This window comes from Sulfitobacter sp. 1A15258 (assembly GCF_043557045.1).
Taxonomy (GTDB): domain Bacteria; phylum Pseudomonadota; class Alphaproteobacteria; order Rhodobacterales; family Rhodobacteraceae; genus Sulfitobacter; species Sulfitobacter faviae.
Genome location: NZ_JBIFFK010000013.1, coordinates 1 through 43,060, shown reverse-complemented (window position 1 = coordinate 43,060; position 43,060 = coordinate 1). Strand labels below are relative to the sequence as shown.

General features: G+C 59.4%; 42 protein-coding genes and 2 pseudogenes. 32 read left to right on the top strand and 12 right to left on the bottom strand.

All coding sequences use genetic code 11. The features are described from left to right. Together ACGYK9_RS18325 and ACGYK9_RS18320 are read right to left on the bottom strand one after the other, a co-directional pair. A pseudogene (locus ACGYK9_RS18325) lies at positions 1-445 on the bottom strand (hypothetical protein); the annotation flags it as partial. Between the two features lie 92 nt (positions 446-537). After that, on the bottom strand, positions 538-1,719 hold the full coding sequence (locus ACGYK9_RS18320) for a Fic family protein (RefSeq protein ID WP_152467152.1): 1,182 nt from the start codon (positions 1,717-1,719) through the stop codon (positions 538-540). Between the two features lie 1,238 nt (positions 1,720-2,957). On the opposite strand from ACGYK9_RS18320, the gene ACGYK9_RS18315 reads away from it, so the two are divergent. Beyond that, positions 2,958-3,296 carry a DUF736 family protein gene (locus ACGYK9_RS18315; protein WP_065331505.1) on the top strand — a complete coding sequence of 113 codons (339 nt, stop codon included), beginning with the start codon at positions 2,958-2,960 and terminating at the stop codon, positions 3,294-3,296. Between the two features lie 568 nt (positions 3,297-3,864). Here the strand turns inward: ACGYK9_RS18315 and ACGYK9_RS18310 are convergent. The 5 genes from ACGYK9_RS18310 to ACGYK9_RS18290 all read right to left on the bottom strand — a co-directional run bounded on the left by ACGYK9_RS18310 (position 3,865) and on the right by ACGYK9_RS18290 (position 7,252). Beyond that, positions 3,865-4,512, bottom strand: coding sequence for a glutathione S-transferase family protein (locus ACGYK9_RS18310; RefSeq protein ID WP_051372683.1), 648 nt, complete (start codon positions 4,510-4,512; stop codon positions 3,865-3,867). Further along, on the bottom strand, positions 4,512-5,414 hold the full coding sequence (locus ACGYK9_RS18305) for an SDR family oxidoreductase (protein ID WP_152467180.1): 903 nt from the start codon (positions 5,412-5,414) through the stop codon (positions 4,512-4,514). The genes ACGYK9_RS18310 and ACGYK9_RS18305 overlap by 1 nt, the downstream gene beginning before the upstream one ends. A 42-nt stretch (positions 5,415-5,456) precedes the next feature. Beyond that, complete coding sequence (locus tag ACGYK9_RS18300; protein ID WP_036051542.1) at positions 5,457-5,954, bottom strand: luciferase family protein; 498 nt, start codon at positions 5,952-5,954, stop codon at positions 5,457-5,459. A gap of 8 nt (positions 5,955-5,962) precedes the next feature. Continuing rightward, positions 5,963-6,778, bottom strand: coding sequence for a class III extradiol ring-cleavage dioxygenase (locus ACGYK9_RS18295; protein ID WP_136340168.1), 816 nt, complete (start codon positions 6,776-6,778; stop codon positions 5,963-5,965). A gap of 66 nt (positions 6,779-6,844) precedes the next feature. Then, positions 6,845-7,252 (bottom strand): DoxX family protein, encoded by a 408-nt coding sequence (locus tag ACGYK9_RS18290; RefSeq protein WP_043753122.1) that lies wholly within the window; start codon positions 7,250-7,252, stop codon positions 6,845-6,847. 133 nt (positions 7,253-7,385) lie between these two features. Here ACGYK9_RS18290 and ACGYK9_RS18285 point away from each other — a divergent pair, with 133 nt between their 5' ends. From ACGYK9_RS18285 to ACGYK9_RS18265, 5 genes are all read left to right on the top strand, one after another. Next, positions 7,386-7,739, top strand: a complete 354-nt coding sequence (locus tag ACGYK9_RS18285) for a helix-turn-helix domain-containing protein (protein WP_229737775.1) — start codon at positions 7,386-7,388, stop codon at positions 7,737-7,739. A 252-nt stretch (positions 7,740-7,991) separates the two neighbouring features. Next, positions 7,992-8,585, top strand: coding sequence for a TetR/AcrR family transcriptional regulator (locus ACGYK9_RS18280; protein WP_234163373.1), 594 nt, complete (start codon positions 7,992-7,994; stop codon positions 8,583-8,585). 79 nt (positions 8,586-8,664) lie between these two features. Continuing rightward, positions 8,665-9,204: a TetR/AcrR family transcriptional regulator gene (locus ACGYK9_RS18275; protein ID WP_136340217.1), complete on the top strand. Its 540-nt coding sequence runs from the start codon at positions 8,665-8,667 to the stop codon at positions 9,202-9,204. Continuing rightward, positions 9,191-10,339 (top strand): efflux RND transporter periplasmic adaptor subunit, encoded by a 1,149-nt coding sequence (locus ACGYK9_RS18270; protein WP_152467181.1) that lies wholly within the window; start codon positions 9,191-9,193, stop codon positions 10,337-10,339. The genes ACGYK9_RS18275 and ACGYK9_RS18270 overlap by 14 nt, the downstream gene beginning before the upstream one ends. A gap of 27 nt (positions 10,340-10,366) precedes the next feature. Next, positions 10,367-13,447, top strand: a complete 3,081-nt coding sequence (locus ACGYK9_RS18265) for an efflux RND transporter permease subunit (RefSeq protein ID WP_152467182.1) — start codon at positions 10,367-10,369, stop codon at positions 13,445-13,447. 12 nt (positions 13,448-13,459) lie between these two features. Here the strand turns inward: ACGYK9_RS18265 and ACGYK9_RS18260 are convergent, their stop codons facing one another. Next, a complete protein-coding gene (locus ACGYK9_RS18260; RefSeq protein WP_336246031.1) occupies positions 13,460-13,693 on the bottom strand; it encodes a hypothetical protein in 234 nt (77 codons plus the stop codon). On the opposite strand from ACGYK9_RS18260, the pseudogene ACGYK9_RS18255 reads away from it, so the two are divergent. The 16 genes and pseudogenes from ACGYK9_RS18255 to ACGYK9_RS18180 form a co-directional block, all read left to right on the top strand. Further along, a pseudogene (locus ACGYK9_RS18255) lies at positions 13,650-14,072 on the top strand (transposase); the annotation flags it as partial. The gene ACGYK9_RS18260 and the pseudogene ACGYK9_RS18255 overlap by 44 nt on opposite strands. Before the next feature lie 123 nt (positions 14,073-14,195). Beyond that, positions 14,196-15,407 (top strand): CaiB/BaiF CoA-transferase family protein, encoded by a 1,212-nt coding sequence (locus ACGYK9_RS18250; protein WP_152467184.1) that lies wholly within the window; start codon positions 14,196-14,198, stop codon positions 15,405-15,407. Next, positions 15,404-16,570, top strand: coding sequence for an acyl-CoA dehydrogenase family protein (locus ACGYK9_RS18245; protein WP_172975950.1), 1,167 nt, complete (start codon positions 15,404-15,406; stop codon positions 16,568-16,570). Before ACGYK9_RS18250 ends, ACGYK9_RS18245 begins: the two co-directional genes overlap by 4 nt. 105 nt (positions 16,571-16,675) lie before the next feature. Continuing rightward, entirely contained in the window at positions 16,676-17,530 is an 855-nt protein-coding gene (locus ACGYK9_RS18240; protein ID WP_028284935.1) for an SDR family oxidoreductase, read from the top strand. Positions 17,531-17,567: 37 nt separating this feature from the next. Continuing rightward, complete coding sequence (locus ACGYK9_RS18235) at positions 17,568-18,374, top strand: ABC transporter ATP-binding protein (protein ID WP_036538081.1); 807 nt, start codon at positions 17,568-17,570, stop codon at positions 18,372-18,374. Beyond that, positions 18,367-20,286, top strand: coding sequence for a long-chain fatty acid--CoA ligase (locus ACGYK9_RS18230; RefSeq protein ID WP_276155048.1), 1,920 nt, complete (start codon positions 18,367-18,369; stop codon positions 20,284-20,286). The genes ACGYK9_RS18235 and ACGYK9_RS18230 overlap by 8 nt, the downstream gene beginning before the upstream one ends. Then, positions 20,287-21,174, top strand: coding sequence for a branched-chain amino acid ABC transporter permease (locus ACGYK9_RS18225; protein ID WP_276155047.1), 888 nt, complete (start codon positions 20,287-20,289; stop codon positions 21,172-21,174). 3 nt (positions 21,175-21,177) lie between these two features. Beyond that, a complete protein-coding gene (locus ACGYK9_RS18220) occupies positions 21,178-22,251 on the top strand; it encodes a branched-chain amino acid ABC transporter permease (RefSeq protein ID WP_028095207.1) in 1,074 nt (357 codons plus the stop codon). A gap of 10 nt (positions 22,252-22,261) precedes the next feature. Further along, positions 22,262-23,071: an ABC transporter ATP-binding protein gene (locus tag ACGYK9_RS18215; protein WP_043753147.1), complete on the top strand. Its 810-nt coding sequence runs from the start codon at positions 22,262-22,264 to the stop codon at positions 23,069-23,071. Positions 23,072-23,104: 33 nt separating this feature from the next. After that, the gene (locus ACGYK9_RS18210; RefSeq protein WP_346348376.1) at positions 23,105-24,343 is read left to right on the top strand and encodes an ABC transporter substrate-binding protein; all 1,239 of its coding nucleotides are present in this window, start codon (positions 23,105-23,107) and stop codon (positions 24,341-24,343) included. A gap of 94 nt (positions 24,344-24,437) precedes the next feature. Continuing rightward, positions 24,438-25,688, top strand: a complete 1,251-nt coding sequence (locus ACGYK9_RS18205; RefSeq protein ID WP_276155046.1) for an ABC transporter substrate-binding protein — start codon at positions 24,438-24,440, stop codon at positions 25,686-25,688. A gap of 79 nt (positions 25,689-25,767) precedes the next feature. Next, positions 25,768-26,544, top strand: coding sequence for an enoyl-CoA hydratase/isomerase family protein (locus ACGYK9_RS18200; RefSeq protein WP_394414749.1), 777 nt, complete (start codon positions 25,768-25,770; stop codon positions 26,542-26,544). An 11-nt stretch (positions 26,545-26,555) separates the two neighbouring features. Next, positions 26,556-27,338: an enoyl-CoA hydratase/isomerase family protein gene (locus ACGYK9_RS18195; RefSeq protein ID WP_136340178.1), complete on the top strand. Its 783-nt coding sequence runs from the start codon at positions 26,556-26,558 to the stop codon at positions 27,336-27,338. 42 nt (positions 27,339-27,380) lie between these two features. After that, positions 27,381-28,139 (top strand): electron transfer flavoprotein subunit beta/FixA family protein, encoded by a 759-nt coding sequence (locus tag ACGYK9_RS18190; RefSeq protein WP_090029138.1) that lies wholly within the window; start codon positions 27,381-27,383, stop codon positions 28,137-28,139. Next, positions 28,139-29,065 carry an electron transfer flavoprotein subunit alpha/FixB family protein gene (locus tag ACGYK9_RS18185; protein WP_152467191.1) on the top strand — a complete coding sequence of 309 codons (927 nt, stop codon included), beginning with the start codon at positions 28,139-28,141 and terminating at the stop codon, positions 29,063-29,065. Before ACGYK9_RS18190 ends, ACGYK9_RS18185 begins: the two co-directional genes overlap by 1 nt. Before the next feature lie 206 nt (positions 29,066-29,271). After that, on the top strand, positions 29,272-30,429 hold the full coding sequence (locus tag ACGYK9_RS18180) for an acyl-CoA dehydrogenase family protein (protein WP_081979662.1): 1,158 nt from the start codon (positions 29,272-29,274) through the stop codon (positions 30,427-30,429). Between the two features lie 21 nt (positions 30,430-30,450). On the opposite strand, the gene ACGYK9_RS18175 is transcribed toward ACGYK9_RS18180, so the two are convergent. Together ACGYK9_RS18175 and ACGYK9_RS18170 are read right to left on the bottom strand one after the other, a co-directional pair. Next, positions 30,451-31,617 carry a CaiB/BaiF CoA-transferase family protein gene (locus ACGYK9_RS18175; protein WP_152467192.1) on the bottom strand — a complete coding sequence of 389 codons (1,167 nt, stop codon included), beginning with the start codon at positions 31,615-31,617 and terminating at the stop codon, positions 30,451-30,453. 30 nt (positions 31,618-31,647) lie between these two features. Continuing rightward, positions 31,648-32,793, bottom strand: a complete 1,146-nt coding sequence (locus tag ACGYK9_RS18170; protein ID WP_152467193.1) for a CaiB/BaiF CoA-transferase family protein — start codon at positions 32,791-32,793, stop codon at positions 31,648-31,650. Positions 32,794-32,897: 104 nt separating this feature from the next. On the opposite strand from ACGYK9_RS18170, the gene ACGYK9_RS18165 reads away from it, so the two are divergent. The 10 genes from ACGYK9_RS18165 to ACGYK9_RS18120 all read left to right on the top strand — a co-directional run bounded on the left by ACGYK9_RS18165 (position 32,898) and on the right by ACGYK9_RS18120 (position 42,008). Beyond that, a complete protein-coding gene (locus ACGYK9_RS18165; RefSeq protein WP_152467115.1) occupies positions 32,898-33,275 on the top strand; it encodes a Zn-ribbon domain-containing OB-fold protein in 378 nt (125 codons plus the stop codon). 3 nt (positions 33,276-33,278) lie between these two features. Further along, on the top strand, positions 33,279-34,430 hold the full coding sequence (locus ACGYK9_RS18160) for a thiolase (RefSeq protein ID WP_152467116.1): 1,152 nt from the start codon (positions 33,279-33,281) through the stop codon (positions 34,428-34,430). A gap of 23 nt (positions 34,431-34,453) precedes the next feature. Then, positions 34,454-35,311 (top strand): MaoC/PaaZ C-terminal domain-containing protein, encoded by an 858-nt coding sequence (locus tag ACGYK9_RS18155; RefSeq protein ID WP_172975947.1) that lies wholly within the window; start codon positions 34,454-34,456, stop codon positions 35,309-35,311. A 10-nt stretch (positions 35,312-35,321) separates the two neighbouring features. Next, positions 35,322-36,458, top strand: a complete 1,137-nt coding sequence (locus ACGYK9_RS18150) for a CaiB/BaiF CoA-transferase family protein (RefSeq protein ID WP_152467117.1) — start codon at positions 35,322-35,324, stop codon at positions 36,456-36,458. 63 nt (positions 36,459-36,521) lie between these two features. Continuing rightward, on the top strand, positions 36,522-37,241 hold the full coding sequence (locus tag ACGYK9_RS18145; RefSeq protein ID WP_152467118.1) for a transglutaminase family protein: 720 nt from the start codon (positions 36,522-36,524) through the stop codon (positions 37,239-37,241). Continuing rightward, positions 37,238-37,687, top strand: coding sequence for a MaoC family dehydratase (locus tag ACGYK9_RS18140; RefSeq protein WP_136340184.1), 450 nt, complete (start codon positions 37,238-37,240; stop codon positions 37,685-37,687). Before ACGYK9_RS18145 ends, ACGYK9_RS18140 begins: the two co-directional genes overlap by 4 nt. Continuing rightward, a complete protein-coding gene (locus ACGYK9_RS18135; protein ID WP_136340185.1) occupies positions 37,674-38,798 on the top strand; it encodes an acyl-CoA dehydrogenase family protein in 1,125 nt (374 codons plus the stop codon). Before ACGYK9_RS18140 ends, ACGYK9_RS18135 begins: the two co-directional genes overlap by 14 nt. Next, positions 38,795-39,946, top strand: a complete 1,152-nt coding sequence (locus ACGYK9_RS18130) for an acyl-CoA dehydrogenase family protein (protein ID WP_136340186.1) — start codon at positions 38,795-38,797, stop codon at positions 39,944-39,946. The genes ACGYK9_RS18135 and ACGYK9_RS18130 overlap by 4 nt, the downstream gene beginning before the upstream one ends. Positions 39,947-39,974: 28 nt before the next feature. Further along, positions 39,975-40,784, top strand: coding sequence for an enoyl-CoA hydratase/isomerase family protein (locus ACGYK9_RS18125; RefSeq protein WP_028095226.1), 810 nt, complete (start codon positions 39,975-39,977; stop codon positions 40,782-40,784). Between the two features lie 27 nt (positions 40,785-40,811). Then, positions 40,812-42,008: a phenylacetate--CoA ligase family protein gene (locus tag ACGYK9_RS18120; protein WP_232237126.1), complete on the top strand. Its 1,197-nt coding sequence runs from the start codon at positions 40,812-40,814 to the stop codon at positions 42,006-42,008. Between the two features lie 225 nt (positions 42,009-42,233). Here ACGYK9_RS18120 and ACGYK9_RS18115 read toward each other — a convergent pair whose 3' ends face one another. Together ACGYK9_RS18115 and ACGYK9_RS18110 are read right to left on the bottom strand one after the other, a co-directional pair. Beyond that, entirely contained in the window at positions 42,234-42,734 is a 501-nt protein-coding gene (locus ACGYK9_RS18115) for a 2Fe-2S iron-sulfur cluster-binding protein (RefSeq protein WP_394414754.1), read from the bottom strand. Positions 42,735-42,816: 82 nt separating this feature from the next. Then, a partial coding sequence (locus tag ACGYK9_RS18110) for an ATP-binding protein (RefSeq protein WP_394414756.1) occupies positions 42,817-43,060 on the bottom strand: 244 nt, incomplete at its 5' end.

The window sequence follows — 43,060 nt, the reverse complement described above, 5'->3', positions numbered from 1 at the left end:
GGCCGCAGTTCTCGATGGTCGGCTGACCGTCGCAAACAGAAAACGCGCCGCATGACCCCCATGTTTTGTCCACTCCCCCGAAAGCGTCTCGTCTCAGATTTAAGGGAAACGCGACATCGGCCTTGCGAATATGAGGCATCCGGGTGAGCGAAGCGGCAGGCTGCTGGTGCGCGGCGATCCACGATATCGCCTGGAACAGCCAGCCATCACGGTGCCAAGGATCGTCACCCTCCGCCAACGTCAGTTGTTTGATCGCTGCAGTCGCCTGCTCGGCATTGGCAGCAGGTCCCGGCACCCCCGCACCGCTCAGGATCTTGGCGACGTGGCGATATTGGCCGAGAACTATACGTGCAACCTGTTCGGCGAGTGCGTCCTCATCATCGATGGACCACGCCCAGCCGTGGCAGAGTTCGCCATGATCTATTGGAACGAGTTTGAGAGTCATGGGCACGCCGAGCCATTGCCCGAACTTGTAGGGGAGCAACCCAGCCACGATTGACATTCATGGTCGAATGGCAATTGTCATCGCACCTTTCTCTAGGCAGTGGTGGGTAGCGGATCGGTACCCTCGCTGAGGATGGTCAGATAGGCGCGATAGCTGAAAACACGCCCCCGCTTCCTCCCAGTAATCTCCTCAAGAATTCCGAAGCGTTGGAGGTCGGCGAGGGCCGCGTTCACCGTCGGAGCCGACAGACCGGTGTACTCGACCAGTTGGTTCGCGGTCAGGAAGGGGTGCTGCTGGAACAGTTCATGGATACGCAGTGACGAACCGGCGCGATCGCTTTGCGCTGAAATGCGCTCGCGATCCTCCTTAAACAGGTCAACAATCCGCGTGGCGGCATCAAATGCCTGGTTTGCCGTATCCGCCACGCCAGCGAGGAAGAAGTCAAGCCAAGCCTCCCACTGACCATGCTCACGAACCTCCTGGAGCAGGCGATAGTAATCAGCGCGATGCGTCTTAAGAAACAAGCTCAGATAGAGGAGAGGCTTTTGCAGCACCCCATTGACGCAGAGGTACAATGTTACCAGCAACCTGCCGATGCGGCCATTGCCGTCGAGAAAAGGGTGGATGGTTTCAAACTGGACGTGCAGCAGTCCTGCCTTGATGAGAGCAGGAAGGCGGGACTGGTCGTCGTGCATGAAGCGTTCAAACGCGCCGAGGCAATTGTCCAGTTCCGTGACGGGGGGTGGAACGTACAGCGCATTACCGGGACGTGTCCCTCCGATCCAGTTCTGGGAGCGCCTAAACTCCCCGGGGTCCTTGGTGCCGCCACGTCCGCTTTGCAGCAAACGCGCATGCATCTCGCGGATTAGCCTCAGGGACAGTGGCAAGTCTTCGAGGCGCTCCAACCCGTACATCATGGCATCGACGTAGTTCGAGACCTCGCGGATGTCATCGATTGGCTGGCCCGCCTGTGCTTCGGTCTCGAAACGCAGCAGGTCTGTCAGCGTCGATTGCGTTCCTTCGATCTGTGAGGAAAGTACGGCCTCCTTGCGGACATACATATAGAGGAACAGTTCCTGGCGCGGCAGAAGCATCGTGATGCCATCCAGCCGCCCTAAGGCGCGCTCCGCGAGGCTGAGTCGGTCGAGAAGCCCCAGTACGTCGATTGTTGGGACTGGAGGCAGGGGAGGTGGTACGAAGGCGCGGACCGTCTCTCCTGCAACGGGGGTTTCGACAAAGCGGCCAAGGCGTTGGTTGGGGTCTGAATCGGTCATAGCTCACTATGATGCCCCTCTTTTATTTAAGCAATACGGGCTTCGCTTAAATAGTGGGTAGGCTAAGATAAGCGGGTTTAATTAACGTGGTGAGAGTAGGTCAGTGGCAATATGAGCGGGTTCATGGCAGCTTCCTACTGCTCTCGGTTGCAGGAATCCTTCCCGATGCCTGTGCGGAATAGCCTCTTCCAGAGAACACCATCGATCACGAGTCGCCAATCGAGACCTTTCGGCTCATTGGCCCGCATTACGGGCGTCCTACGCGATATGGCAGCTACGCGCACGACAACTCGGATGGCTGAAGAAGGCCAAAGGTCGTATCTGTTACATTCCGAGTCGGGGTTAGTTTCATCAAATCGGCGAACGGAATTCGTGGGTGCTTGTTGTCCATAAATCATCCTGCCCTTTGGTCAGGACCGCGCCCTACTCGGTCGGCTGCATGCAGCCGCCCTCCCCGAGCTGAAACGCTGCCTCTCCCTGCGACGTACCGCTGGCCGTGCCGTCTCCTCCGGAGCCAGCCCGACCAGCCGTCGCATGGTCGTGGCAACGCTTCATCTCGGCCATTCGGTAACGGTCGCTGGGGCGGGGCGGGTCGCTTCAGTAGTCTCGTTTTTCCCGTGTCAGCCGGTGTTAGTCCTCGCTTTGCCGGACATGCTGTTCTGCCATCATTGACCGCAAAGGAGTTTCGACAACCGCCGGATCGCTCTGGCCAAAGCTGGCAGAGGGTCGGTGTTGGACGCGATGTAAAAAATCGCAAACTATTGGGATGCCGAAGAGGGTTGGTCCGAAATCGGGATGACCCGCGCCCGGTGCAGATGCCACGGCGGTCTGCTTGAAATCGCTCAGCCAGATGGCACCTCACTCGACCAACTTACCACGGGCAAGCGGTCGCGCCACGTTAGGCAAGGCTCGGCAAAGCGCGAACCCGTCCGGCTGCGGCTCGGGGTGAGAGGGCAGAAAGGACACCGCCCCCGGCAGTTTCATCGGCTGTTCACCTGGGTGTCCTTCGCGGCCACCGCACTTCTCCCGATGTGTTGCTCTGCATGACATGCTGGTCGCAGCTGTCGTCCCGTCCACAAAGGTTGTCGCCGATCTTTTTCCCCTGACCCTACGGGTCATTCCTCGCGCGCCAAAAAGACCGGCGCCTGCCCCTCTCCGCTACGCTTCGCCTTCGGTGTGGCCGGGCCTTGGCCAGCTGCAAGGTGACCATCATTGCAATGCAAACAAGGAGAAGAGCAATGACCACGAACTGCATTAAATTCACCAGCACCGACATCGAAACCGCCAAGGGCGTCGGCTCCATCTCGACCCTGACCTTCGACCTCGACATCACGGTCGAACCCGTCGCGAGCACGAACCCGATGGCCCCCACGCACCGCGTCCTCGGCCGCTCCCCGCGCGGCAAGCTGGTCGAGTGCGGCGGCATCTGGAAGAAGCAGAACAAGGAGACCGGCGCCGACTACTACACGCTGACCATCCGCGACCACGGCTTCAACGCCAACCTCGGCAAGGCCGCAAACCAGGACGATCTGTCCCTGCAGGCTGTCATCCCTTGGGGCCCCAAAGACGCCGCCTAAGCCAACGGCCAGACCGCTCCGGCGGTCTGGTTTTTTCTTGTTCCTGGGAACGACAGCGGTTTGAGTGAACGAACGAAATATGAAGCCCCGAAGCAGCCTATTGCGGGCAACATTGCGAGCTTCATAAGTCCTACACCACCCTTGCTCAGGGCAGCATGACCCCGCGGTTCTGAACGGTCACATACATCAGCGTCCAAGAATTAAGGGAACAGTGACACCCGCATAGCTGTCCTGCACGGTTACACTGTGCTCGGCATCCCGCTCGCGGAGGCCGTGAGATCAGTCTTTGTCTTGGACGAACGGCACGTGCTCAATTGGCGCGACGGATGCTGAGTTATCGGACCTGATGAATACACTCCGCGCGAAAACTCTAAAGATCGGGATGAGACACAGCATCTACATCCCAAAACCGCCGCATTGCTTCCGGAGGAACTCTTGTCAGGTTGGTTGTCGCGGCTGTCTGCGGCTAATTTCTGTCATGCGACGCTTCCTGCTCATGTCTAAATCTGATAGCGCGCCGATCGCCGGACGTGATGCAGATCGTTCAATCATCGCGGCGAGCGCGATGTCAGGCGAAGAGCGCAAGAAGCGGTGCTACGGCCTTCTGCCAGCTGTCACGCGCTTCAAGCCGGCCGATCCAGCCCGCGATTCTGGGGAATTCGTCCAGCGAAATCCCCGCTTGGTCGCGATACATGAATGTGGTCGCCAGATAGAAGTCGGCAAGGCTGAGTGCGCCTGCAATCCAATCCTTATCGTCGAGTCCGGTTTCCAGAACGGCAAGGAACTGATCGGTGGCTTTCCGTTCCGCTTCGACCACAGTAGGATCAGGATCGCCCATGCCGAATTTCTCTTTGAGGAACAGCTCAAAGGACAACTTCTGCATCGCCGGGCCTAGGTGGATGGCTTGCCACCAGGCCCACTGATCGACGAGGGCCCGCGTCTTGAGGCCATCAGGATAGAGCCCTGCCTCGGGCCGGATCCCGGCCAGATAGGCACAGATCGCCCGGGACTCCCAGAGCACGAAATTCCCGTCCTCCAAAACAGGCACCTTTGCATTTGAATTGCGGGCAAGAAATTCCGCCGCGCGGTTGTCCCCGGCACGGATGTCGACCTCGACGATTTCGAGTTCCACGCCCAGTTCGTGCGCCACCGCCCGTACACGCAGCGCATTCGGTGAGAAGTTCGCGTTGTAAAGCCTCATGACATTTTCCAGCATTATTGTTCCTGCGGCGCCTGAAGAAGCGCCGCGCGGTTAGCGGCCAGGAAATCGGCCACCGACTGTCCGGGCTTGCCGGTGAGCGATTCGAGATCGCCGCTGGCCACATCGAGATAGCCCTGCGCGATTGCTTCGTCGAAGGAGGCAAAGACCCTCGCCATGAACTCCGGCAGTCCATTTGCGATCATCGCCTGCACCAGATCCTCGGCGGGCAGGGCGACATAGGGGATTTCCTTACCCGCAATTTCGGACAAGATCGCCGCGACCTCGGCCTGGCTGACCGTCTCCGGCCCGGTGATATCGAGGGTCTCCCTTCCCGTAGCTTTCATTAGCGCCGCGGCTGCGGCACGGGCGCAATCCGCGCGTGTCACATATCCGGTCTTGCCATCTGCTGCGGCGGAGAAATGCGTGCCCATGGCGACGCTCTGCTGGCCGCCCATCAACAGAAAGTCGGTGTACATATTGTTGCGCAGGATCGTATGATCCGCCCCACTTTCCGTGATCAGCTTCTCGGTCCCTTCGTGGTCTTGAGCGAATCCGATTGGACTTTCCGCGACTGGGCCTGCGAAGGAGGTATAGACGATGTGGTCGATACCTACCGTCTTGGCCGCAGCAATCGCATTGGAATGAGCTGCGAGCCGCTTGCCCGGCTCCAGATCGTCGGTGGAGATGATGAGGAGACGCTTGCCGCCCGCGAAGGCTGCTTCAAGAGAAGCCGGGTCGTTGAAATCGCCCTCGCGCGCCTCGACTCTTTTTCCCGCCAGATCGGCAAGCTTGTCGGGAGTGCGCGAGATCGCGATGACCGGCCCGGCACCTGCCTGAACCAGCAGGTCGACCACCTGCCGGCCAAGTTGTCCGGACGCGCCGGTCACGATGAAGGGGCCGTTCTGGATGTTGGACATGGTATCTCTCTTATCTTGATGTTTCTGCAAGCGCGCTTGCGATCAATCGTGGATTTGGGTGGGGGCGGGATTCGCCAGCTTGCCGCGCGCGAAACCCCAGCTTGTGGTCAGGATTTTGATCATCACATCGACCTCTGCCTCATCGCGTGGAGCAAAGGCCATGATCGCATTGGCCGGGATGTATCCGGCCGAGGCCATCGGGTGCTGTTCGCCCCATCCCTTCGCGATGAGTTCCTCAACCGCCGCCAGCGGCAGCATCATGTGCGACGAACCGTCATAGGCGGGATGCACATGCGCAAATTCGCGTCCGATCATGAAGGCTTCGCGCGGGCCGCAGGCATGCGGCCGCGGCAGGACTAATGCCTCGGCGCCGGGGACCGAAATACCCGATCGGCAACGCTCGACGAAGGGCAGGGCGAAGGCCTTCTGCTTGAACAATGCGTGAATCTCGGCCGAGGAGTTCTGCGACACTTGCTCATGCGGGGCGCACTCGGTGGTTTCGGGGCGCGGACCCTGCCGCAAGGGAAGTTCGAAGCACATATCTGGTCCTATCCAAATCTGAACGCGCTTTCGACCGCGCCCAATACGTGATCCTCGAGGGTCTTTTCCCCCCGATCCGCAAGCGCGGCGCCGGCCACGACGTGCAATGGAATTAGATGTTCCTCGCGCGGATTGGCGTCGCGTGCGCCGGGTGCCCGATCCCAAGCAGCCAGCATGGCGCGGCGCGCCCCGGGGTCTTCATGGGTCACCGCACCCGTGAGCCATCGGTCGAAGTCGCCGCCGTTCACCGGGCCATCGGGTCCGCCCCTCATCGCCCGCATCATCTTGCCCATGTTGTGATAGGTGTTGCCGGACCCGATGATCAGAACACCTTCGTCTCGCAAGGGCGCCAACGCGCGACCAGCAGCAAGATGCGCCTCAGCGTCGAGATCGTCGCGCAGGCTCAGTTGGACGGTAGGTATGTCGGCCTCAGGCAAAGCCACCTTTAGCGGAACAAACACCCCATGATCGAAGCCACGCGTAGCGTCGGCCCGGGTTTCAAAACCCGCGCCATTCAATAGCTCGCTTGCACGGGCCGCCAGCGTAGGATCGCCTAGCGCGGGCCAGGTCAGCTGATAAGTATGGGGGGGAAACCCCTGATAGTCGAACAGCAGCGGCGGCGCGGAGTTGGTCTGCACGGTAAACACCCGTTCCTCCCAATGGCCTGAGATCACGAGAAGCGCCTTGGGCTTTGCCGGCAGGCTCGCAGGCAAAGCCTCAAGGAATCTGCGGTGCCTGTCCCAGGTGTCAGGCGGGTTCCAGTCCATGAAGAAGCAAGGGCCGCCTCCATGGGGAACAAACACTGTCGGCTGCCTTTCGGTCATTCTGTCGTCCTTTTGAACCCCAAGCCCGAGGGTGGATGGCCAGCGCCGTGGCAACTCCGCATCGGATTAATTCGTCTCTGTCGGAAACGTCGGCGCATATGCCGACTTTACCGCACGCACGCGATTGGCTGTCATCCACGAGGCGATCAGGAGCACCCAGGTCGCAAGAGCCGGTGGCCAGCCTGGATCGCCCGCGCCCACATGCGCCCCGAACGCCAACACCAGATGCCAGAACATCGCCGCGTAAGCCCAGTCCGCCAGCATCGCCGAAGGGCGCCAGAGAATCACCACCGCGCCGACAATCTTCAAAATCGCGAGCGGCCAGATGATGTATGTGGGATAGCTCAACACCTCGCGATACATGCCCGCGACCATATCGTGGGATGAGATGTAGAAAGTCGCCGCACCCAGATAGACCAGCGCCACAAGGCCGGTCGCGATCCAGTAGACATACTTTGCCACGTTGTCACTCATCACCGCACTCCCTGTTTGCAAGGGCTTGTTCAGCCGCAGTTTCCGCTCTAAGTACCTTTAGGTGTCTTGCATCGTTCGTGAAAGTAGGCACTTAAAAGTAACTAGATTACTTTAACCGCGAGGATAATCCACGATGAAGAGCGTCCAGCCCCCCTCATGCCCGATGGAGGCGCTTCTGCGTGTCATCACAGGCCCTTGGACGATCTATATACTCTGGGTTCTGTCCGAGCAGGGACCGCAGCGTTTCGGCGCGCTCAAGCGTTTGGTGCCCGGCATTTCCACCCGGGTCCTGACCGAGAGGCTGAGAATGCTGGAACATGCTGGCGTTGTATGGCGCGAGCAGGCCATGACCATCCCACCCGCTGTCACCTACGGGCTGACTGAGCGCGGCGCGGAACTGCGCGGCGTGCTGGACAAGCTTGGCTCGATCGCACGCCGCTGGGAGGCCGAGGGTGCCTTTGTCGGGACCGCAAGCGCGGCAGAATGACGGTACCCCTCCTGTTCGCGGGATAATCCCGCGCCCGAGAACAACTCAGGCAGAATCAGACCCGAAGCTCATGACGAATTGAAAACGGCGCTAGAAAAAGCCGCCAAGCGGCGCTTGGTGGGGTAGATCCGCACAGCTTTACGCTTTGCTGCTAAATCAACTTCTATCTACTATACTCACTAGACGGTACAGTAAAGCTTGTAACCGCCTAGTCCTGCCTGGGATAGAGAGAACGAGATGCCCGTGAGAAAAATGGCCGACGTCATGATTGGTGCGCGCGAGGTTTTCTTCCGATGCGGTTACGAAGGAGCCACGGTCGATGCAATTGCCGCTGAAGGAAAAGTGTCGAAGGCAACCATGTATTCGTATTACCCGACCAAGGAGCAACTGTTCCTGAGCGTGGTTGAATCCGAATGCGGTCGGCTTGCGGACGAAATCCTCCGGCCCTTGATCGCGTCTTTGGAGCCGCGCGCCCAGTTGGAAGAACTCGCCCTTCGCATGGTCGACCTCACCTTGGACGACACCTACATCCGTCTCCTGCGAACGTGCGTTGGCGCCTCCGAGGCACTGCCCGAAGTGGGTGAGGTTTATTTTCGCGCAGGCCCGAAACCTGCCCGCGAACTCGTCGGTCGGATTCTGGAGCGCCTTACGCGCGAAGGCGCGCTCGATGTCGATGACGTCCGGCGCGCGTCCGATCACTTCATACACCTTTGCGTTTCGGGGCTACTTATGCCGCGCCTTCTCGCAGTGAAACGAGCTGTCCACCGCGAGCAACATGCGCGCGAAGCGGTCGCTGCATTCCTGCGACTTTACGGTAGCGGCCACAGAGACAAATTTTCAGATTGAGCTCGCTTGCCAAATACGGGGCAGCGCATTAGCTCGCCCAATGACTTAACCGACCGGACGGTACAGGGTGACTGCACAAGTGGAAAAGCAACCGAAGAACGCCTCGCCGAAGATTCTCGGCGCTGCGCGGGCGATTGCGCTGCGAGAAGGCGCGGGAAAGATCACGATCGACGCCGTCGCTCGGGAATCCGGCCTCAGCAAGGGTGGGGTGTTGTACAACTTCCCCACCAAGAAAGCGCTTCTGGCCGGGCTGCTCGACGAAATGCTCGCGGAGCACCGCGAACGTCTGGCGTCGGTCCCGGAAGGGCACAGTTCCCGCACCCTGCGCGGTCATCTCGAGACAGTTCTGCAAGCCGTAAGCACCGATGATGACCTTTCGATGGCTATTCTCGCGGTTTCGGCGTCGGATCCGAATCTTCTGGACCCGCTGAGAAGAGAGCTGTCCCGTGATGTCGAGCGCATCCGTTCGGACGCGCAGGACGACACTGCGGCGATGGTTCTTTTTTTGGCGATCCAGGGTCTTCGTTTCCAGAGGCTTCTTCGCCTCGCGGATGGTGACGACGATCAGCAAGACGCCGCCATCGACAGATTGAAGGACATGATAAATGAGCTTGAATAGAACCAGATACTTCCGAGGAGGTGCCGCTGGATTGGTCGCCCTTCTTCTCGCCATTGTCCTTCTCGTGCAATTCAACCCGGACATCGCATCCAAGGTCTTCGCGCAGACTACGGATGAGGTTTCCGGTGCCGATGCGCAAGGGAGCGCCGAGCAAGACATGGCCCAACCGGTCACGGTCGAAGTATCGCGTGCCGAGCTTCGCGATAGCGATAGGGCGCGCAGCCTGGCAGGCCGCGTGGAGCCCGCCCGGACCGTGGATATTGCCTTTCAGGTTTCGGGTCAGCTTTCCGACCTCGCGGTAGATGCTGGGACTCGGGTCGAGAAAGGCGATTTAATTGCCGCGCTCGACCCAGTCGATTTCGAATTGGCCGTGGATCGGGCGCAGGCCTCTTTCGACCTCGCAAAATCCGAATACGATCGTGCGTTGAGTCTGACCGAGAGGGGGGTGGCGACCGACGCCCGACTTGAAACGAACCGCGCGCAGCTTGCTCAGGCAGAAGTCGCCCTGCGTGAAGCGGAGCGACGCTTGGCTCAAGCCACGATCACCGCGCCCTTCGACGCCATTGTCGCGCGCATCTTTCTGGAGGAGTTTTCGAACGTCACCCCTGCGGCTCCGATTGCCAGGTTGCAGGACATCAGTGAAATGCGGGTGCGGATTTCGCTGCCCGAGGAACTCGCCGCGATGGCACGGGCCCAGCCCGATGCATTCAGGGTAACCGCCTCTTTCCCCGCCGTGCCGGGATATGACGCAACTCTGTATCTGCGGAAATTCGTGACCGATGCAGACCCCACAGCCCAAACCTATGACGTCGAGTTTGCAATCGAGGGCGCCATCGACCCGAGATTGCTGCCCGGAATGACGGCGAATGTGCGCGTAGCCGCCGCCGCGGAGGGTGCGCAATCGCGGTTGGTAGTCGTCCCGGTCTCGGCGATCGACACGACGAGCCGGAGCGAGCCGTCCATCTGGCTGTATGACGAGGGGACCGGCCGGGTGTCTCGTAAGACGATCCGCCTGGGGCTGCCGAACGACGACGAAATCGTCGTGCTTGAGGGGCTCTCCGGAGACGAACTGGTTGTGTCCGGCGGGTGGTGGCGCCTGAAGGAAAACGAAACAGTCGCGGTTCGCGGCCTCTGAACGATCCTGGACCGGAAAACCGAAACCATGACAATGAGTATTTCCCGCGCAAGCATCCGACGTCCGGTCGCCGTTTGGCTGGCAATTATCTTTTGCCTTCTCGGCGGTTTGTGGGGGCTGAACACGGTCGGACGCCTCGAAGACCCGAGTTTCACGCTCAAGACGGCGCTCGTTTTCGTGCCCTATCCGGGCGCGACGGCGATGGAGGTGGAAGAGGAAGTCACCGATGTCGTGGAAAGCGCACTCCAACAGATGAAGCAGCTCGACCGGGTGGAATCGAAATCCATGCCGGGCATGGCCCAGATCACGGTCGAGATCGAGATGACCTATGGGCCCGACGAGATTCCGCAGGTCTGGGACGAGATGCGCCGCCGTATCCGCGACATCGAAGGAGAGCTTCCCTCCGGTGCGCAGTCTCCGATCATCAATGACGATTTCGGCGACGTCTACGGCATGTTCTACGCTGTGACGGCCGATGGGTTGAGCGCCTCGGAACAGCGAGACCTCGCGACTAAACTGCGGCGCGACCTTGTCACCGTCGACGGGGTGGCCAAGATCGAGGTTCAGGGGCTGGCTGAAGAGGAGATCATCATTTCGATCCCTTCGGCGCGCCTGACCGAACTGGGCCTGCCACCGGACCAGATCCTCGGTATCATCGCCGACGAAAACCAGGTTTTCTCCAACGGCGAGATCAGCGAAGGGCTGTCTCGGCTGGGCGTGTCCGTTCCGCCGGGTTATGTCAGCGTCGAGGGCATAGAGGCGCTGCGGCTCGGCGCCCCCGGAGAGGTCGGGCAGATTGCGCTCTACGACATCGCTCGCGTGGTCCGAGAGGAGACAGAGCGGCCGAGCCAGATCGTGCGTCACAATGGCACGCGGGCCTTCACCCTCGGGGTCTCGGCGCTCGTGGACCGCAACGTTGTCGAGGTCGGCAGATCGGTCGAGGCACGGCTGGACCAGCTGAAGACCGAATTGCCGGACGGCGTCGAGATCGTACCGATCTATGAACAGCATAAGGTCGTCGACGAAGCGGTCTCGAGCTTCCTCGTCGGCCTCGGTCAATCCGTGGCCATCGTCATCGGGGCGCTGATGCTGACCATGGGTTGGCGCGCGGGTTTGGTCGTGGGTGCCACGCTGGGCCTCACGGTTTTTTCCACACTGTTTTTCATGTCTGTCTTCGGCATCGAGATGGAACGGATCAGTCTCGGGGCTTTGATCATCGCCATGGGCATGCTGGTCGACAATGCCATCGTGATCGCCGAAGGCATGCTGATTGGCATGGCGCGGGGCAAGTCCGCCGAAGACGCCGCCGCCGATACAGAGACCGCGACAGGGTTTCCCCTGCTTGGGGCCACCGTGATCGGGATCATGGCGTTTTCGGGCATTGGGCTATCGCCAGACGCCACCGGAGAATTCCTGTTCTCGCTTTTCGCGGTTATCGCGATTTCGTTGCTGATGAGCTGGATCCTCGCCGTAACCGTTACACCCTATCTTGGGAAGCTCCTTCTGAAGGCGCCAAGAGACACCTCCAAGGACCCCTATCGCGGCTTAGTCTATTCGGCTTATCGCGGTTTCCTCTGGATGGCGCTGCGCGCCCGCGTGCTCGTAGTCCTGACGGTCGTCGGAATCACGGTCTGGTCGGTCATGGCCTTCGGCCAAGTCAAGCAGGCTTTCTTTCCGGCGTCGAACACCCCGATATTCTACGTCGAATTCCAGATGCCACAGGGCACGGACATTCGAGCCACGAATGAAGAAATGGCCCGGCTCGAGGCGATCATCTTAGGCGAGGAGATAGTGACGGACGTTACAACGCTTGTCGGGCGAGGGGCCAGCCGCTTCATGCTGACCTACAACCCTGAGCAGGCCGATGCGAGCTACGGTCAGCTGATCGTGCGTGCGACCGATGCCACACTCATCCCCGATGTTGCGGCGCGTCTCAATCGCGAACTGCCGGCGCAATTCCCCAATGCTCTTATCCGCGTCGAGGAGATCGTCTTCGGTCCGCCTGCCGGGGCCGATGTCGCCGTTCGCTTTTCGGGACCCGATCCGGTAGTCCTCCGGCAGCTATCGGATAACGCGCTTGCGATCTTCGACGAGGCCGGCACGATCACAAACCCGCGCACAGACTGGCGACAGCGCGAAATTCTCGTCGAACCCATCGTCGACGAGGCTCGCATGCGGTTGGCCGGTGCGACTCGCGGATCGATTTCCGACACCGTGCAATACGGGACCTCGGGCCTGCGGGTCGGCACCCTGCGCGAAGGCGATGCCGAAATCCCTATGTATCTGCGGCTTCCCGAGGTCGAGCGCGACGGGCTGGATCGTTTGCGCGATCTCTCCGTCTGGTCGCCGGGTGCAAATGGCTATGTGCCGATGGCCAACCTCGTCTCCGGCTTTGAGCCCCGCCTCGTCGAGGCCCTTATCCACCGCCGCGACCGTGAGCGTACGATAACGGTCCTCGGCGGTGCAGGCGGCGACCTGACAGCAGATGAGGCCTTTCGCAGTGTCCGCTCTGATATCGAAGCCATTCGGCTTCCCGAAGGCTACACGATGGAATGGGGTGGCGAGTTCGAAAGCGCGGGAGAAGCGCAGGCAAGTCTCGGCAAACAGCTTCCCTTGGGCTTTCTGGTAATGCTGACAATTTCGATCCTGATGTTCAACAAAGTGCGCCAGCCACTGATCCTGTGGCTCGTGGTTCCGATGTCGGTCACGGGGATGGTTCTTGGTCTGCTGTTCACTGGGCTACCGTTCACGTTCACGGCGCTTCTCGGCTTCTTGTCCCTTTCCGGGATGCTGATGAAGAATGCCATTGTGCTGGTGGAAGAAATCGATCAGCAACGCGCCGAAGGTGTCGAGGACTATCAGGCGGTAATCGATGGCTCGGTCAGCCGTTTGAGGCCCGTCGTGCTGGCTGCGGGCACAACGATTTTCGGTATGACTCCGCTCATATCAGACGCCTTCTTCGCATCGATGGCTGTCACGATCATGGGTGGCCTCGCGTTCGCCTCGATCCTGACACTGGTCGCGGTGCCGGTATTGTATGCGCTGTTCTTCTTGATCAAGCCGCCTAAACAAGAAAACGCTCCTTCAGGTTCCCCAGCGACAGCCTGAACGCAGATGCAGTTATAAGCGTTTCTCTGAGCGCCCTCGACCCGTCTTAAGGACGGTGTAGGCATGTTCCGTCGCCTCAAGCGCGCCTTCGAGAAAACCGCCGAATGTCGGAGCCACTTCGGTGCCGCCAAAGACGAGCGCTTCGTCCCACAGGCCTGAAAGAACGCACGGCAGGCCATAGTTCGGGTGGGCAAAAAAGACAGCGAAACTGCGGCTGGCAGCACGCCAGGCGCACTCCCGCTCCATGGTCTAGGCCTTCAAGGCATGGACCGAGGCCCAACTGCTACGCATTCCCGGCAAGGACGGTCTCGCGAAGGCCTTCCGCTATGGTCTCAGCTGCTGGCCGTCATTCGAGCTCTTCCTTGGAGATGGCCGCGTCGGCATCGACGACACCACCGCCGAGCGCGTCATGCGCCCGATCAGCATCGGGCGAAAAAACTGACTTTTTGCAGGCTCCGACAGCGGTGGCGAAACGCTGTCCCGGGCGATCTCCCTTGTCGAGACAGCCAAGATGAACGGCCACGATCGGCAAGCCTGGCTGGCCGAAATCCTCGACCGCATCCACAATCACATGACCAACCCGCTCAACGAACTGCTTTCATGGAACTGGACGCCGATAAACTGATCCGCGGTAACAACCGGGCGGTTACGTTTTTGGGGAAGTGATTACCTTTGAATCTTGAGGTCCGACTTCGCCTTTGCTAGGAATCGAACAACCATTAGAAAATTAGCAAAGTCGAAAGTGCAGATGTCTGGACCCCTTGATCAACTGAAGATTATAGAACTTGGTCACGTAATTGCCGGACCACTTGCGGCAGCTTTACTCTCGGATTTTGGTGCAGATGTCATCAAGATCGAAGCCCCCAACCGGACGGATATGATGCGCGACCTTGGACCCAAGGCAGAGGATGGGGTGGGCGTCTGGTGGAAGACTTTGGGCCGTAACAAGAAAACACTAGGCCTGGACTGGAAGTCCGACGAGGGCCGGGACATCCTGCGAAAGTTGGTCGAAGATGCCGACGTGCTGATCGAAAATTTCCGACCGGGTGTGCTGGAACGTGCCGGTGTTGGGCCAGACGTCTTGCACGATTGGAACCCGGACTTGGTTGTCTTGCGGGTTTCAGGTTACGGACAGGACGGTCCGATGCGCGACGTGCCAGCGTTTGGGCGTGCTGCGGAGGCCATGAGTGGATTAGCGCATCTGACCGGTTTTCCCGACGGGCCGCCGATGCACCCCGGCTTTCCGGCGGCCGACAGCACGACAGGGCTGATGGGCGCTTTGGGAATCATGATCGCGCTATTTGCTCGCGAAAAGGGCATTGCACGCGGTCAGGTCGTCGATCTTGCGGTGTTCGAGGCGTTGCTTCGGTTGATGGACTATCCTGTTCCCGCATTGACGGGCGCGAACCTCTCGCCGCGGCGCAATGGGCTGCGCCAGCCGATGGACTTTGCTCCGGGGGGGATGTTCCGAACGTCCGATGGGGTGTGGCTGACCGTTTCCGCAGGGAGCGCGGAAACCGCGCACCGACTGTTGCGGGCAGTCGGCGGGGACGCCCTTGCCGATGATCCGCGGTTTGCGACACTCGGCGAGATGTCGCAGCACATGACGGTGGTCTTTGACGCGATCAATGATTTCGTCACGCAGCACACGGCTAAGGAAGTGGAGGCGGTATTCGCCCGCCATGATGCCGTTGCCTCGCGTGTGTTGAGTGTCGAGGAAATCGCGACGAACGAGCAGATACGCCATCGCGGGGATATCGTGTCGGTCGCTGGCGAACAGACTCAGGTCATTGGTCCGGTCCCTCATCTCAGCGCGACGCCCGGTCAGCTTCGTTGGCTGGGACGACCGCCTGGCGCAGACAGCCAAAGCATTCTGCGTGATCTTGGTTTTGACGATGAGCGGATCGCTGCCCTATGTGAGGCTGGGCTCGTAAGATTGGAAAGAGGGCGCGCGCTATGACATTTCGATTGACCGCCGACCAACAAGAGATTCGCGACCAGGTTCTGCGGATTTGCGCAAGGTTCGACGACGACTATTGGCTGGATCGGGATCGCAACGGTGGTTTTCCCCATGAACTGCACAGGGCAATGGCCGATGGCGCCTGGCTGGGTATCGCCATGCCAGAAGCTGTCGGCGGCGCTGGTCTGGGGATCACCGAGGCGACCATAATGATGCAGGCAATCGCCGAGTCGGGGGCCGGCGCAAGCGGAGCCTCGGCCATCCACATGAACATTTTCGGGCTCAACCCGGTGGTGAAGTTTGGGACCGATGAGCAGCGCGCGCGTATGCTTGGCCCTCTAATAGCAGGCGATGAAAAGGCCTGTTTCGCCGTGACCGAACCGACGACGGGGCTGGATACCACAAAGCTGAAGACCATGGCGGTGCGGCGGGGGGACAGATATGTCGTGCACGGACAAAAAGTCTGGATTTCTACCGCGCAGGTGGCAGACAAGATGTTGCTTCTGGCCAGAACAACGCGGCTTGAGGATGTGAGCAGCCCGACCGAAGGGCTGAGCCTGTTCTATACAGATCTCGACCGAAATTTCGTTGACGTGCGAGAGATCGAAAAGATGGGTCGAAAGGCTGTCGATTCGAACGAAGTCTTCATCGATGGATTGCCGATTCCGGCTGAGGACCTGATCGGGGAGGAGGGCAAAGGCTTTAGGCAAATTTTGCACGGGTTGAATCCCGAACGCATCCTGGTGGCCGGTGAATGCATCGGTATTGCGCGCAACGCACTGGCGCGAGCGGCGCATTATGCAAACGAACGTGTGATTTTTGACCGCCCGATCGGCCAAAATCAGGGTGTTCAGCATCCACTCGCCAAAGCCTGGGCGCGAGTGGAATCTGCCAATCTCATGGTGATGCACGCTGCAGCCCTCTACGATGCGGGAGAACCCTGCGGCGTCGAGGCGAACGCCGCCAAGCTTTTGGCCGCCGACGCCGCGGTCGAGGCGACCGAAGCCGCGCAAATTACGTTTGGCGGATTCGGATATGCTAAGGAATATCACGTGGAGCGACTGGTACGTGAAGCTCTGCTGTTCCGCATCGTACCGGTGACACCGCAGATGCTTCTGTCGTTCATAGCAGAAAAAGCCCTTGGACTTCCAAAGTCTTACTGATCGGAGATAACGGGCGGGGCTGGTGGGAAAAGTTGTCTTGACCAATTTTCTAACGCCCGTTAGATTACTGGCAGCTGCCCCTAATGGGGAATGGGAGGAGGCGTCATGAATAAGACGCAGTTTGGGTCTTCGAGGGAGGACCTATCAAAACGTGCAACCGTTTACGCAAGCGGTTTATTCACCGGCAAAGTCGTTGTGGTGACCGGGGCCGGAGGCGGATTGGGGCTGGCAATTGCGACCTTGTTCGCAAGGCTCGGGGCCAATCTGGCGATCAATGGACGCAACGAAGAGAAACTGGCTTTGGCCAAGGAGTTTCTTGAAAGTTTCGGGGGCGAAGTTTTCGCTGTGCCTATGACCATCCGGGAGCCTGAGCAGGTCGAGGATTTTGTCGCCAAGACGAACCAGGAGTTCGGGGCGATTGACGTATTGGTGAACAATGCTGGGGGTCAGTTTCCGCAAGCAGCGTTGGAGTTTAGTCCAAAGGGCTGGAATGCGGTCATAGACACCAACCTGAACGGCACGTGGTGGATGATGCAATCCACGGCGCGCCACTGGGTTGCCAACAAGCAATCGGGCTCCATCGTCAACATCGTGGCCGATATCTGGCGCGGCATGCCCGGCATCGCGCATACCTGTGCGGCCCGGGCAGGGGTAGTTTACCTGTCCAAGTCGGTTGCGGTGGAGTGGGCCCCGCACGGTATCCGAGTGAACTGCGTGGCGCCGGGTTGCTGCGAAAGCAACGGTTTCGGGAACTACCCTCCGGAGGGTTCTGCGACCTTTCAGGACTCCAACCCGATGCGGCACGCCGGGGACGAATGGGATGTCGCTGAAGGGGTTGTCTATATGGCGGCGAATTCAGGGAAATTCGTAACCGGAGAAGTTCTGAACATCGACGGTGGGCAGCAATTGTGGGGGGATCCATGGCCAACGGGGCGGCCGGACTACTTCCGGATTACCTGATGTTGGCCGTGAACCTTAGGGGGACAATGATATCTAGATGACGACTAAGATTAAAACAGCAATCGGAGCCGATGATGGGGCGATACTGGAGTGCAGCGGGGTCGAGCGACGGTTCGGCGGCATCGTCGCTGTCACCGGTGTGGACCTCGTCATTCGGCAGGGGGAAATCTTTGGACTTGTCGGCCCGAACGGCAGCGGCAAGACAACACTGACGAACGCAATTACCGGGTTCTACCCACCGAATGTGGGGACTGTCCGGTTGGCAGGAAAGGAAATCACGGGTACGGCACCTCACAAGGTTGCCAAGCTCGGCGTCGCCCGGACGTTCCAGAATCTTGCCTTGTTCAACGGGATGAGCGTTCTGGACAACATCCTGCTGGGGCGGCACATCCACATGAAACCGGGCGTTCTGCGCACCGCGCTTTACTGGTGGGCAGCACAGCGTGAAGAAATCGAAAACCGCAAGATCGTCGAAGAGGTGATCGAGTTTCTACAACTCGAGAGCATCCGGCATGAGTTGGTCGATGGCCTTCCGATCGGGTTGAAAAAACGGGTCGAGCTGGCGCGGGCATTGGTGGCCGAGCCACAGATGCTGATTCTCGATGAACCGATGGCCGGCATGAACCAGGAAGAGAAAGGGTATATGTCCCGTTTCATTCTGGATGCCCGTGCCGAACGCGGCGTCAGCGTTCTGCTGATCGAACACCATATGGATGTCATCACCGGCATTTGTGATCGGATGCTGGCCCTGAATTATGGTGAAATGATCGCCAGTGGCATCCCCAAGGAGGTTGTGAAGGACCCGCGGGTCATCGAGGCATATATCGGAGGGTCGCATGACTGATTTGACGAAGAAACAGTCTTCGGGCGGCGACACGATCGGCGCAATTCTGGCGCGGAACGCCTCGAAACACGGTTCGGAAATCGCGCTTCGCGAAAAAGAGCGTGGGATCTGGAAGGAAACCACATGGGCGGAATACGCCGAAGAGGTGCTGGCCTGCGCGGCCGGGCTTGAGAAAATCGGCGTAACACCGGGCAAGGCGGTGCTTATCCTGGGCGACAACCGGGCGCGGCTGTATGGCGGAATGCTGGCTATTTCGTTGCTGGGTGCCTATGCAATGCCTGCCTATCCCGGCGCGACGCTCGAAGAACTCCGGCACTTTCTTGGCGAAGTCGAAATCGTCGCGGCCATCGCTGAAGATCAGGAACAGGTTGACAAGATCCTGGAGCTGAAGGACGCGGGCGCCGAGGGGATCGACCACATCATTTATGACGAAGCGCGGGGCCTTGGTTTCTATGAGGTCGAAGGGCTGATGTCCTGGGATCACCTGATTGAAGTCGGTCAGCACGATCTGAATGAAGCCCCCGGCCTGCGCGAAGAGCTTTACGGTCGTGCGAAACCCGAAGATCCGGCCATCTTCATGCATTCGTCAGGGACCACGGGCAAGCCGAAAGGTATCGTTCTAAGTCAGAAAAATGTTCTTGCTGCCGCTAAGAACGGGCATGCAGCGGGCGCATTCGACGAAAACGAGGAAATCCTGGCCTATCTGCCGATGGCCTGGGTGGGCGATTTTGCCATTACCGTCGCGGCGGCCCTGCTTTGGCGGTTCACCGTGAACGTGCCGGAACGTCAGGAAACGGTTGTGCGCGACATGCGCGAAATCGCTCCGACATTCTATCTGGCGGCGCCAAGAAGCTGGGACCAGATGCTGACGACGATCCAGGTCGGTATCGAGAATTCGACCCCGGTCAAGAAATGGTTGTACCATTTCTTCATGGATCGGGCCATCGCAGCTGAAATGAACAAGCTGAATGGCAAAAGCGGCGGTGTACTTGAGCCATTGGGCCGGCTTCTGGGCGAGGTGATGGTTTTCGGTCCGATCAAGGACCAGTTCGGGATGAGCCGCCTAAAGAATGCGTTCACCGGCGGTGAAGCGATCGGGGAAGACACCTTTGTGTTCTACCGCGCCCTGGGGATCAAGTTGCGTCAGCTCTACGGCCAGACCGAGAACAGCGCGATCAACGCGATTCAGGCTCCGGGCGAGGTCCGTCTTCATACGGTTGGCAAACCCGCGCCTGGCGTCGAGGTCAGCATTGCCGAAGACGGTGAGATCCTGGTGCGCTCGGACAGCGTGTTCGAAGGGTATTTCAACAAACCCGAAGCGACCGCCGAAGCGCTTGAGGGCGGGTGGCTGCATACCGGCGATGCCGGCTATCTGGAAGACGACGGACACCTGGTTGTTCTGGGCCGTGTCTCCGAGGTCATGCACACCGCCGACGGTGAACGTTACGTTCCAAACTACATCGAGAACCGGTTGAAATTCAGCCCGTATATCAAGGATGCGGCCGTGATTGGCGCCGGGCTGAAGGAACTGACGGCGATGGTCTGCGTGGATTTCGAGGCCGTGGGGCACTGGGCCGAAGTGAACGGCGTACCTTACGTGTCATATGCCGATCTTTCTCAGCGTGAAGAGGTCGCGACGTTGCTTCGCGAGGCCTTCCAACGGGTCAACAAGGCCGTCACCGAACCATTGCGCCTGCAACGCTTTGTCAGTCTGCCGAAAGAATTCGACCCGGACGATGGTGAAATCACACGGACACGAAAACTGCGGCGCAAGGTCGTTCAGGAACGCTATGCTGACGTGATCGCGGCGCTCTACGACGGTTCAAAAGAGGTCCACGTAAGCGCGCAGGTGACTTACGAGACCGGGGAAGTAGGGAAGGTCGAAAGAAGCCTTCCTATCAGGGAGGTATAAATGGACTGGGTCTTTCTATCAGAGCTTGCGATCAACGGAGCCTTGACGGGTTTGCTGTATTCGCTATTCGCCATCGGCCTCGTGCTGATTTACAAGGCGTCTTCGGTGCCCAATCTGGCGCAGGGCGGGTTGACCATGGTCGGGGCCTATGTGGTCCTGGCTCTGGCGCGCGATGTGGGTTTGCCCTTGTGGCTGGCCATCCCTCTGGCTGCGGTTGTCATGTTCGCCCTTGGGTTCGGTATCGAGCGTGTTGCCCTGCGCCGTCTCGCAGGTCGGCCGGTTGTCATGATCTTGATGCTGACACTCGGCCTCGACATTTTCCTGCGGGGTACGACACTTGCCATCTGGGGCGGAACGTCGCGTTCGATGGAACTGGGCGTCAGCTATGATCCGCTGTTCCTGGGCGACATCTTCATCAGCCGCATCCATCTGGTCGGTGCCGGTGTCGCGCTTGCCTTGTTTGTCGGCTTCATGCTGTTCTTCCAAACCCGGACCGGGATCAAGCTGCGGGCGATCGCGGATGATTACATGGCTTCGTGGTCGGTCGGCATCTCGGTTGAACGCGGAGTTGGGTTGTCCTGGGCATTGGCATCCGTTGTTGCCGTCGCCGCTGGCGTTATCTGGGGCGAGATTCAGGGTGTCGATCAGGCGCTGTCGCTGTTGCTTCTCAAAGGTCTGACGGTTGCCGTTCTCGGTGGTCTCGACAGTATCCTTGGCGCCGTGATCGCAGGCATCATCCTGGGCGTCGTCGAAAACGTTGGCGCTGATTTCCTCGATCCGCTTGTCGGAGGCGGAAGCCGTGAGCTTATCGTCGCTGCCGTGCTCATTCTTACCGTCATGATCCGTCCGCACGGGCTGTTCGGTCGTCACGACATCGAAAGGGTGTAAGGCATGTTTTACAGACTTTCTGGCGTCCATCACGCCAACTACGTTTCGGATAGCCGAATCTTCAAGGTGCCTGCTGACCGGAATCTGACAGCATTCATCTTCTTGATTGGCCTTGCCGCGCCATTCATCATCCCGTCGCTTTATCTGAACAGCTACATGCTTCCTTGGCTGATCTGGACGGCCGCCGCGCTTGGATTGAATCTGGTGACAGGTTGGGCAGGCCAACTTCACTTGGGTTATGCTGCAGTCATGGCCGTCGGAGCGTATTCGTCGATCCATGCCGCGCGTTTCGGGGTGCCGTGGGAATTCGCCCTTATCATCGGCGGATTGACGTCATCCGTGATCGGCAGCCTGTTCGCTTTTGCCGCTTTGCGGGTCAAGGGCCTCTATCTCGCTCTCACTACTCTCGCTATGCAATTCGTGATGGACTGGGTTCTGACCCACTCTCCGGCGATCTCGGGGGGCTCACACGCGTCGCTCCAGTCACCGACATTGGCGCTGCTCGGGCAAGAGATTACCACTGATACTGGCTTCTACTATGTCGCCTTCGGCTGGTGTGTGTTGGTGACGATCTTCATGCTTAATCTCAAGCGGACTGGACTCGGTCGCGCCTTGGTCGCTGTCCGGGAAAAAGACTTTGCGGCCGCGATCCTGGGTGTGAACAGTTTCTACTACAAAATCCTCGCATTCGCGACTTCTTCGTTCATCGCAGGCGTCAGCGGTGCGTTGCTTGTTGCCACCTTTTTCTTTCTCGCCGCACCCGAGCAATTCTCGGTTGCCGTTTCGATCCAGGTTCTTGCGATGGTGATTGTTGGCGGCCTTGGCAGCATTATCGGTTCCTATTTCGGTGTTGCCCTGATCCTTCTTGTTCCGGGTATCGTGAACGGTCTCGTCGTCACGCTGAGTGACGGGCTTGGCATGCAGATCGATGTTGAAACACTCGCTCACATCCCGAACGCAGTCTATGGCGCACTGATCGTCATTATCCTTCTGATCGAACCACTCGGTTTGGGAAAACTCTACGGCAACATCAGAGACTATCTGATGGTCTGGCCCTTCGATCAGTTCAAGAAATAGGGGAATGCCGATGCAAGAAAAAGTTGAAGCCCAGAACATTCTGTCCATGAACAGTGTCGAGGTGCTGTACGACAATGTAATGCTGGCGATCAAAGGTGTTTCGGTTCAGGTTCCAAAGGGCGAGATGATCGCACTTTTGGGTTCTAACGGAGCGGGAAAAAGCACCACGTTGAAAGCGATCAGCGGTCTTTTGAAAGCCGAGCGCGGACGCATCAGCCGAGGTGAGATAACGTTCCAGGGAACGGACATTACCGAAGCGCTCGCGCAAAAACGCGTCGAGATGGGCATCTGTCATGTCATCGAAGGGCGGCGGGTCTTCGAACACCTGACCCCCGACGAGAACCTGACCGCCGCCGCGCCACGCGGAATGTCCCGATCAACGCTGAATGCGGAAAAGGAAAAGATCTACGGATATTTTCCGCGGCTTGCCGAACGCAAGAATTCGCAAGCAGGCTATTTGTCGGGTGGTGAGCAACAGATGCTTGCCATTGGGCGGGCCCTCGTGACCCAGCCGAAGCTGTTGATGCTTGATGAACCAAGTCTCGGGCTTGCTCCGTTCCTGGTCGAGGAAATCTTCGGCATCTTGCAAAAGATCAATAAGGATGAGGGCCTGTCCGTCCTGCTGGTGGAACAGAACGCCTTGGCGGCTCTGGAAATCGTTTCGCAAGGGTACCTTATCGAAAACGGCCGCGTTGTTATGCACGGCACCGCCGAGGCGCTCAAATCTAACTCCGACATTCAGGAGTTCTATCTAGGCGGCGGAGAGACCGATTTTCACAACGTCAAGCACTACAGCCGACGCAAACGTTGGCTGAGCTAACGTACTATTCGGAAACTGTTCAGGGAGGAACAAATGAAGAAACTTACCAAAGCGCTGGCTGTATTTTCAATGGTTGGCGGGGCGCTGTTCGGCACCCAGGCGCTGGCCGAGCCATTCAAGATCGGCATCTGCTACGATCTCAGCAAAGCCTATACCTTTGTCACGCCGCAGGTTTCGCAGGCCGCGATGGACCTTGCCAAGCTCATCAACATGAAGGGCGGCATCGGTGGGGAACCGGTCGAAGTCATCGTGCGTGACCACGGGAACGAACCGCAGCGCGGAATCGAGTGCTACTCGAAACTCAGCCGCGAGGGCGTCTTTGTTTTCGATACCCTGTCCACTCCGGTGTCTCTGGCTATCCTGCCGCGGGCCATGGAAGACGGGCGTATCCTGATGCAGTCTCTTGTCGGGCGCGGCGATGCCGTTGATGGCACCGTCTTCGATTGGGTCTATCCGATCGGGCCGACCTATTGGGGACAGGCCGCCAACGATGTCGCCTACATCAAGCAATTGCATGACGGCGATCTGTCAGATGTGAAGGTCGGGTTTGTTTACTTCGATTATCCCTTCGGGCAGGAGCCGATCGAGATCCTGGAAACCCTGTCCGAGAAAGAGGGTTTCGAGCTTGAACTGTACCCCGTGCCACTGCCTGGCAGCGACCAGGCCGGCGTGTGGTCCAAGGTGCGCCGCGACAAGCCCGATCATGTGATCGTCTGGATGCTGGGCGGTGCCCATGTGGTTGCCTCGAAAGAGATGAAGCGCAATCGCATTCCGATGGACAAATACATCTCGGTCAACTGGCTGAACGAAGTCGATATCGCCAACATCGGTAAAGAGGCCGCCAAAGGTATCAAGCGCGGGACCAATGTCGTGGGCGGTCAGGATATTGCCCTGTATCAGGAAATCATGGCCGAGCTTTATGACAAGGGCGAGGGATCCGGCCCGATCGAGAAGACGCAGGACGTTTTCTACAACACCGGGCTGGCCATGTATTCGATCATGTTCGAAGCCGCGCGCAAGGCAGCGGAAGCCGAGGGGCTGCCGATCACTCCGACATCCTACAAGGCCGGACTGGAGTCGCTTGAGGGCTATGACGCGAACGGGCTGATGGCCCCCATTACGGTGACGGCCGAAGATCATGGCGGCGGGGGCAAGACCCGTATCGAAATGTGGGACGGAGAGACTTGGGTGCCGCAAACCGACTGGATCTCTGAATACGCCGACGTCGTGTGGGACGTGGTTAAAGAAAGTTCCTCAAAATACGGGCAGTGAAAGACTGACACAGGAAGGGTTCCGCCATGCGGGGCGGCAGTGGCCCATGAAACGGTATAACCGCCCTAAATCAAACCAACGGGAGAGAGAAACGATGAAGATCAAACAGCACATAAAGGCGGTGGCCCTGACTGCCGCGCTGGCAGCAAGCGCGACTGTGGCCGCAGCGCAGGACAAGGAGCCGATCCGCTTCGGACTCTGCTTCGACCTCAGTAAATCCTACACGTTCATTTCGCCGCAAGTGGCCCAGGCGGCACAGGACCTCGCGAGGTACACCAACGAGAACGGTGGGATCGAAGGGCATCCGGTGGAAATCATCGTGCGCGATCACGGCAACGAACCGCAGCGCGGCGTGGAATGCTACGAGCAGCTCAAGCGCGAAGGTGTGTTCCTATTCAATTTTCTGTCCACGCCGGTCACGAACGCGGTTCTGCCGCGTGCGATGAAGGACGGGAACGTGTTGATGCAGTCTTTCGTTGGCCGCGGTGACGCGGTGGACGGCGAAGTATTCGAATGGGTTTTCCCGGTCGGTCCGACGTACTGGCAGCAGGCGGCAAATGACGTTGCCTTCATCAAGGATCAGATGGACGGTGACTTGAGCAAAGCGAAGATCGGGTTCATCTATCTGGATTATCCCTTCGGTCAGGAACCGATCGAGATCCTGAAAACGCTTTCCGAGAAGGAAGGGTTCGAACTGGAGCTTTATCCCGTGCCGCTTCCGGGATCGGATCAAGCCGGCGCATGGAGCAAAATCCGCCGTGACAAGCCAGATTATGTGATCAGCTGGCTACTGGCGGGCGGACATGTGGTTGCCTCGAAAGAAATGCGTCGCAACCGTTTCCCGATTGACCGCTATCTTGCGGTGAACTGGCTGAACGAAGTCGATATCGCCAACATCGGAGTGGAAGAGGCGAAAGGCATCCTGCGCGGGACCAACGTGGCCGGTGGCCAGGAAGTTCCGATCGTCAAGACGATGCTGGACACCTATTATGCCAATGGCAAGGGCAGCGGACCCGAGAGCCTCGTGCGCGACGTGTACTACAATACGGGCATGGCGATCTACTCGGCCGGTTTCGAAGCTGCGCGTATTGCGATTACCGAAAACGGTTGGCCGATCACACCGGAAAACATGAAGAATGCCTATGAATCGATCGAGAACTTCGATGGAAACGGCATCATGGCCCCGGTTACAGTGACCGACAAAGACCACGGAGGTGGTGGCAAGACCCGGGTCGAACAGTGGAATGGCGAAACCTGGGTTCCGCTGACCGACTGGAGCGCCGACTATCTCGACGTTGTTTGGGATGTCATCAAGCACAACTCCGCGACGTTCAAAGTCGAATAAGACTGGGCTTCCCCGCGGCCGACACGTCGCGGGGAAGCTTTCCGCAGTTAGATTGTCCCGAGAAAGCGAAGCAGGTATCATGAGCCCCATTGACGTGAAGATCGAAGACGGAATTGCAACCGTCTGTATTGACCGGCCCGAACGCAAAAACGCACTTTCCGTGGCGGCTACGAACGGGCTGACCGATGCTTGGGAAAAGATCGAGGCGGATGACAGCGTTCGTGTGGCCATTCTGACTTCGGCCGATTGTGGCGTGTTCAGCGCCGGACTGGATCTGAAGGAAGCCACACAAATCGCACGCGACGAGGGCGTCGATATTCTGACCAAGATGCGCGACCCGTTTCACGAGACAATGCGCGCCTGCAAGAAACCGATCATCGCGGCGATGACGGGGTCGCTGATGGCGGGCGGAATGATGCTGACCTTGAATTGCGATCTGCGGGTCGGTCTCAAGGGGACCAAGGTCGGTATCACCGAAGTAAAGATCGGTCGTGGATCGCCCTGGGCATCGCCGGCACTGTCCATGCTACCGCAGCCCATCCTTATGGAAATCGTTCTGACCGGCGACTTGATGCCGATCGAGCGCCTGCACGAATACGGGTTCACCAACTATATCGAAGACACTCCCGATGCTGTCCGCGCACGGGCCTTCGACCTTGCCAAACGCATTGCCAGCGCGGCCCCGCTGTCGGTTGTTGCCGCGAAAGGCAGTGTTCGCGCAACCATGGATCTTGGCTGTGCCGGTGGTCTGGAAGAGGGCAAGCGCCTGCACGAGGTGGTTTACGCCAGCAACGACGCGATTGAAGGCCCAAAGGCCTTTGCTGAAAAGCGAGCACCCGTCTGGACCGGGACCTGATGGAGGCTTGAATGACTGAGCTTATTCGCCTGGACAGGGATGGCCCTGTCGGAATCCTGCGGTTTCTTCAGCCGACAAAACGCAACCCTTACAGCATCGGGTTCGTCGAAGAACTAGTGGCGCTCCTGCGCGAAGCCGAACGGGACGCTACGATCCGTGTCGTTGTTATGACCGGTGGCGATCATTTCAGCAGCGGCGGCGATCTTGTCGGGTTTCAGTCTGAGATCGCGAAAGGCGCAAAGGCGACATCGGAAATGGTGGAGCTGGTTCACGATGGCGGACGCGCGGCCTATCTGTTTCGCAAACCTCTGATTTCCGCGGTATGCGGCGTGGCTTTTGGCGCGGGTTTAAGCCTGGCCTTGTCGGCGGACATTGTCGTTGCTGCCGAAGATGCCCGGCTGTGCGAAGTTTTTGCGCGCGTCGGCGGCTGTCCTGACACGGGATCAAGCTGGCTGCTTCAACAGCGTGCCGGTGCGGGGGTGGCGCGGATGCTGGTGCTCACGGGCCGCGAGATCGACGGACGCACCGCTAGGGACCTGCGCGTTGTCGAAGAATGCGTGCCGGCCAACCAGGTCGAGGTACGGGCGTTGGAAATTGCCCGCGAGATTGCAACGCACCCGATGTTTGGCGTTCAGACCGCCAAGCGTGTGATGCGCGCCGCAGCCGAGTGCAGCTATCTCGAGGCGCTGGATATCGAGCGCGATGCCCAAAGCGTTTTGCTGTGCGCGCATGACTTTCCCGAGGCGATGAAAGCGTTCTCGGAAAAAAGAACTCCAGAATTCAAAGACCGTTAGCTCGGTTGAAACCTTATCGCAAAACTCAAGGAGCCCACGCCAATGAAGGTACTCGTGCCTGTGAAACGCGTGATCGACTACAACGTGAAGGTCCGCGTCAAGGCGGATGGCAGCGGTGTCGATCTCGCCAACGTTAAGATGTCGATGAACCCGTTCGACGAAATCGCCGTTGAAGAGGCGATCCGCCTGAAAGAGGCGGGAAAAGCCGAAGAGGTCGTCGCGGTATCCATCGGCGTCAAACAGGCGCAGGAAACCCTGCGCACCGCACTGGCCATGGGCGCCGACCGCGCCATCCTGGTCGTCGCAGCGGATGACGTGCACCAGGATATCGAGCCGCTGGCAGTGGCCAAGATCCTTGCCAAGGTCGTGGAAGAGGAACAGCCCGGTCTGGTTCTCTGCGGCAAGCAGGCGATCGACAACGACATGAATGCCACCGGCCAGATGCTGTCGGCGATCCTCGGTTGGAGCCAGGCGACCTTTGCCTCGGAAGTGGGCATCGATGGCGACAGCGCCGTCGTCACCCGCGAGGTCGATGGCGGCCTGCAGACCATCAAGGTCAAGATGCCGACCGTCGTTTCCGTCGACCTGCGCCTGAACGAACCGCGCTATGCGTCGCTGCCCAACATCATGAAGGCCAAGAAAAAGCCGCTGGATGAAAAGACCGCCGCCGATTACGGCGTCGACGTCACCCCGCGCCTGACCGTGGTCAAGACGTCCGAGCCGGCCGAACGCGCCGCCGGTGAAATGGTTGGCTCGGTCGACGAGCTGGTTGCGAAACTCAAGGAAAAGGGGGCGGTGTGATGGCTGTTCTTCTTCTTGCCGAAGTCAACAATGGTGAACTGTCGATGGACGCGACCGCAAAGGCGGTCACCGCGTCCAAGGCCCTGGGCGACGTGACGGTTCTGTGCGCCGGCGCATCCGCCGCCGACGCCGCGAAAGAAGCCGCGACAATTGATGGCGTGGCCAAGGTGCTGGTCGCCGAAGACCCCGCGCTGGGTCATCGCCTGGCGGAATCGACCGCCGACCTGATCGTGTCGCTGGCAGGCGATTACGATCACATCGTGGCGCCCGCCACCACCGACGCCAAGAACGTGCTGCCCCGCGTGGCCGCGCTGCTGGACGTGATGATGCTGACCGACGTCTCGGGCGTGGTCGATGCCGACACGTTCGAGCGCCCGATCTATGCAGGTAACGCGATCCAGACGGTGAAATCGGGCGACGCGAAAAAGGTCGTGTCCTTCCGCACCGCCAGCTTCGACGCGGCCGGCACCGGTGGCTCGGCCGCCGTGGAAACCGTGGGCGGGGCCTCCGCTTCGGGCCTGTCGGAATGGGTCGAAGACAAGGTCGCCGAAAGCGACCGTCCCGAACTGACCTCGGCCGGTATCGTGGTGTCGGGCGGCCGTGGCGTCGGCTCGGAAGACGATTTCGCGCTGATCGAGAAACTGGCCGACAAGCTGGGCGCCGCCGTTGGCGCATCCCGCGCCGCCGTCGACTCGGGCTTTGCACCGAACGACTGGCAGGTTGGCCAGACCGGCAAGGTGGTCGCGCCTGACCTGTATATTGCCGTCGGCATCTCGGGTGCGATCCAGCACCTTGCGGGCATGAAGGACAGCAAGATCATCGTCGCGATCAACAAGGACGAAGAGGCCCCGATCTTCCAGGTGGCCGATTACGGTCTGGTCGCCGACCTGTTCGAAGCTGTGCCTGAACTGACCGACAAGCTGTAAGTCCATTGCAAAAATTACAAAAAGGCCCGCCTGTTTTGTCGGGCCTTTTTGTACGAGCCGAATGGGCGGCGCGTTGATTGGAAAAATCCGGATGCGCACGGTCCGAAGCCGTGTGACGCTCCGTCAGAACGGCTCGGGTTCATTGTCGAGAAAAAAAACACTTGTTAGATTTCCTCAATGCAAGCATGACTCGATAGGAATAAAACATGTCTCTGATCAAGAACTCCCCGAGTTGGGCAGTGGATGAACACAAGATGTTCGCCGATAGTACACGCAGGCTTTTCGATGCAGAGATGGCTCCGAAGATTGAAAAATGGGCGGAGCAGGGAATTGTTGACCGCGACTTCTGGAAAACAGTCGGTCAGCAGGGTGTCATGGGTGGCTCGATTGCCGAAGAATATGGTGGTTTCGGTGGCGGCATCGGGTTCGACGCGATTACCGTCTACGAGCAGGGGCGCACCGGTGATACGGGTTGGGGCTATGGGATTCAGTCCATCGTAATCCATTATCTCAACGCATATGGCAGTGAGGAACAGAAGAAAAAGTGGTTGCCGAAACTGGTCAGCGGCGACAGCGTTGCGGCGATTGCCATGACCGAGCCTGGAACGGGCTCTGACCTCCAGAACGTACAAACCTATGCGGAAAAGGATGGCAACCACTACAAGATCAACGGTTCGAAGATCTTTATCACAAACGGGCACACGGCGGATCTCGTTGTTATCGTGGCAAAGACCGATCGCAACGCCGGCGCCAAGGGCGTTTCGTTGATCGTTCTGGAAACCGAGGGCGCCGAGGGCTTTCGCCGGGGACGGAACCTGAAGAAACTGGGTATGAAAGGTTCGGATACTGCTGAGCTGTTCTTCGAGGATGTGCGCGTGCCCACGGCGAACCTGCTTGGTCCGGAAGAGGGGCAGGGGTTCTACCAGCTGATGAAGCAGCTGCCTTGGGAGCGGCTGATGATCGGCATTACCGCGCTCGGTTTTATTGATTTTGCGATCGATGAAACGGTGAAATATGTTCAGGACCGCAAGGCATTTGGAAGCCGGATCATGGACTTCCAGAATACACGCTTCAAACTGGCGGAATGCAAAACCAAGGCCGAATTGCTACGTTCTTTCGTAAATGACGGGCTCGCGCGTCTTGAAGCGGGCGAACTTGATGCGGCCACGGCTTCGATGGCGAAATGGTGGGGCAGCCAGACGCAGAACGAGGTCATGCATGAATGCCTGCAACTGCACGGCGGTTACGGTTTCATGATGGAATACCCCATCGCGCGACTTTATGCCGACAGCAGGGTCCAGATGATCTATGGCGGCACCAACGAGATCATGAAGGAACTGATCGCACGCTCGATGGATGTTTGATCCGTCCGGTGCCGGATGGGGCTATTCCCTGCCCGGTCCCAGAATTTCGTCGCTGTGTTCCCCAAGTCGCGGGGCCGGGCGATGATCATGTCGCGCAGGGGTCGCCGAAAAGCGAGCCGGCGGGCGTGTCGTCCAGATCGCACCTTCGGTCGGGTGATCAATCCGTTGAAAGAACCCGGTTGCGGCAAGATGGGGATCGTTCGGCAAATCTGACAGGTTGCGCACTGGCATGGCGGGTATGTCGGCCTGCTCCATGAGGTCAAGCCACTCATCTGTGGTCCGGGTCAGCGCAATCTGCGCCACCATATCGTATACTGCGCCGATGTTGCGGCTTCGGGCATCCATGTCAGTGACCCAGACATGGTCGATCATGTCGTCGCGCCCGACCGCCTGAAAGAACCGCGCCCATTGCACGTTGGTGTAGGGCAGAATGGTGATGTAGCCATCTGCGGTCTGAACCGGACGCCGGTGCGGAACCAGCATGCGGGCATAGCCGAAATCCTGCGGAGTCTCCTCGAAGGTGGCGCCATCCATGTGTTCGGCCAGCAGGAAGGCGGCCAGCGTCTCAAACATCGGAACTTCGACATGCTGGGCCTGTCCCGTACGCTCGCGGTGGAACAGGGCGCCCATCACGGCATAGGCGGCGGTCACGCCGCCAAGCTTGTCGGCCAGAATTGTCGGGGCATAAGCGGGCGGTGCCTCGGGGTCGCGCAAGGTTGCCAGGCTGGCCAATCCCGACACCGACTGGACGGAATCGTCGAATGCTGGCTTGGCGGCATAGGGCCCGTCCTGTCCGAAACCGGTGGCGGATACCGTGATCAGGTTCGGGTTTTCCTGGCGCAGGGTTTCGGGATCCAAAGACAATCTGGCAAGCGCCGCAGGCCGGATGCTCGAAATCATCACATCGGCATCGATGAGCAGTTTGCGCAACTGATCGAGACCGGTTTGTGTTTTGAGGTCGAGTACGACACTGCGCTTGTTACGGTTGGTCCCCAGAAAAGCGGCCCCCATCAGCTTGTTGCGCGATGGCTGGACCTGGCGAAGAAGATCGCCCTCGGGGCCTTCCACCTTGATCACATCGGCCCCCAGATCGCCCAGCATCTGCGTCGCCAAAGGTCCGAAAACTACAGAAGTCAGATCGACGATCTTCACGTCTTGAAGGATCGCCGGATTGTTCTCATCGGTCATTTGATTGTCCACTTAGTTGCCTACCGTTTTTTATGAACAACGGCCGAACTCGGCGCGAAGGGCCTTGCCTTGCGCATCGAAGGCCGGGCAGGGGCCCAGTGCCGTTTCGCCGAGGCTGCGCCGGATCGGGGGGGTCGGGACGTTGATTTCACCGGAAGGCGTGCGAATTACGGACCGGTCAAGCTGGGGGTGACCGGACAGGGTCGCCACGTCGTTCACCGCGCCCGAGGCAATGCCCGCAGCGTCAAGCCGCTTCAGCATCTCGGCGCGGTCATGCGAGGCGAACACGTCCTTGATGAGAACTTCGAGCGCGGGTTTGTTTTCAATTCGCGACGTGTTGTCATGGAACCGGGGGTCGGTTGCCAAAGCCGCATCGCCCAGTATGTGTTCACAGAACCGTTGCCATTCGCCGTTGTGTTGCACGGTAATGACGACAAGCTGACCGTCCTTGCATTCATAGGCCCCGTACGGGCAAATGACCGTGTGGTTCAGTCCGACACGAGGTGTCGGCTTGCCAAGGTAATCGTGATACAGCAGTGGAACCGACATCCAGTCGGCCATCACATCAAACATTGCCACGGAAACGCCGCTGCCCTTGCCGGTGCGATCACGCCCGACAAGTGCTTCGCAGATTCCAGCATGGGCTGTCATACCGGTGGCGATATCGCAGACCGACACGCCCACCCGTCCTGGTCCGTCGGGTGTACCGGTCACTGATGCCAGACCGCTCTCGCATTGCACCAGAAGGTCATAGGCCTTGGCGTTGCGCATCGGGCCGTCTTCGCCATATCCGGTGATGTCGCAGGTCACTAGACGCGGGAAGCTCTCTCGCAGACTCGCGGAATCGAGCCCCAGCTTGGCCAGCGCGCCCGGCAGCAGGTTCTGAATAAACACATCTGCGTTTTCCAGCATCCTGAGCAGGATTTCACGGTCTTCGTCGGCTTTAATGTCCAAGGCGACCGATTCTTTGCCTCGGTTCAGCCATGTGAAATAGGCGCTTTCACCGTTGGCGGCGGTATCGTAGGCGCGGGCGAAATCGCCTGCGCCCTTGCGTTCGATCTTGATCACGCGCGCGCCGGCGTCGGCCAGCCGCGAGGAGCAAAAAGGCGCAGCGACTGCCTGTTCCAGCGCAACGACGAGTTTGCCGGAAAGGGGGGCTAAGTCTGAACCTGACATGAGTTTCTCTCAATTGATCCTGAAAGGTTGACTAAATCTAACAATTGTTAGAAAGATTATCAATACGCTTGAACAAAGACTGGGTCGCTTGAAGGAGAACGCCTATGCAGGATGCCAAAGGACCAGACCAGCTTTTCCAACGCGCGCTGGCAGAGGGAGAGATCCTGCTGCCCAAGTGCGACGACTGCGGGGCCTATCACTTTTTCCCGCGAGTCCTGTGTCCACATTGTCATGGCGCCGCGATTTCGTGGAAGCAGGCCACCGGCAAGGGACGGGTCTACACCACAACCGTCGTGCGCCGCAGCCAAAACCGCGGTGGCGACTACAACGTGTGCATGGTCGAGCTTCAAGAGGGCGTTCGAATGATGAGCCGGGTCGAAGACATTGCACCGGGTGAGGTCGCCATCGACATGGCTGTAACCGCTTTCGTGGGCGAGGCCGAGGGTGTTCCGGCCGTGCTCTTCAAGCCGTCGGAGGTATAAGTCATGACCACAGAACTTCGGGGGAAATCCGCCATCGTGGGAACCGGTCATGCCGGTTTCGGAGAAGCCCATGGCCTGACGGCCTATGATGTCATGGCGCAATCTGCGCTTGCGGCGCTTGGCGATGCCGGGCTGAAACTGTCCGACGTCGACGGGCTGTTCTGCACCATGATGGAAGACAGCATGCCGGCGCTTATGGCGGCGGAGTATCTGGGCATCCAGCCCCGTTTCATTGATGGCACGATGTCGGGCGGTTCGTCCTTCGTAAACTACCTGACGTCCGCGACCATGGCGCTTGATGCCGGTCTGTGTGATGTCGCTCTTATCGTCTATGGCTCCAACCAGCGCACCGCATCGGGCAGACTCGTGACCGCTTCACGTCCGCCGGCCTACGAGGCGCCATATAATCCGCGCTATCCGATCTCGGCCTATGCGATGGCCGCAGCCCGGCACATGCATGAATATGGCACCACCCGAGAGCAGCTGGCCGACGTGGCCGTTGCTGCGCGGGCATGGGCACAACACAACCCCGAAGCGTTCGAGCGCGGCCCGCTGACCCGAGAAGACGTGTTGGGCGCGCGCATGGTGGGCGATCCATTGACCGTGCGCGACTGTTGTCTTGTCACCGACGGCGGTGGCGCGATCGTGATGGTCCGCGCGGACCGCGCACGGGATTTCCCCAAGGTGCCTGTCTATGTGCTGGGCAGTGCGACGGCAAGCTCGCACCGGCAGATTTCCCAGATGAAGGATTTCACCGTGACCGCGGCCCGCGACTCGGGCGCGCGCGCCTTTGCGGCGGCCGGAGTGACCCCTGCGGATATCCAGGCGGTCGAGCTCTATGATGCCTTCACCATCAACACGATTTTGTTTCTCGAAGATCTTGGGTTCTGCGCCAAGGGCGAGGGAGGGGCCTTTGTCGAGGGCGGACGCATCGCGCCTGGCGGCGTCTTGCCGGTGAACACGAATGGCGGCGGCCTGTCCTGCGTGCACCCCGGGATGTACGGCATCTTCACAGTGATCGAGGCTGCTCGTCAGATCCGTGGCGACGCGCCGGGCATTCAGTCGAAGGATATCGACCTGGCGCTGGCGCATGGCAACGGCGGTGTGCTGTCCAGCCAGGTCACGGCGATACTTGGATCGCAAAACACGCTCTGACGGCAACTAAGGGAGGAAAGTAAATGCCATTGGATTTCGAGGCACTGTCGAACTGGGACTTTGAGGAAATCGAACAGACGCTGACCGAGCGGGATACCATCCTGTATGCACTCGGCCTTGGGTTCGGCGAGGATCCGACCGACAAAAAGGAGCTGGCCTATGTCTATGAGGACGGGCTCAAGGCAGTTCCCTCGATGGCGGTCATTTTGGGGTATCCCGGCTTCTGGCTGCGCGATCCCAAGACCGGCGTAAACTGGCAAAAAGTGCTGCACGGAGAACAGTGGCTCGACATCTACAAGCCGCTGCCGACACATGGCCGGATTGTCGGCCGCAGCAAGATCGACTTCATCGCCGACAAGGGCGAGGGCAAGGGAGCCGTCATTTACCAAAGCCGTGATATTATCGACGCGGACAGCGGTGAAAAACTGGCGCGCGTGGCGATGTCGGCTTTCTGTCGCGGTGATGGGGGGTTCGGCGGTGAGAACCAGGCAGGTCCGGCACCCGCAGTGCTACCTGACCGGGCGCCTGATCACATATGTGATATCGATACCCTGCCCCGCCAAGCCCTTATTTATCGTCTCAGCGGTGATTTCAATCCGCTTCACGCTGACCCGGATGTGGCCCGTTCTGTCGGGTTCGACCGCCCGATCCTGCATGGTCTGGCGACCTATGGGCTGGCGGCCCGGGCGATTCTAAAGACGTTGCTTGACTATGATTCTGCCCGGCTTGTCGGTCTGGATGTTCGGTTCTCGGCTCCGGTCTATCCCGGCGAAACCGTGCGGTTCGAAATCTGGGAAGAGGACGGCGAGGTCCGGTTTCGAGCGTCTATTCCTGCACGCGACGTGGTTGTTCTGAACAACGGCGCAGCGCGCTTCGCCTGAGGCAATGAAGATGGCTCAACCTCTCAAGGATATCCTGGTGCTGGATTTCAGCACCCTTCTTCCCGGTCCGATGGCGACGCTCATGCTGTCCGAGGCCGGCGCCGAAGTGATCAAGTTCGAACGGCCCGGAGTCGGCGAGGACGCGCGCCAAACCGAGCCCAGGATCGACGGAGAGAGCATCGGATTTGCCGTGTTGAACCACGGCAAGCGATCGGTGGCCATCGACCTCAAGTCAAGGGGCGCAGTGGAACGTCTGCGCCCTTTGATCGAGAAGGCCGATGTTCTGGTAGAGCAGTTTCGTCCCGGCGTGATGGACCGGCTGGGGCTTGGTTATGAAGCGTTGCGAAAGATCAATCCCGGTCTCATCTATTGTTCGATCACCGGCTATGGCCAGACCGGACCAAAGGCCAGCGCCGCCGGCCACGATCTCAACTACGTCGGTGATGCGGGTATCCTGTCGCTCAGTCGCGGACCGGATGACCAGCCAACAGCCCCGTTCGGGCTGGTCGCCGATATCGGAGGCGGAACCTATCCTGCGGTGATGAATATCCTGCTGGCCCTGATTGCGCGGCAGGCAAGCGGGCAGGGGACGCATCTGGATATCGCAATGGCCGAGGGGGCGTTCGCCTTTGCCTATTGGGCCCATGCCGAAGGTGTGATTGCCGGGCAGAACATCGAAAGCGGTTGCAGCCGTCTGACGGGTGGCCTGGCCCGTTATCGGCTTTATACGGCTGCGGACGGGCGTCAGATCGCCGTCGGCGCGTTGGAAGAAAAGTTCTGGCAGTCGTTCTGCGATGTCATTGGTTTGCCGGTGGCCCTTCGCGATGACTGGTCCGATCCAAATGCCTGTGCCGCAGAGGTTGCACGTCGTCTGAGGGAACACCCCTCGACCCATTGGGAGCCTTTGCTGGCTGCGGCAGATTGCTGCTGTTCGGTCGTGAAGACGCCCGCCGAGGCGGCGCGTGGCCCGCATTTCAAAGCGCGTGACGTGTTCGGGCGGACCGTAAAAATCTCCGGCCGGGACGCGCCCGCTTTGCCGCTGCCAATTGCCCCGGAGTTCCGTTCTTCCGGAAATTCGGTCGGAGTTGCAGCCACTCTGGGCGAAGACAATACGCGTTATGGCTTGGACCAACCAAAGACAGAGTAAATCCCGTTGACGGGCAGGTTTTGAATCGGTAATCTAACAATTGTTAGAAAAAAGGAGGGTCCAATGGACAAGTCTGACGATGACCTGCCGACTGAAGCTGAGCGTTATGTCATGCCATCGCGCTTTGTGGAAAGCGATAGCTTGGAAGTGCAGGGTTTCGTGACATCGGCTTTGCGTGATCTTCCTGTGGGCGCAACCAATCGAGATAAGGCGATCCGCCTGTTCGAAGCGGTGCGCGACGATATTCGCTATGATCCCTATTGTTTTGCGCTGGATGAGGACTCTTACCGTGCCAGCCGTATCGCTGGGGCGGAAGCGGCGTTTTGCGTTCCCAAGGCAATTCTTCTGGCGGCTTGTTTGCGTGCTGTGGGTATCCCTGCCGCTCTGGGGTTCGCGGATGTGCGCAACCACCTGAATACACCCAAGTTGCAGGAGTTGATGGGGACCGATCTCTTTATCTACCACGGCTATGTTCAGCTGTGGTTGGGGAATGAGGCCTACAAGGTGACACCTGCATTCAACATGGAACTGTGTGAAAGATTCGGGGTCAAACCCCTGGTCTTCGACGGCTATCACGACGCGCTCTTTCATGAGTTCGACGAACAGAATCACCGGCACATGGAATATGTGAACGACCGTGGTCTCTATTTCGACGCGCCGATGGGTGAGTTCCTGGTGGCGTTCAAGCAAACCTATCCGAAGCTGGAAGAATTCAACCGCATCCGAATATCCAAGGATGCGAGCGGATACGATGACGGTTTCGCAAAGGAGGGTGCCTCTTGAGGTATCTGGAAGACTTCTCGCCGGGCCAAGTCTATCGCTTTCGCAGCGCTCCGATGAGCGCGGATTCAATAAAGGCCTTTGCCAAGGAATGGGATCCGCAGCGGCTGCACACCGATGAAGACTATGCAACCGCCATACATGGCAGCCTGATCGCCTCGGGCTTTCAGACCATGCTTGAGGTGTTCAAGCCGGTCATGACCGAGATGATGGTCGATGTTGCCAATATCGGCGGCATGGGCTTTGACAATTTGCGCTGGCTGCGGCCTGTGCACCCGAACGAACCCCTTGATGTCGAACTGACGGTCAACTCGGTCACACCGTCAAAAAGCAAGCCCGACAGAGGTGTTTTGCACTATACGCTCAGCGCCAGAAACCCCGAGGGCGAGGTCGTTTTTTCGACCGACACCCCCGTGATGATCCAGCGAAAACAAAATGACACAAACTGATATCCTTTCCAGCGAACAAGAAGACCTTCGCCTGTTGCGCGAGAGCGTGCGCACGTTGTTTGAACGGGCGGGCGGAAGTGACAGAGCCCGACAACTCCGTGATGCCGGGGGCGGTTTCGATCCGGAGATGGTCCGGGAACTGGCCGAGGCCGGTGTTTTCGGCGTGGCGGTGCCCGAAGATCAGGGCGGGCTTGGCATGGGCCTAGCCGCCGGGGGTGTCATCGCCGAGGAAGTCGGCCGTGTGATTGCCCCGGAACCGGTCGTGTCGACGATCGGTCTGAGCCTCGGCCTTCTGCGCCGCCTTTGTCCGGATCATCCGAAGATGGCACAGCTCATCGGCGGCGAAATTTCATTGGCGGTTGCCTGGCAGGAACGCGGCCCCGACGGGGCGCCTGCCGATGCGACCTGCCGATACGCGGACGGAAAGCTGACCGGTAGCAAGGCCTGGGTCGTCGGTGCGATCGGTTCGCACGGGTTCCTTGTCGTGGCCGAACAGGATGATGGTCCGGTTCTGGTTCTGGCTGAGGCAGACGCGCAGGGGCTTGTCATCGACAAGCGGACGCAGGCGGATGGCAGCTCTCTGGGCGAGCTTTCGTTTTCGGGAACTCCGGCCGCGGAATTGGCCAGCAGCGGTGCGGTTCTCACTGCACTGGCCGAGGCTGTCGCCGATGCAACGGCGCTTGCCGCGGCCGAGCTTGTCGGCCTGAGCGAGCGCGCCTTCGAGATCACGCTCGACTACATCAAGACGCGGGAGCAGTTCGACAAGCCGATCGGATCATTCCAGGTCATCCAGCACCGTGCCGTCGACCTCAACGTGATGTGCGAGGTCGCGCAGGCCGGAGTGCGGGAGGCGCTTGCGCAGATGGACAGCGAAACCGATCCGAAGGTTCGGGCCCCGATTGCCAGCCGCGCCAAAGCGCGCGCCGTCACGGCCGCCAAGAAAATCACCCGCGACGCCATCCAGCTGCACGGGGCCGTCGGGTACACGGATGAGTTCGATATCGGGCTCTACCTGAACCGGGCGCTGGTGCTGTCGGCCTGGTTGGGCGACGATGCCTATCACAGGCGGATATGGTTCGAGGCACGCGAAGCAGAGGGGGCAGCACAATGACCGACTGGAACGCTATGACCGATGCAGAGTTCCGCAAAGAAGTGCGCCAGTTCTTCGAGGCGGAATATCCCGAGGAGCTGCGTCACCTGCCGCACCGACCGAAGTTCGCCGAGATCGAACATTGGCACCGCAAGCTTCACGCCAAGGGCTGGGTCGCGCCAGCCTGGCCCGCTGAATTCGGCGGTATGGGCCTAAACGCTGCTAAGCTGCTGATCTTTTATGAAGAGCAGCAGCGCTGGGGCGTCAATCGCGGTCGCGACATGGGCGTGCAGATGGTCGGGCCGCTGATCATCAAATTCGGCACCCAGGAACAAAAAGATTACTGGCTGCCGCGTATCCTGAGTTGCGAAGATATCTGGTGTCAGGGCTATTCGGAACCCGGCGCCGGGTCCGATCTGGCGAACCTGCGCACACGCGCAGAGATTGACGGCGACGACTTTGTCATCAACGGACAGAAGATCTGGACCACGATGGCGCATGACGCCACGCATATTTTCATGCTGGTGCGCACCGATCCCGATGCGCCGAAGAAACAGCAGGGCATCAGTTTCCTGCTCGCTCCGATGGATCAACCCGGAGTCGAGGTGCGCACCATCACGACCCTGTCGGGCGAGACCGAGTTTTGCGAGGTCTTCTTTGACAATGCACGGACGCCCCGCGAGAACCTCGTGGGCGAGCTGAACAAGGGTTGGACGATGGCCAAGGCTCTCTTGAGCTTCGAACGCATTTTCATCGGTTCGCCAAGTCTGGCCCAGAACGCTCTGGGACAGCTTGAAAGCTTTGCCCGTGGCCGTGGCGCGTTTGACGATCCGGTGTTCCGTGACCGCTTTGCCCAGGCGGCACTGGATGTGGAAGATCATGCCGCGCTTTATGCCCGTTTTGCAGATCAGCTCAAACGTGGCGAGACGCTCGGTGCGGATGTGTCCATGCTGAAGATTTGGGTGACTGAATGCTTCCAGCGCATCACCGAGCTGATGATCGAAGCAGCCGGTCCCGATGGCGGCTCCATCGGGCCGCTTCAGGTCGGCAACGTAAGTGTCGATGTTCTGGCGAGTTTCTACAAGGCCAGACCTACCACGATCTACGGTGGATCGAACGAAATCCAAAGAAACATCCTGTCCAAGGCCGTCCTGGGACTGCCTGGCTGACTCAATACCCCACGGAGGAAATAGAACCATGTCGGATCGTTATGCAAAATACGATAAACTGAAATTTGACTACCCGGCGGATCGCGTCCTGCGCATCACGTTCGACCGGCCCGAGACATTCAACTCGGTCGATGCCGAAACCCACACTCAGATGACGGACATGTGGATCGATATCGACCGTGACCCAGACATCAATTCGGTCATCGTGACCGGTGCGGGCAAGGCATTTTCCGCCGGGGGTGATTTCAGCCTGATCGAAAACATGATTGGCAATTCGCACGAGATCATGAAGACGTGGAAAGAAGCCAAGGATCTCGTCTATAACATCATCAACTGCAACAAGCCGATCATTTCCGCGATCAATGGCCCTGCGGCCGGCGCAGGCCTTGTGGTTGCCATCCTGGCCGACATCTCGATCGCCGGAAAGAAGGCCAAGATTGTCGATGGTCATCCCCGCCTTGGTGTTGCCGCCGGTGACGTCGCGGCGATTATCTGGCCGCTGCTGACCTCGATGGCCAAGGCGAAATACTATCTGATGACCTGCAAGCCGGTGTCGGGCGAAGAGGCCGAGCGTATCGGTCTGGTATCAATGTGCGTCGAGGATGACGAGCTGCAGCAGATCGCGCTGGATACAGCCGTCGAACTGGCCAACGGCTCGCAAAGCGCGATTCGCTGGACCAAGTATTCGCTGAACAACTGGCTGCGCCAGGCCGGGCCGATCTTTGATGCGTCGACCGCGCTGGAGATGCTTGGCTTCATGAGCGAGGACGTCAAGGAAGGTGTGTTGTCGCACCGCGAGAAGCGCGCGCCGAACTTCCGTAAGGACTGCCCGCTTTAACGCCCGATTGGACGAGGAGGCATGGAAATGTCTGATGATATCTACAAAGATATAGCTCAAGCCTATGCCGCTGCGGCCGAAAAAGCTCCTGGCCTGAAATCGCGATTTACGGCTGCCGGATTCGATCCGGCAGCTGTCACATCGGTGGCGGACCTCTCGCGTCTTCCAGTGATGAAAAAAGAAGAGCTTCTGAAGATCCAGCGCGAGAACCCGCCCTTTGGCGGGTTCCTGGCCTCGGATCTGAAGGATGTCGGGCGGATCTACGTGTCCCCCGGCCCGATTTTCGAACCGGCCCTTTCGGACGGTGGCGGCCACGGCCTTGACCGGCTGTTCAAGGCGGCAGGCGTGGGGCCGGGGGATATCATCCTGAACACCTGGATGTATCATCTGGTGCCCGCGGGGCTTTTGTTCGACGAAGCGGCACAGGCCGCAGGCGCCACGGTGATCCCCGGAGGCGTCGGCAATACGGAGCTTCAGGCACAGATCATCGCCGAAACCGGCGTGACTTCGATCTGCGCTTCGACCGCGTTTTTCCTGACGCTGGCGGACAAGGTGATCGAAACCTATGGCCGCGACGCATGGAAGGTGAAGACAGCCTTCCTCGGCGGTGAGATGGGCGACTGGATGGCCAAGCGCCGCCGGATCGAGGCCGAATACGGCGTGTCCACCTGGGCCGCCTATGCCACCGCCGATCTGGGCCTTGTCGCCTATGAGGATGGCGGCGAAGGCTACCTGGTTCATCCCGACCGCGTGGTGCAGATCTGCGATCCGGTCAGCGGCGAACAGGTCGCTCATGGCGAACCTGGCGAGGTTGTCGTGACCGCGCGCGATGCCACCTGGCCGATGATCCGGTTCGGCACCGGCGACAGCGCCTTTGCCCTGGAAAGCAACGCGGATGGCACCGTCAGCCGGATTTCAGCATTGCAGGGACGGGTCGGGGCAGCGGTCAAAGTGCGCGAGATTTTCGTTTATCCGCGCGTGGTTGAAGAAGTTGTCATCGGCACGCCGGGCGCAAAGGCCGCGCAGGCCGTGGTAACGCGCGAGAACGATCGCGACATGATCCGCCTCTCGCTTGTGCTGGAAGACGGTGCCGACGCTTCCGCCGCAGAAGCAGCCGCCGCTGATACCTTCAAACTGCATGCACGAATTCGTGCTGACGAGGTGAACATTGTTTCGGAACTACCCGAAAATGCAGAACTGATCGTCAACCAAAAAGACCGCTGAGATCGGGTTCTGTGCGCTTTGCCTGAATCCGACCTTTTAGCCGACACTGGCACGCGGGTTTTCGTGGACCCAAGACTTTCAACTTGGCGAAGGTCTTGGGGATCCCGGCCCCGCGCGCCCGTGGGGTGTCGCGGAAAGCGGCACAGGTCAAACGTGGTCGAAATCGACTGTCAGTTTTTTGGTTTTCGGACGGGCCTGGCAGGTCAGGACAAAGTTCTCCTTCAACTACCAAGGCTCCAAAGCATAGTTCAGCGTCATCTCTGCCTCGCCTTCGATAACTTTGGCGCGGCAGGTGGAACACATTGCGCCCTTGCAGCAATAGGGTAGTTCGATACCTGCTGCGGCGGCGGAGACCACGCTTTCCTGATCAGGTGTCATCACAAAGCTGCGGGCGGTGCCATCATGGATCGCCGTGACCTGAACTCCTTCTCCAGTGGCGGCTTCCGCCGTAAGCGGCGCAAGCGTGACGGTGGCGGTATTGTCAGCATCGGCGGGAGCGAACAGCTCGTCATGAAAACGGTTCTCTTCAACGCCTAGGTCGCGGAGCGCGGTCTTGAGTTCCTGAATCATCTCGGCGGGGCCGCAAAGAAAAGCATCTTCTATTTCTGCCGGAGCGAACAGGGCACCGGAGAACTTGCGCAGCTTTTCCGCATCAAGCCGGCCCGAGAATAGTGGGGAATCGGTGCCTTCGCGCGTCAGTGTGCGTATTCCGGAGTATCCGCCCACTCATTCCGACAACATGCGCCCACCTATTCCGGGGTATCCGCCCACTTGTGACGCGTTGCCGTGAGGCAGTGGGTTGGGGTTATCAGGTTTGAGGGTTTTCGTCATCCATTTTGGTGACGCTTTTCCGCATAGACGGCCCCTTGAGTTCGAGGCGGTAAGCGTTGTGAACGATGCGGTCGAGGATGGCATCAGCGAAGGTTGGTTCGCCAATGACGTCATGCCAAGCCTTGATGGGTAATTGGCTGGTTATCATCGTTGAGCCGCGACCGTAGCGCTCTTCCACGATCTCCATGAGATCCCGGCGTTGCGTGGCGGTCAGTCGGTCT

What these genes read in the sequence shown, in the direction of transcription:
- ACGYK9_RS18320 (WP_152467152.1), bottom strand. Translation starts at nt 1,719, where the DNA reads ATGACCGATTCAGACCCCAACCAACGCCTTGGCCGCTTTGTCGAAACC.
- ACGYK9_RS18315 (WP_065331505.1), top strand. Translation starts at nt 2,958, where the DNA reads ATGACCACGAACTGCATTAAATTCACCAGCACCGACATCGAAACCGCC.
- ACGYK9_RS18310 (WP_051372683.1), bottom strand. Translation starts at nt 4,512, where the DNA reads ATGCTGGAAAATGTCATGAGGCTTTACAACGCGAACTTCTCACCGAAT.
- ACGYK9_RS18305 (WP_152467180.1), bottom strand. Translation starts at nt 5,414, where the DNA reads ATGTCCAACATCCAGAACGGCCCCTTCATCGTGACCGGCGCGTCCGGA.
- ACGYK9_RS18300 (WP_036051542.1), bottom strand. Translation starts at nt 5,954, where the DNA reads ATGTGCTTCGAACTTCCCTTGCGGCAGGGTCCGCGCCCCGAAACCACC.
- ACGYK9_RS18295 (WP_136340168.1), bottom strand. Translation starts at nt 6,778, where the DNA reads ATGACCGAAAGGCAGCCGACAGTGTTTGTTCCCCATGGAGGCGGCCCT.
- ACGYK9_RS18290 (WP_043753122.1), bottom strand. Translation starts at nt 7,252, where the DNA reads ATGAGTGACAACGTGGCAAAGTATGTCTACTGGATCGCGACCGGCCTT.
- ACGYK9_RS18285 (WP_229737775.1), top strand. Translation starts at nt 7,386, where the DNA reads ATGAAGAGCGTCCAGCCCCCCTCATGCCCGATGGAGGCGCTTCTGCGT.
- ACGYK9_RS18280 (WP_234163373.1), top strand. Translation starts at nt 7,992, where the DNA reads ATGGCCGACGTCATGATTGGTGCGCGCGAGGTTTTCTTCCGATGCGGT.
- ACGYK9_RS18270 (WP_152467181.1), top strand. Translation starts at nt 9,191, where the DNA reads ATGAGCTTGAATAGAACCAGATACTTCCGAGGAGGTGCCGCTGGATTG.
- ACGYK9_RS18265 (WP_152467182.1), top strand. Translation starts at nt 10,367, where the DNA reads ATGACAATGAGTATTTCCCGCGCAAGCATCCGACGTCCGGTCGCCGTT.
- ACGYK9_RS18260 (WP_336246031.1), bottom strand. Translation starts at nt 13,693, where the DNA reads ATGGAGCGGGAGTGCGCCTGGCGTGCTGCCAGCCGCAGTTTCGCTGTC.
- ACGYK9_RS18250 (WP_152467184.1), top strand. Translation starts at nt 14,196, where the DNA reads ATGTCTGGACCCCTTGATCAACTGAAGATTATAGAACTTGGTCACGTA.
- ACGYK9_RS18245 (WP_172975950.1), top strand. Translation starts at nt 15,404, where the DNA reads ATGACATTTCGATTGACCGCCGACCAACAAGAGATTCGCGACCAGGTT.
- ACGYK9_RS18240 (WP_028284935.1), top strand. Translation starts at nt 16,676, where the DNA reads ATGAATAAGACGCAGTTTGGGTCTTCGAGGGAGGACCTATCAAAACGT.
- ACGYK9_RS18235 (WP_036538081.1), top strand. Translation starts at nt 17,568, where the DNA reads ATGACGACTAAGATTAAAACAGCAATCGGAGCCGATGATGGGGCGATA.
- ACGYK9_RS18230 (WP_276155048.1), top strand. Translation starts at nt 18,367, where the DNA reads ATGACTGATTTGACGAAGAAACAGTCTTCGGGCGGCGACACGATCGGC.
- ACGYK9_RS18225 (WP_276155047.1), top strand. Translation starts at nt 20,287, where the DNA reads ATGGACTGGGTCTTTCTATCAGAGCTTGCGATCAACGGAGCCTTGACG.
- ACGYK9_RS18220 (WP_028095207.1), top strand. Translation starts at nt 21,178, where the DNA reads ATGTTTTACAGACTTTCTGGCGTCCATCACGCCAACTACGTTTCGGAT.
- ACGYK9_RS18215 (WP_043753147.1), top strand. Translation starts at nt 22,262, where the DNA reads ATGCAAGAAAAAGTTGAAGCCCAGAACATTCTGTCCATGAACAGTGTC.
- ACGYK9_RS18210 (WP_346348376.1), top strand. Translation starts at nt 23,105, where the DNA reads ATGAAGAAACTTACCAAAGCGCTGGCTGTATTTTCAATGGTTGGCGGG.
- ACGYK9_RS18205 (WP_276155046.1), top strand. Translation starts at nt 24,438, where the DNA reads ATGAAGATCAAACAGCACATAAAGGCGGTGGCCCTGACTGCCGCGCTG.
- ACGYK9_RS18200 (WP_394414749.1), top strand. Translation starts at nt 25,768, where the DNA reads ATGAGCCCCATTGACGTGAAGATCGAAGACGGAATTGCAACCGTCTGT.
- ACGYK9_RS18195 (WP_136340178.1), top strand. Translation starts at nt 26,556, where the DNA reads ATGACTGAGCTTATTCGCCTGGACAGGGATGGCCCTGTCGGAATCCTG.
- ACGYK9_RS18190 (WP_090029138.1), top strand. Translation starts at nt 27,381, where the DNA reads ATGAAGGTACTCGTGCCTGTGAAACGCGTGATCGACTACAACGTGAAG.
- ACGYK9_RS18185 (WP_152467191.1), top strand. Translation starts at nt 28,139, where the DNA reads ATGGCTGTTCTTCTTCTTGCCGAAGTCAACAATGGTGAACTGTCGATG.
- ACGYK9_RS18180 (WP_081979662.1), top strand. Translation starts at nt 29,272, where the DNA reads ATGTCTCTGATCAAGAACTCCCCGAGTTGGGCAGTGGATGAACACAAG.
- ACGYK9_RS18175 (WP_152467192.1), bottom strand. Translation starts at nt 31,617, where the DNA reads ATGACCGATGAGAACAATCCGGCGATCCTTCAAGACGTGAAGATCGTC.
- ACGYK9_RS18170 (WP_152467193.1), bottom strand. Translation starts at nt 32,793, where the DNA reads ATGTCAGGTTCAGACTTAGCCCCCCTTTCCGGCAAACTCGTCGTTGCG.
- ACGYK9_RS18165 (WP_152467115.1), top strand. Translation starts at nt 32,898, where the DNA reads ATGCAGGATGCCAAAGGACCAGACCAGCTTTTCCAACGCGCGCTGGCA.
- ACGYK9_RS18160 (WP_152467116.1), top strand. Translation starts at nt 33,279, where the DNA reads ATGACCACAGAACTTCGGGGGAAATCCGCCATCGTGGGAACCGGTCAT.
- ACGYK9_RS18155 (WP_172975947.1), top strand. Translation starts at nt 34,454, where the DNA reads ATGCCATTGGATTTCGAGGCACTGTCGAACTGGGACTTTGAGGAAATC.
- ACGYK9_RS18150 (WP_152467117.1), top strand. Translation starts at nt 35,322, where the DNA reads ATGGCTCAACCTCTCAAGGATATCCTGGTGCTGGATTTCAGCACCCTT.
- ACGYK9_RS18145 (WP_152467118.1), top strand. Translation starts at nt 36,522, where the DNA reads ATGGACAAGTCTGACGATGACCTGCCGACTGAAGCTGAGCGTTATGTC.
- ACGYK9_RS18135 (WP_136340185.1), top strand. Translation starts at nt 37,674, where the DNA reads ATGACACAAACTGATATCCTTTCCAGCGAACAAGAAGACCTTCGCCTG.
- ACGYK9_RS18130 (WP_136340186.1), top strand. Translation starts at nt 38,795, where the DNA reads ATGACCGACTGGAACGCTATGACCGATGCAGAGTTCCGCAAAGAAGTG.
- ACGYK9_RS18125 (WP_028095226.1), top strand. Translation starts at nt 39,975, where the DNA reads ATGTCGGATCGTTATGCAAAATACGATAAACTGAAATTTGACTACCCG.
- ACGYK9_RS18120 (WP_232237126.1), top strand. Translation starts at nt 40,812, where the DNA reads ATGTCTGATGATATCTACAAAGATATAGCTCAAGCCTATGCCGCTGCG.